The sequence below is a fragment of the Micromonospora sp. PLK6-60 genome (assembly GCF_019890675.1).
GTDB lineage: Bacteria > Actinomycetota > Actinomycetes > Mycobacteriales > Micromonosporaceae > Micromonospora.
This window is the reverse complement of sequence record NZ_JAIOAA010000003.1, coordinates 622,484-675,503: the sequence shown is the minus strand read 5'-3', so window position 1 is coordinate 675,503 and position 53,020 is coordinate 622,484. Positions and strand designations below refer to the sequence as shown.

Below are 53,020 nucleotides of genomic sequence, written 5' to 3'. Positions count from 1 at the left end.
CCCCCACCACGGGCGGGCCCCCACCACGGGCGGGCCCCCACCACGGGCGGGCCCCCACCACGGCCGGGCCCCCACCACGGCCGGGCCCCCACCACGGGCGGGCCCCCACCACGGGCGGGCCCCCACCACGGGCGGGCCCCCACCACGGGCGGGCCCCCACCACGGCCGGGCCCCCACCACGGCCGGGCCCCCACCACGGCCGGGCCCCCACCACGGCCGGGCCCCCACCACGGGCGGCTCCCCGGCACGGGCGGCCTGCCCCAGCGCGGGCGGCCGTCCCAGACGGTCGGGGCCGCCTCGCGACCGACAGCTACGGCAGCCCAGCCACGACAGGCAACGGGCCACGACAGGCCACGACGGCTGGGCTCCGGACGGTCGGCCGACGTGCCCCCGTGGAGCGCATTGACATCGCCTGAATGATTGGTCGCATGAGCGTGGCTGATTCGGACCCGGTGGGGCTCGCCCTGCGCCTCGTCGCCGTGTTCCTCGGCCTCGGCCTGGTCGTACTCGGCGGGTGGGTCGCGACGACGCGACGGTTCCCGGCGGCCTGGGTGCGGGTTGCCCGCCTGACGGCGAGTCAGCGAGCCGAGCCCGTCCGCCGCGGCGGCGTGGTCGCCCTGCTCGGTGCGGGCGTGCTCCTCCCGCAGGTCCCGTTCCTCGCGCCGGTGTCCGCCGCCGTCGCCCGAGCCCTGTTCGTGCTGGCACTGCTTCTCATTGTGGCCTCGGTGGGCTGGTACACGGCGCTCAGGCGCTAGCCAGGACGCCGCCGATCGAGGGAGGGCGACGGAGGCTGCAACAACAAGATCCCCGCCTATGAGAAGCGGGAGGGAGTCAGGCCCACCACTTCGGGTACCACCTCAGAACCTTCTCCGGGGACTTCGGCGGCTTGAACTCCCTTTCCCGCCAAGCGGCAATGACAGTCGGACCATGAGCCACCAGTCCTCCGGCGACGAGAAGTAGCGACGTGACCTTCTCAGGCCAGCCCAGCCACAACCCGACACCCGAGGCGAGCAGGAGCAGGAGCCCTACGAGCTGCGTCATCCGGAGACGCGGGCGCTTCATGCCTGCAAGTCTAGGTTTGATCGACAACGAGGCGGAGTTCCCGAAGCCGGCAGCGGGCGGCGGGATGGCGGTAGAAGCAGGGCGGCGTGCGATCTGCGCGCGATAAGGGGAGTGATCACGAGCCAAGAGCGATCAACCGATGCAGCCGGGATACCAAACAGCAAGATCCCCACCCGCGTTTCCGCTGGTGGGGATCTCTGTAGCCCGGCGAAAGGCTATGTGGCCAGGGGCGGGGTCGAACCGCCGACCTTCCGATTTTCAGTCGGACGCTCGTACCAACTGAGCTACCTGGCCGGGCACTCGGAACATGCTACCCGGAGGGCGGCCTGCTCCGATACGCAGAACGCCGCGCAACCCTCGCGCGGCGTCAGCGCTTGCGGTCCTGACGGGACTTGAACCCGCGACCTCCGCCTTGACAGGGCGGCGAGCACTCCAACTGCTCCACAGGACCTTGCTCTGTTGCCTCCGACCGAAGCCGGATCGTGCCCCCAACGGGATTCGAACCCGTGCTACCGCCTTGAAAGGGCGACGTCCTGGGCCGCTAGACGATGAGGGCGGCCCCGCCATCATTGCACATTCGCAACTTCAAGCGGACTTGCTCCCATCCGGCCCCGCCGGAGGCTTGGATAGCTTACGTGATGATCGGCCGGTCGACCAAACCGGTATGGCATGGCCCACGCGGCGGCGTAAAACCGCAGGTCAGAGAGGGTTAGCGGAGTCGGGTGACGCCGTAGCGGCGCTTCAGGTCGGGGATCAGGAAGCGGCAGGCGGTCAGCGTGGCGGCCCGGTTGCCGCCCCCGTCGTGCATCAGCACCACCGCTCCGGGCCGGGTGGCCGCCTGCACCCGCCGGGTGATCAGCGGCGGGGCCGGCTTCGTCCAGTCCTGCGGGTCCACCGTCCAGTGCAGCGACTGCATGCCGAGTTGGCGGGCCACCGCCACCTCCTCCGCGGTCCACCGGCCGCCCGGCTGGCGGAAGAACGACACCTTGGCGCCCGGCGCCGCCGCCTGGATGGCCCGGTTGGTGCGGACCATGTCGGCCCGGATCTCGGCGATCGGCCGGCGGCCCAGGTCCATGTCGTGCCGCCAGCTGTGGTTGCAGAGCTGGTGGCCCTCCCGGACGATCCGGGCCACCAGCTGCGGGTGCTGCTTGACCTCGATGCCGACCAGGCAGAAGGTCGCCTTGACGCCGGCCGCGCGCAGCTGGTCGAGGACCTTCGGCGTCCAGGCCGGGCTCGGCCCGTCGTCGAAGGTCAGCGCCACCGCGCGGGTGCCGGTGGTCCGGCGCAGGCCGGCCGGGAGGGTCTTCGGCAGCGGTCGCAGCCGGGGCCGCGGTGGGGTGGTGCGGGCGGGGCGGCTGGGACGGGAGGACGCGCTCGGCTTCGGCTCCGCCGTCGGCGGTGCCGACGATCCGTCGGGGGTCGGGACGTCGGAGGCCACCGGCGCCGGGCTGCCGGCGCCGCCGCCGACGCCCGCGACGCGGCGCGCGGGGTCACCGCAGCCGGCCAGCGCGAGCGCCAGGCCGAGGCCGATCGCCAGTACGGCGCGTGAGTTCATCGTCGCTCCGAGGGGTGGCGGTACGCGGACCACCAGACGTTAGAGGACGGAGCGTGACGATCGGAAGACCCTCAACCGGTCGCGGACTGGTCGAGGGACTCCCGGACGGCCAGGCAGAGCGACACGGCCTCGGCCAGATCGACCGGCCGGACCACCCCCGCCGGCAACGTGTCGGCGCGCCAGCCGGGCCCCGCGGCGAGCACCAGCAGCGGCCGGCGAGGCGCGGCGAGCAGGGCGGCGAGCTGTGCCGGGTCGGCTGTGGCCCGGGTGTGCGACCAGATCACCACGGCCGCCGGACCGGTCCGGTTGACCGCCTCGACGAGGGCCGAGACCGGCACCCGGGCACCGAGCATGCGATAGGCCACATTCCGCTCGGCGAGGGCGGCGGCGAGCGCCTCCAGCGGCAGGCTGTGCTGCTCCTCGTCGGCGCAGGAGAGCAGGAGCCGGGCCGGGCCGGTGGCCGCACGGGGAACGGCCGCCAGGGCCTCGGAGACGCACCGGGACATCAGGTGCTCCACCTCGACCAGGCCGTTGGTGGCGGCGTGCCGCTCGCCGATCCCGGCGAGCACCGGGCGGAGCAGCCCGTCCCAGGTGGCGACCACGCCGTCGGCGGCCAGCGCGTGCGTGACGGCCTCCCCGATGGCCGACGAGTCCAGCCGCATGGCGGCCCGGGCCAGGCCCCGGGCCGCGGGCCCCGCCCGGCCCACCGGAATGGTGAGTCCGCCGCCGGCCCGGCCGGTCCGCGCCCGGCCCGCCCCGGCCAGCCCGGTGCTCCCGGACGGGGGCGCCTGCCGGGCCCAGCGGGCGGCCTCCGCCGGGGTGACGCCCTCCGCGGTGAGCCGGCGCATGATCTCCAGCCGGGCCAGGTCCGCCGGGGTGTAGCGCCGGTGGTGACCGGGGACGTGCTGGCTGGGGCCGAGGCCGTAGCGCTGGTGCCAGGTGCGCAACGTGGTGACCGCCACGCCCAGCCGGCGTGCCACGGCCCCCGCGCTCAGCGCCTCATCGGCCACCCGACCGCTCCGGGGCGTCGTCGTCCGCTCGGGCGCCGGCCGGCTCGCCGGCGCGCAGCAGGCGGCTCACCACGCCGCCCAGCCATGGGGCGTACGCGCGGGGATCCGCGTCGATCTCGGTCATCAGCCGGGCGGGGTCGACCCAGCGCAGCTCGGCCACCTCGTCGGGGTCGGGCCGGACCGCCACGTCGGCGGGCGCGTCGGCGCGCAGCACGTGGTCGTACTCGAACTCGACCCGGCCGGTCGACGGGTCCTCGGCGTAGTAGACGTACACCCCGACCTCGGTCAGCGCGACCGGCGCGACGCCCAGCTCCTCGCCGAGGCGCCGGTTGGCGGCGTCGGCCAGCGACTCGCCGGGCGCCGGATGACCGCAGCACGAGTTGGCCCAGCGCAGTGGGAACCGGGTCTTCACCGCGGCCCGGCGTTGCAGCAGCACCCGCCCGTCCGGCGCGACCAGCAGCACCGAGAACGCCCGGTGCAGCCGGCCGGGTGGCTGGTGGGCGGCGGAGACGGTGGCCTGGCCGAGCGGCCGCCCGGCGTCGTCGACCAGCTCCACCAGGTGGGACTCCCGCCCGGTCATCGGCCCTGCCCTCCGTTCGCGGCTGCGGGGCTCCGCCGCGCCGCACTGATCGCGCTCACCGGCCGGCCCCGGTGATGCGGTTGGCGGCGAGCTTGCCGGAGATCAGCACCATCGGCACCCCGACGCCGGGCTGCGTGCCGGAGCCGGTGAAGACCACGTTCGACAGCCGGCGGTGCAGGTTCGACGGCCGGAACGGGCCGGTCTGGAGGAAGGTGTGCGCGGCGGCGAACGGCGTACCGGCTGCCATGCCCTGCTCCTCCCACTCGGCCGGGGTGATCGTACGCAGTACCTCGACGCCGTCGCCGAAGCCGAGGTAGCCGCGCTCCTCCAGGGTGCCGATCAGCCGGTCGGCGTAGCGGCGGGTGAGGTCGCCCCGCCAGTCGAAGGGCGCCCGGTGCAGGTTGGGCACCGGGGCCAGCACGTAGTAGGTGTGCCGGCCGGGTGGGGCGACGGACGGGTCGGTGCGGCTCGGGTTGGTGACCAGCAGCGACGGGTCGCTCATCAGCTCGCCCCGCCGGATCACCTCGTCGAAGGTGCCCTGCCACTGCCGGCCGAAGTGGATGTTGTGGTGGGCGATCTTCGAGTAGCCCTGGGTCGACCCGACGTGCAGCACCACGCAGGAGGGCGAGTAGGTCAGCTTCCGGGCCCGGCCCTCGGGCAGCAGGTCGCGGTAGGCGACCGGCAGGTCCGGGTTGAGCACCACCACGTCGGCCGGGATCAGCTCGCCGTCGGCGGTCAGCACGCCGGTGGCCCGCCCGTTGGCGGTCTCCACCCGGGTCACCGTGGTGCCGTACCGGATCTGCACGCCGTGCTTCTCGGCGGCGCCGGCCATCCCCCGGGAGACCGCGTGGATGCCGCCGCGCGGGAAGTAGACCCCGGCCACCGAGTCGAGGTATGCGATGACGCTGTAGATGGCCAGCGCGTCGTGCGGCGCGAGGCCCGCGTACATCGCCTGGAAGGAGAAGATCCGCTGGGTACGGGGGTCGCGGAAGAACTGGTTGATCTTGGTCTGGAGGCGCCGGAACGCGCCGTTGGCCAGCAGCTTCACCAGGTTGGCGGTGAGCAGGTCGGTCGGGGCGTCCAGGTTGCGGTCGATGAAGTCGGCCCGCTCCCACTGCCACAGGTTGCGGGTGTAGTCGACGAAGCGCAGGTAGCCGTCCGCCTCCCGGGGCCCGCAGACCCGGGCGATCTCGGCGGCCATCCGGGTGGTGTCGGTGATGACGTCCAGCGTCGAGCCGTCCGGGTAGTACGCCCGGTAGGCGGGGTCGAGCGGGGTCAGGTCGAGCCAGTCGTCCAGCTCCTCGCCGACCGCGCCGAGCGCCTCGGCGATCAGGTCCGGCATGGTGAGCACGGTCGGCCCGGTGTCGAACTCGTATCCGTCGACGGCGAGCCGGCCGGCGCGCCCGCCGGGCACCGGTTCCCGCTCCAGGACGGTCACCTGCCGGCCGCTGCCGGCCAGGTGCAGCGCGCACGCCAGCCCACCGAGGCCCGCGCCCACGACCACCACCCGGTCCGTACGCCCGTTCACGGTCCGCACGTGACCACCTCCTTCGCGAAGTCGCTCATCATGCCCGCCGCCGGGTGGCGGCGGCGGCGAGACCGGTGAGCGCGGTGCGCGCGGTCTCGTCGATCGACGCGGACTCCAGCGCGGCGAGCGCCTCGGCGACCCGGTCGTCGATCATCCGGTCGATCCGGTCGACCGCGCCGGTGTCGGCGACCAGCTCGGCCAGCCCGGCCACCTCGGGCTCGGTGAGGTCGGCGCCGGCCCGCGTCAGGGCCCGCCGCTGGGCCGGGGTGGCCAGTTGCCGGGCCAGCATCAGCAGCGCGGTGGGCTTGCCGGTGCGCAGGTCGTCGCCGGCCGGCTTGCCGGTGGTGGCCGGGTCGCCGTAGACGCCGAGCAGGTCGTCGCAGAGCTGGAACGCCTCGCCGACGGCCAGGCCGTAGCGGGTGTACGCGGCGACGGTGGGCGCGTCCGGGTCGACGCCGGCCAGGCAGGCGCCGAAGAGCAGCGGTCGCTGCACCGTGTAGCTGGCGGTCTTGTAGCGGACCACCCGCAGGGCCCGGTCGACCGACCAGTTCGCCGCGTCGTGCTCGCCGAGCACGTCGAGGAACTGCCCGGCCACCGTCTCGACGCGCATCTGGTCGTAGCAGCGCCGCAGCTCCAGCATCCGGGCGGGCGGCAGGGCGGCCTGGCCGAGCAGGCGGTCGGCCCAGACCATGCAGAGGTCGCCGATCAGCACGGCGACCGCCTCGCCGTACCGCTCGGGGTCGCCGGTGTGCCCGGCGGCGCGGTGCCGGGCGGCGGCGGCCCGGTGCGCGGTGGGCAGGCCCCGGCGGGTGTCGGAGGCGTCCATCACGTCGTCGTGCACCAGGGCGAAGGTGTGCAGCAGTTCCAGCGCGGCCAGCGCCGGCAGCACCGGGGGCAGCGGCTCGTCGCCACCCACCACGCCCCGCCAGCCCCAGTACGCGAAGGTGGGGCGGACCCGCTTCCCGCCGGCGAGCACGCAGTCCCGGGCGGTGGCGGCGAACCCGCCCATCGCCGCGTCGATCTCGTGCAGCGCGGCGATCTCGGTGGCCAGGAAGTCGGCGAGGGTGCCGTCGACGGCGGTGACCAGGTCGTGGGTGAAGGCGGCCAGCACGCCGCCGACGGGATCGTCCCCGTCCCCGGCGCCGGCCGGGGCCACCCGGAGCGCGTCGCCCGCAACTGCGTCGTTGGCCATGTCGACGAGCGTACCCTAGGGTACGGAAGTTGCGTCGATTGGTGCGTCGATTCAAGAGGAGGGCCGGTGGACATCGACCTCGCCGCTGCCTATGGCCGCTGCCGTGAGCTGCACAAACAACACGGCCGCACCTACTATCTCGCCACCCGGCTGCTGCCCGCTTGGAAAAGGCGGCATGTGCACGCTTTATATGGGTTCACCCGGTATGCCGACGAGATCGTGGACCGGACCGAGGACCTGCCGCCGGCCGCCCGCGCGGCCCGCCTCGACCAGTGGGCGTCCCGCTTCCTCGCCGGCCTGCACGGGGAGCCCGTCGACGACCCGCTGCTGCCGGCCGTGCTGCACACCATCGCCGTGTTCGACCTGGACCGGGCGGACTTCGCGTCGTTCCTGCGCAGCATGGCGATGGACCTCACCGTCACGTCCTACCGGACCTACGACGACCTGCTCGACTACATGGAGGGCTCGGCCGCGGTCATCGGCACGATGATGCTGCCGATCCTGGGCAGCTCCGACCCGGCCGCCGCCCGGGAGCCGGCCCGCCAGCTCGGCTTCGCCTTCCAGCTCACCAACTTCATCCGCGACGTGGCCGAGGACCTCGACCGGGGCCGCACGTACCTGCCCGACGAGGACCTGGCCAAGTTCGGCGTCACCCGCGAGGACCTGCTCGCCGCGCGGGACGCCGGCCGCACCACGCCGGCCATCCGCGAACTGATCGAGTACGAGGTGACCCGCGCCCAGGCCCACTACCTGGCCGCCGCGCCGGGCATCCCGCTGCTCAGCCCCGCCTCGCAGGCCTGCATGCGCACCGCCTACGCCCTCTACGGCGGGATCCTCGACGAGGTGGCCGGGCAGGACTACGACGTGTTCGCGCGGCGGGCCCTCGTACCCCGGCGGAAGCGGCTGGCGGTGGCCGCGCGCGCCCTGCTCACCCCGGCCGGCACGCCTGTCGCGCTGCCCGGACCCGCCCGTCCGGTCCGGTGAGCGAGCGTACGGCGGTCGTGCTGCTCACCCGCGACCTGCGGGTGCACGACCAGCCGGCGTTGGCCTCGGCCTGCGCCGCCTTCGACCGGGTGGTGCCGCTGTATGTGCTCGACCCGGCCCTGGCGGGGCTGTCGGCGAACCGCACCCGGTTCCTGCACCAGAGCCTGGCCGACCTGCGCGAGGCGCTGCGCGAACGCGGCGGCGACCTGGTGGTCCGGCGCGGCGACCCGGTGGCCGAGACGATCAAGCTGGCCCGCCGCGTCGGCGCCGCGGGGATCGGCCTCTCCGCCGACGTCAGCCGGTACGCCGCGCGGCGCGAACGCCGGCTGCGCGCGGAGTGCGAGCGGCACCGGATGTCGCTGCGGCTCTTTCCCGGCGTCACCGTCGTCGAACCGGGCGCGCTGCGCCCCGCCGGCGGGGACCACTACCGGGTGTTCACCCCCTACCACCGGGCCTGGCTGGGGACGAAGGTGCGCGACGAGTTGGCCGCGCCGCGACAGGTCCGGCTGCCCGACGGGGTAGACCCCGGCCGGCTGCCCGAGCCGCCGGAGGGGGAGTCGCCGGACGCCGTGCCCGGCGGGGAGAGCGTCGCCCGGCGCCGGCTCACCCGGTGGCTGCCCACCGAGGCCGGGTACGACGACATCCACGACGACCTGGCCGCCGATGAGACCTCCCGGCTCAGCCCGTACCTGCGCTTCGGTTGCCTCTCGCCGCTGGCGGTGGTGAACCGGGCCGGCGACCGGGCCGGGCCGTTCGTCCGGCAGCTCTGCTGGCGCGACTTCTACCACCAGGTCACCGCCGGCTTCCCGGACATCGCCACGGTGGCCTACCGGCGCGGCGCGACGGAGGAGTGGCGCGCCGACGAGGAGGCCCTGGCCGCCTGGGCGGAGGGCCGGACCGGGATGCCGATCGTGGACGCCGGGATGCGGCAGTTGCGCGCCGAGGGCTGGATGCACAACCGGGCGCGGCTGATCACCGCCGGGTACCTGACCAAGGTGCTCCGGCTGGACTGGCGGCCCGGCCTGAAGGTCTTCTCCCGCTGGCTGCTCGACGGCGACGTGCCCGACAACTCCGGCAACTGGCAGTGGGTGGCCGGCACCGGCAACGACAGCCGGCCGTACCGGGGGTTCAACCCGGTCCGCCAGGCCGAACGGTACGACCCGACCGGCGGGTACGTCCGGCGTTGGGTCCCCGAGCTGGCCGCCGTCGAGGGCAAGGCGATACACCAACCGTGGCGCCTGCCGCCCGAGCAGCGCAGACAACTGGACTACCCGTGAAAGGAGGGGCCCCCTATTAACGCATTCGGTAGAGCAGGGGCCCCCGGTTAACACCTCACAGGCAGGAGTGCAGCGCCTCCGCCAGCTCGTCGGCCCGGTCGTGACCGGCCAGCCGGGACGTCACGTAGGCGAAGGCGTAGCCGCGCCCCGGGTCGGCCCAGGCGCTGCTGCCGCCGATCCCGCCCATGCCCCAGCTGCCGTCCGGTTCCCACTGCATGCCCAGCGTCCAGTGCGTCGTCCGGTCCAGCACCAGGTCGGGGCCGGCGTACTGCACCCGGGTCGCCTCGGCGACCAGCTCCGCGCCGAACAGGCGTACCCCGTCGAGGGTGCCGCCGGCCAGCAGGCCCGCGTAGAGCCGGGCCAGCGCGGCGGCGGTGGCGTGCAGGTTCACCGCCGGGATCTCGGCGGCGCGCCACGACGGCCCGTTCACCACCGCCACGTCGCGCCCGCCGGGTGGGTTGTCCAGCGCCCGGGCGCGCAGCGACCCCGGCTCACCCCGGGTCGCGTCCGGCCAGCCCGGATCGGCGTACGACAGGTCGGCGCACCGCCGCCGGTCGGCCGGGCCCAACCCGAAGGCCAGGTCGAGCCGCCACGGCCCGGCGATCTCCTCGGCCAGGAACCGCCCCACCGTCCGCCCGTCCACCCGCCGGACCAGCTCGCCCACCAGGTGCCCGTACGTCCAGGCGTGCTCGCCCGCGACGGACCCCGGCTCCCACTCGGGTTCGGCGGCGGCCAGGTCGGCGCAGAGCAGCCCCCAGTCGGTGACCGCCTCGGCGGGCCGGGGCACCGGGAACGCGGGCAGGCCGGCGGTGTGGCTGAGCACCTGCCGGACGGTGGCCGGGGCGCGGAACCCCGGCCAGTACGCCGACACCGGCGCGTCCAGGTCGACCCGGCCCCGGTCCACCAGCATCAGCAGGCAGAGCGCGGCCACCGGCTTGCCCACCGAGTAGACGTTGACCAGGGTGTCCGGCCGCCACGGGTGGTCCGCCCCGACGGCCGGCACGGTCGCGCCCGGCGGGACCGCCGCGCGGGTGCCGCCGACCAGGTCCAGCACCGGCGCGCCGTCGTACCAGACGGTCAGCGCCGCACCGGTCTCCCGGCCGGCGGCGAACAGGTCGTGGAAGGTGTCCCGTACCGGGGCGAAGCGTGCCTGCACGCGCACACCCTACGGCCGCCGGCGGCGGGAATCACCGCGCGGACCGGTCGCGCCGGGCAGCCGGGTACGGAATGCTGGTCGGCATGGCGGAGCCGGAACTGGTGGACGTGGTCGTGGTCGGGCTCGGGGTCGGCGGCGAGGAGGTGGCCGGGCGGCTCGCCGAGGCCGGCCTCACCGTCGTCGGGATCGACCGGGGCCTGGTCGGCGGGGAGTGCCCGTACTGGGGCTGCGTCCCCAGCAAGATGATGATCCGGGCGGCGAACGCGCTGGCCGAGGCGCGCCGGGTCGACGAGTTCGCCGGCACCGCGCAGGTGCGGCCGGACTGGGCGCCGGTGGCGAAGCGGATCCGCGAGGAGGCCACCGACACCTGGAACGACCGGGCCGCGGTGGACCGGTTCACCGGCAAGGGCGGCCGGTTCGTCCGGGGCGCCGGCCGGCTCGACGGCCCCGGCCGGGTACGCGTCGACGACCAGGTGTTCCAGGCCCGGTACGGGATCGTGGTGGGCACCGGCACCAGCCCGTCCGTCCCGCCGATCGACGGGCTCGCCGACACTCCATACTGGACGAACCACCAGGCGATCGAGGTCGAGGAACTGCCCGGCTCGCTGCTGGTGCTGGGCGGCGGCGCGATCGGGTTGGAGCTGTCCCAGGTCTTCGCCCGGTTCGGGGTGCGGGTGACGGTGATCGAGGCGTCCGACCGGGTGCTCGCCGTCGAGGAACCGGAGGCGTCCGAGGTCGCCGCGAAGGCGCTGCGCGCCGACGGCGTCACCATCGAGACCGGGGTGAAGGCGCAACGGGTCAGCCACGACGGTGCCGCGTTCACCGTGCACGCCGACGGCCGGGAGTTCACCGGCGACCAACTGCTGGTGGTCACCGGCCGCCGGGCGCACCTGGACGAGCTCGGCCTGGACACCGTGGGCATCGACTGCACGCAGCGCTACCTGCCGGTGGACGGCCGGCTGCACGCCGCCGACGGGATCTGGGCGGTCGGCGACCTCACCGGTGAGGGCGCGTTCACCCACATCGCCATGTACCAGGCGGCCATCGTGGTCGCCGACGTGCTGGACCACGTGCGGCGTACCCGGGGCGGCCCGGACGCCAGCGGCACGGCCAGCGTGGTCGGCGGCGCGGCCGGGGTGGTCAGCGCGGTCGGCGGGTCGATGAGCGCCGGCGGGTCGAGCGTCGCGCCGGGCAGCGTCCCGGTCGCCGACTACCGGGCGCTGCCCCGGGTCACCTTCACCGACCCGGAGGTGGGCGCGGTCGGCCTCACCGAGCAGCAGGCCCGCGAGCGCGGCATCAACGTGCAGGTGGGCTTCACCGAGCTGTCCTCGTCGACCCGGGGCTGGATCCACCGGGCCGACGGGTTCATCAAGCTGGTCGCCGACGCCGACCAGGGCGTGCTGGTCGGCGCCACCTCGGTCGGCCCGGCCGGCGGCGAGGTGCTCTCCGGGCTGGTGGTGGCGGTGCACGCGGCGGTGCCGATCAGCCAGCTCCGGCACATGATCTACGCGTACCCGACGTTCCACCGGGCCATCGAGACCGCGCTGCGCGAACTCAGCTGACCGAAGTGCCGTGCCGGCCGGCGCCCGCCGCGAACCGGGCCGCGCCGGCCGCCGCGTCCGTGGCCAGCGACTCCAGGCCGTACGCCAGCTCGACCGCGAGCGCGTCGGGCTCGGCCAGCCCGGCGGCGGCGAGCACCGCGGCGCGGTCGTTGCGCAGGCAGGTCTGCGGGTGCCGAGCGATCTCGGCGGCGAGCCGCTCGGCCGCCGCCCGCGCCTCACCCGGCGCGACCAGCCGGTTCACCAACCCCATCGCGTACGCCTCGTCGGCTCCGACGGGCCGGCCGGTGAGGATCAGGTCCATCGCCCGGCTCTGGCCGATCAGCCTCGGCAGGCGGATTGTCCCGCCGTCGATCAGCGGCACCCCCCACCGCCGGCAGAACACCCCGAGCGTCGCGTCGGACTCGGCCACCCGCAGGTCGCACCAGAGCGCCAGCTCCAGGCCGCCGGCCACCGCGTACCCGGAGATCGCGGCGATGACCGGTTTGGACAGTGCCATCCGGGTGGGGCCCATCGGGCCGTCGCCTTCCGGCTCGACCCGGTTGCCGCTGGGCGTGCCGATCGCCTTGAGGTCGGCGCCCGCGCAGAAGGTGCCGCCGGCACCCCAGAGCACCGCGACCGCCGCGTCCGGGTCGGCGTCGAAGGCGCGGAACGCGTCGGCCAGCGCCCGGGCGGTCGGGCCGTCGACGGCGTTGCGGGCCGCCGGCCGGTCCAGGATCACCGTGGTCACCGGCCCTCTGTGTTCCACCCGTACGCTCACCCGCCCAGCATGGCGGTCACCGACGTCGGCGGCTAGTGAGGAAGGCGTGCCAGGCGGCCGGGGTGAGTACCGGGCCGGGGCGCCGTGCGGCCCGACCTCCGTGCGCCTACCGCCCGAGCCCTCTCGTGCCCGCGCGACCAGGCAATCTTGGCTGCCGGTCCGGGGGTCGGGTAGTGCTGCTCGGTGCCTACCAACTTGATGTCGTAAACGAATCACGGCGGACTTCGATGTCTCGGACCCGGAGTCGTGCGGCGGCGTGACCAGCGCTGCTCCCGCCCACGATTGGCGGTGCTCGTCCGGATCTCACCGCGGTGATTCGTTTACGACATCAAGTTGGTAGGGCACGAACAAGGGTCCTGCCCGCCGGCGACGGCGGGTGAACGGCCAGGACGACCGCTGCGACGGCGCGACCTACGGCAGCCTGACGGCCAGCAGGGTGGCGCCGAGCGCGGCGCCCACCACGCAGCCGATGCCGAGCAGTTGGGCCAAGCCCAGGTGCTCGCCGAGCAGCGCGGCGCCGACCATCGCGGCGACCGCCGGTTCCAGGCTGAGCAGGACGGCGAAGACCCGGGCCGGCATCCGGCGCAGCGCGGCCAGCTCCGCCGAGTACGGCAGCACCGACGACAGCAGCGCCACCCCCAGGCCGAGCAGCAGGATCCGGGGTTCCAGCAGGGTGGCGCCGCCGGAGGCCACCCCGAACGGCAGTACGCAGAGCGCGGAGACCGCCATGCCCAGGGCCAGCCCACGGGTGCCCGGCACGTGTGCGCTCAACGCCTTGCCGGCCAGCACGTAACCGGCCCAGCCGACCGCGATCCCGGCGCAGAGCAGCAACCCGAACGGGTCGGCGGCGGTCCCGCCGAGCCCGGCCAGCAGCAGCACGCCGCCGCCGGCCAGCACCGCCCAGAGCGCGTCGGTGAGGCGGCGGCTGCCGGCCAGCGACACCAGCAGCGGGCCGGCGAAGCCGACGGTGACCGCCACGCCGAGCGGCACCCGTTGCAGGGCGGCGTAGAAGGCGAGGTTCATCGCCGCCATGGCCAGCCCGAACACGCCGACCACGGCGGCGGCCCGCCAGCCGATCCGCAGCGCGGGGCGGGCCACCGCGAGCAGCACCACCGCGCCGAGCGCGAGCCGCAGGGTGGTCGTACCCCCGGGGCTGGTGGCGGTGAAGAGCTGCTTGGCGACCGCGGCCCCGACCTGGGTGGAGACCATGCCGAGCAGCATCAGCAGCGGCGGCGGCACCGCGTCCCGACGGGCCAGGGCCGCGAGCGGCCGGACGGGCCCGGCGGCGGCCGGCGACCGGAAGGCGTACGCGAGCATGTCGCCACCCTGCCGCCCGACCGCCCCCGGCCGCGACCGGTATTCCCGCCCCTCAGAACGCCTCGTCCAGCGCCACCGTCCCCTCGACCGCCACCTGGTACGCCGACACCCGGCGCTCGAAGAAGTTGGTCAGCTCCTGCACGTCCTGCAGCTCCATGAACGGGAACGGGTTGGCCGACCCGTACGCCGGGGGCAGGCCGAGCCGGGCGAGCCGGGCGTCCGCGACGTACTCCAGGTAGCGGCGCATGTCGGCGGTGTTCATCCCCGGCAGCCCATCCCCGCAGAGGTCGCGGGCGAAGGCCAGCTCCGCCGCGACGGCCTCGTCCAGCATGGTCCGCACCTGGGCCGCCAGCTCCGCGTCGAACAGCGACGGCTCCTCGGCGCGGACCGTGTCCACCACCGAGAAGGCGAACTCCATGTGCATCGACTCGTCGCGGAACACCCAGTTGGTGCCGGTGGCCAGCCCGGGGAGCAGGCCGCGGGAGCGCAGCCAGTAGACGTATGCGAAGGCGCCGTAGAAGAACAGCCCCTCCACGCAGGCGGCGAAGCAGATCAGGTTGAGCAGGAACGCCCGCCGGTCGGCCCGGGTCTCCAGCCGGTCCAGCGACCCGATCGAGTCGATCCAGCGGAAGCAGAACTCCGCCTTGTCCCGGATCGACGGGATGTGCTCGACCGCGGCGAACGCCTTCGCCCGCTCCTCGTGGTCGGGCAGGTAGGTGTCCAGCAGGGTCAGGTAGAACTGGACGTGCACCGCCTCCTCGAAGAGCTGGCGGGACAGGTACAGCCGGGCCTCGGGCGCGTTGACGTGCTGGTAGAGGTTGAGCACCAGGTTGTTCGCCACGATCGAGTCGCCGGTGGCGAAGAACGCCACCAGGCGGTGCACCAGGTGCCGCTCGCCGGGCGAGAGCTTCGCCAGATCGGGTACGTCGGAGGCCAGATCCACCTCCTCCACCGTCCAGGTGTTGCGGATGGCGGCCCGGAACCGCTCGTAGAACTCCGGGTAGCGCATCGGTCGCAGGGTCAGGTCCATGCCGGGGTCGAGGAGCGTCGTCACTGGCAGGCCTCGCAGATCTCCGGGTTCTCCAGCGAGCAGGCGACCGCGTCGGCGGCGTCGCTCGCGCCAAGCGCGATGAGGTTGTTAATAGGGGGCCCTTCCTCTACCGGAGGCGTTAACAGGGGGCCCCTCCTTACCGTGGTTTGGGTGATGCGGGTGGCGGGGCGGGAGCGCAGGTAGTAGGTCGTCTTCAGGCCGGCCCGCCAGGCGTACGCGTACATCGAGGAGAGCCGGCCGATGGTGGGGTTGGCCTGGAACAGGTTCAGCGACTGCGACTGGTCCACGTAGGGTGCGCGGGCGGCGGCCAGGTCGATGAGCGCCCGCTGCGGCAGCTCCCAGGCGGTGCGGTGCAGCGCGGTCAGCTCCGCCGGCAGGTCGAGGTCCCGCACCGAGCCGTCGGCCCGCTTGATCGCCTCCCGGGTCGCCGCGTCCCACCGGCCCAGCCGCTTCAGGTCCGCCACCAGGTGGCGGTTGACCTGGAGGAACTCGCCGGACAGCGTCTCCCGCTTGAACAGGTTGGAGACCAGCGGCTCCACGCATTCGGCGCAGCCCGCGATCGAGGCGATGGTGGCGGTCGGGGCGATCGCCACCAGCAGCGAGTTGCGCAGCCCGTGCCGCGCGATCTTCTCCCGGACCGCGGCCCACGCGTCGGGGCGGGCCGGTCGGGCGTCCGGCCAGTGGTCCGGGTGCAGCACCCCGCCGGCCGCCCGGGTCAGCGGGTACGCCGGGTGCGCCCCCTTCGCGGCGGCCAGGTCGGCCGACGCGTCGTACCCGGCCAGCGCGATCTCCTCGGCGATCCGGGTGGACAGGGCCAGCGCCTCGGGCGAGTCGAACGGCAGCCGCAGCGCGGCGAACACGTCGGCCAGCCCCATCACGCCCAGCCCCAGCGGTCGCCAGCGCCGGTGCGCCGTCGCCGCCTCCTCGGTGGGGAACCAGTTCCGGTCGATCGCCCGGTCCAGCGCGCCCACGGCCAGCCGCACCGTCGAGCCCAGCGTGGCGAAGTCGACCCCGTCCGGCACCCCGTCGACGTTCCGGGTCAGGTGCGCGGCCAGGTTGATCGACCCGAGGGTGCAGACGGCCGTCTCGTCGTCGCTGGTCACCTCCAGGATCTCGGTGCACAGGTTGGAGTGGTGCACCACCCCGCCACCGTTGCCGACCTGGTTGCAGGTGCGGTTCGCGGCATCCTTGAAGGTCATCCAGCCGTTGCCGGTCTGCGCCAGGGTGCGCATCATCCGCCCGTACAGGGTGCGGGCCGGCACGGTGCGGACGGCCTTGCCGGCGGCCTCCGCCGCCCGGTACGCGGCGTCGAACTCGTCACCCCAGAGGTCGACCAGCTCGGGCACCTCCTTCGGGTCGAACAGCGACCACTGCGCGTCCGCCTCGACCCGGCGCATGAACTCGTCCGGCACCCAGTTGGCCAGGTTGAGGTTGTGCGTTCGCCGGGCCTCGTCGCCGGTGTTGTCCTTGAGCTCCAGGAACTCCTCGATGTCGGCGTGCCAGGTGTCCAGGTAGACGCAGGCGGCGCCCTTGCGCCGGCCGCCCTGGTTGACCGCCGCGACGCTGGCGTCCAGCGTGCGCAGCCACGGCACGATGCCGTTGGAACGGCCGTTGGTGCCCCGGATCAGCGACCCCCGCGAGCGCACCCGGGACCACGAGACGCCGATCCCGCCGGCGAACTTCGACAGCCGGGCGATCTGGGTGTACCGCTCGTAGATGGAGTCCAGCTCGTCCCGGGGCGAGTCGACCAGGAAGCAGGAGGAGAGCTGCTGGTGCCGGGCGCCGGCGTTGAACAGCGTCGGCGAGCTGGGCAGGTAGGCCAGCCGGGACATCAACCGGTAGAGCGCGCCGGCCTCGGCGACCGTGTCGGACAGGCCGGTGGCGACCCGCAGCCAGAAGTGCTGCGGCCGTTCCAGCACCGCCCGGGTGGTGGGCTGCCGCAGCAGGTAACGGTCGGCGACCGTACGCAGGCCGAAGTACTCGAACGCGTCGTCGGCCGCGTGGTCGACCAGGCCGTCGAGGGCGTCGGCGTGCGTCGCGACGAAGCCGGCGAAGTCCGGGTCGAGCAACCCCTCGGCGTACGCGGCCGCGACGCTGTCGCTGAACCGCAGGATGCCCTGGCCGGCCGTCTCGTCGGCCAGCCGCGCGGCGAGCAACCGCGCGGCGAGTTTCGCGTACGCCGGTTCCTCGGCGATCAGTCCGGCCGCCGCCGAGATCGCCAGCTCGGTCAGTTCGGCCGCGTCGGCCCGGGCGGTACGCCCCGACTCGACCAGGGCCAGGACCCGGCCCGGGTCGGTGTCGGGCAGGTCGCGGTGGTGCCGGTGCAGCAGGTCCCGCAGTTCGTCCGCCGCGGGCGGGGCGAGGGTGGATGACGCCGTCACGTGCTCTCCTGGGTGGTCGGTGTGGACCGCGGGGAGGGCACGACGGCACGCCGGATCTCCGCCGGTCGGTGTGCCGGCGACGATCCAGTGCGGCTCGACGGCCCTCCCACGAGGCCCCGAGGTGGTACGCGCACCCGGCGGGCGCACCCTGCTGGCAGGTCTTCGGACTCGCGGGCGTACGCGTTGGCAACGCGCTGGCCTACCGGCCGTCGCTTTCCGGGCCCCGTCGGGCCCAGTGCTTCGTGACGGCTTTCGTTCCCGCTCACCGCTGCGGGGCAGTCCCGGATTCGCACCGGGTTCCCTGTTCGGCGCGGGGCCTGGCGGGCACCGCGCCTGGCGGACCCGTCGGACGGGTCGCACCAGCAGTGAACTGATCCTAGATGTAGTGGTCTTCAAAAAGCCAACACACCAGATGCTGTGGGCGTGTCGTGGGTGGAGGTTGTTTCGCCGCCCCGGTGCCGGTCGCCCGGTTTGCGACCGCTCATACCGGGAAGTCGGAGAGGGTGCGAGCGCTGATGACGAAACTGGAACAGGACGGCCGGCTGGACCGGATCGGCGACCGGTTGCAGCGGCGGGTCCAGTCGACCCTGCGCGGCCAGCGGATCCGCGACCTGCTGCACGGGGTGCCGCTGGGCCACCCGCTGCACCCGGCGATGGTGCAGGTGCCGGTGGGCGCCTGGATCAGTGCCGCGGTGCTCGACCTGCTGCCCGGCCAGCGCCGCGCGGCCACCACGCTGGTCGCCCTCGGCACCGCCAGCGCAGTGCCGGCGGCCGTCGCCGGCCTGAACGACTGGGCCGCCCTGTCCCGGGACCAGCGCCGGGTGGGCCTGGTCCACGCCGCCGCCAACGCGATCGGGCTGACGCTCTACGCCGGCTCGCTGGCCGCCCGGCTCAACGGCCGGCACGGGGCGGGGCGCGCGCTGGCCTACCTGGGGCTGAGCGCGGCGAGCGCCGGGGCGTACATCGGCGGGCACCTGGCGTACAAGCAGGGGGCACAGGTCAGCCAGAGCGTCTCCGAGCTGCACCGGATGGGTGACCAGTGGCAGCCGGTGGCCGACCTGTCGTCGCTGCCGCAGCGCGAGCTGGTCACCCGCGAGGTGGACGACGTCTCGGTGATCCTCTACCGGCACGGCGACGAGGTGACCGTGATGCTGGAGCGCTGCCCGCACCAGAGCGGGCCGCTCGGCGAGGGCGAGGTGCGGGAGATCGACGGCCACGCCTGCGTGGTCTGCCCGTGGCACGGCAGCGCCTTCCGGCTCAACGGTGGCGAGGTGGTGCACGGCCCGTCCGGCACCGACCAGCAGATTCTGCCGACCCGGGTGGTCGACGGCGTGCTCCAGACCCGCCTGCCCTGACGGCGAGGTCGCCCGGGACGGTCATGACGGGATGCGGCCGAGCGGGCCGGTGCCCGCGGTGCCCGGCCGCGACCGGAATCCGCGCGCCGCAGCCTGGCACCATCCCTGGCCTGCCCTCTGACTGCCACGATGGGAACCTCGGATGCCGGGTCGCCCGGGGCCGGTGGTGCCTTTCGGCGCCTACCAACTTGATGTCGTAAACGAATCACGGCGAGCTTCGATGTCTCTGGTCCTGAGCGGACGCGGCGGCCTGACCAGCACCGATAACACCGCAGCCCGGCGGTGCTCCGGCCGGATCTCGGTGCGCTGATTCGTTTACGACATCAAGTTGGTAGGGCGCGAACCAGGGTGCCCCGACCGGCGGCGACCCGACCGCCCTGGGGGGCGACGGTCGTGCGAGGGAACCGTCCTGCGGGGCGGCTGTCGTGCGAGGGAACCGTCCTGCGGGGCGGCTGTCGTGCGCGGGAACCGGGCGGCCGTCGTGCGTGGGGGTGTCCTGCGACGCGACCGCCGTGCGGGGCGACCGTCGTACGAGGGGACCGGCCTGCGACGAGACCGTCGTGCGACCCCGACCGTCCTGCGAGGGAACCGGCCTGGGGGCCGGCTTGCGGGGCGGTAGGCCGGCGGCGATCGGCTTACGGGGCGGCGGCCGGCGGCGGCCAGCCATGCCGGTCACCACCGCGGGGGCCGGACGGCTATTCGCGGCGGTGCCGGCCGTTGATCAGGGCGCGGCCGGGGCGGCGGCGCAACCCGAGTACCGCGCCGATCTGCGCGCCCACGATGCTCGCCACGGCCAGTACCGCGCTGACGGCGAGCGGCCGGTTCATCCCGTCGTCCTGGCCGGCCCGGGACGCCCCGGCCGCCATCGCCGGTGGGGCGCCAGCCGGCTGCCCGACCTGGTCCGCGGGGGCCGGCTGTCCGCCGGAGCCGCCCACGCTTGTCGCTCCGCGATCGTCGGCCGGCCCACCCGCCTTGGTCGGCCCACCCACGCTCGTCGCGCCGCCCGCGTCGGTTGGGGCACCCGGGGCCGACTCGCCCGGAGTCGTCTCGCCCGGCACCGTCCGCTCGTCCGGGGTCGGCGAGGTGTGCGGGCCGGTCGACCCGGCGGCCGGCGGGTGCGGCGACGGCTTGCGGGGCGGCGACGACTCCGTGGCGGGTGCCGGCTTTCGCGGCGTCGAGCCGGCCGATACCAGGTGCCCGGTGGCGTGCCGGCGCTCACCGCCGTCGTCGGCGCGGGCGGGCAGCCTGATCAACTGGCCGGGCTGGATCCGGTCCGCGTCGGGGAGCCGGTTCAACGCCGCCACCTCGTGGTAGCGCTCGAAGTCGTCCAGGTACCGCTCGGCCACCTCGCCGAGGTAGTCGCCGCGCGCCACCCGGTACACCGGGTTCGCCGCCGGCTTCTCGGGGACACCAGCCCTCGGCGGCACGCCCGTGGCGGCCGGCCCGGCAACCGCCCGCCCCGCCGGACCGCCCGCCGCCACGGCCGGTCCACCAGCCACCAGAGTCGACTGGGCCGAGGCCGCCGCCGGACCGCTCGCCACCACGGCCGGGTGGGCCACGGCCGGACCGGCTGCCACCACGGCCGGGTAGGGCGCGCTGGCCACCGTGGCGGCACTCGCCGCCGCCGGGGCCGCGGCCAGGATCAGCGCGACCGAACCGACCAGGGCCGCCGCCGCCCGCTGCTGGCGGCGCATCCCGGGCAGCTTCGGCGCCGGGCGGCGCAGCACCTGCGCCACCAGCTCCACGAGTACGGAGAAGGCGAACGTCGCCCAGCCGAACCAGCCCAGCACCGCCAGCGCCCGCAGGAAGAGCTGGCCGTCGTCCCGGCTGGTCAGCGTGGTGCCGATCTCCGCCAGGGTGGGCACATGGTCGGGCAGCGGGTTGCCGGCGAGGGTCAGCAGCGCCACCGGCGCCCCGACCAGCACTCCGCAGAGCACGACGAGCGCGCCGAACCCGGTGAGGACCTGCCCGACCCGCCGTACGGCGGAACCACGGGATGCGGCCATGGCTGCCTTCCTTCCTACGGTTCCTCAGTGATCGTCCGGGCGGTAGCCTGGCCCGAGACGGTGACGGTGTTGCCGAAGCCGAAAAGGCCGAGCAGGTAGCGGTCGTAGGTCACGGTGACCTGGACCCGGACCCGTTTCTCACCGTCCACGATCGGGAACGTGACGGTGTGGGCGTCGACGTCCGCGGCGGTGAGGTAGCCGGCCACCGCCGCCCGCGCCGCGTCCTCGTCGATCTCCTTCGGGCCGCCCGCGATCGCCCGGGTCCGGTCGATGGCCTGGCCACCGGAGCGGGCCGCCTCGGCGGCGAGGTTGTCCGCGCGCTGCATGGACCGGAGTTGGCCGGCGCCGTCGAATGCCAGCCCGATCACCACCAGGACACCGGTCATCGCCGCGGCCAGGAAGAGACTGATCCGGCCGGCGTCACCCGCGCCCGGCTGGCCACCGACGCCTGGCCGGCCACCCACGCCCGGCCCGCCACCGACGCCCGGCCCGCTGCCCACGCCCGGCCCGCCACCCGCGCCCGGCTCGCCGGCGCCCCCGGCCGTCCGTCTCATCCCCGGCTCCGGTAGCGGTCCAGCGGGGAGGTGAAGCTCGCCGACACGGTGGTGCCGTCGGGCATCCCCGGCAGTGTGGACAGGTGGATGTCGGCGTACGAGACGACGCAGGTGACCCGTACGGTGACCGTCGCGATGGTGCCCGTGCCGCCGGTGAACGCCTCGTCGAAGCTGGTCGGGGTGCCGGCCACCGAACCACTGAACGCCAACTGCGGCGCGCCCGTGCAGCTCATCTGCTGCCAGTCCAGCGACGCCTCCACCGCCTCGATCGCGGCGTCCCGCGCCGTGTCGGCGGTCCGCGAGATCGACGCCGCCCGGGCCGCGTCGTGCGCCGCCGAGCCGATCGCCTCCTGGGCGATCGCGGTACGCCCCGCCACCCCGGCCAGCACCAGCAGCGCGATGAACGCCGGGGCGAGCACCGCCACCTCGATCGAGACCGAGCCGCGCTCGGCGCGCCCCGTCACGGGACGGTCCACCGTTCGACCGTGCCGTGCGCGGTCTGCCGCACGGCGAAGCTGACCCCGGGTACGACCGACAGGGACGCCCCAGTGACCGTGCAGGTCACCTGGTTGTCCTCGGTGACGCAGACCGGCCCGGGGCTCTGCCAGCCGACCAGCCAGTCCCCGGCGGCGTTCAGGAACGCCACGGCCCGCTCCTCACCCGCGTCCGGCGGCGCCTGGTAGACCCGCTGGGCGGTGACCGCGCTCTGCGCCGCGTTCAACGCGGTGGCCCGGGCGACGAACCAGGCGGCCACCTGGATCGAACCGAAGAGCAGCACGAAGACGACCGGCATCACCACCGCCAACTCCACCGGGTTGGCCCCCCGGTCACCGCCGGACACGCCGCCGTCCCGGTCACCGCCGGTGACGCTGCCGCCCCGGTCACCGCCGGGCACGCCGCCGTCCCGGTCACCGCCGGTGGCGCTGCCGCCCGGGTCACCGCCGGGCACGCCGACGAGCCGGTCACCGCCGGACACGTTGCCGCCCCGGGCACCGCCGGACATGCCGGCGAGCCGGGCGGCGACGGCCGCCCGGCGGGACTCGGCGGTGGCTGCGCGGCGCATCCGTGCGCCGCTCAGGAACCGGCGGGTGCTTCCGGCACCGAGTCCATCCAGTCGGTGGCCCGGGTCATGACCAGGCCGGTGACCACGATGGCCGCGGCGACCAGGCCGAAGATGATGACGGCGGTCGGCACCGGGCTGTCGCCGCGCTCACCCGTGTGGCGCAGTTCGGCCAGCCGCGCGCTCAGCGCCGCGTGCAGGTAGGCGAAGAGGTGCATGGCGTACTCCTTGTCGTCGGGCGTGCTCACAGTCGGGCGATGAACGGATAGACGGCGAAGCCGAGCAGGACGAAGACCAGCAGCGCGCCCGGGATGTCCAGCCGGCTGGTGACGCCCTCGGCGCGGGCGAGGTTGTCGGTGCGGATCTGGTCGCGCAGCGAGTCGGCGCGGCTGCGCAGCGTCTCGTGGACCTGGGCGCCCTCGCTGCCCGACGAGCGCATGATCGCGCCCACGTCGCCCAGCTCGGGGATGCCGATCCGGTCGGCGAGGTCGCGCAGCTCGTCCCACGGCGAGTGCATCTGCATCTGGGCGATCCGCAGCGACTCCCGGATCCGGTCGAAGACCCAGCCGTCGCAGACCGTGGCGGCCCGCTCCAGGGCCTGCACCGGACCGTGCGCGGCGGAGAGTTGCAACGCCACCAGGTCCAGATAGGTGCAGACGGCCTGGCGGAACTCCTCCCGGGCGGCGTCGGCCCGGGTCAGCACCGCGCGGTGGGCCAGCACCGCCGAGAGCGCCGCCATGCCCAGGCTGCCCAGCACCGGCACGGCCACCGGCAGCCGGACGCCCATCAGGAACAGGCCCGCCCCGGCCACCGCCGGGGTGGCCAGGCCGATCAACGCGGAGAGCAGCAGCGAGAAGGTGTACTGCTCGGGCGTCCGGTCGATCAGGGCGAGCTGGCGGTGCGGTGGGCGCAGCCAGCGGGACAACCCGCCCAGCCACTCCAGCCGCCGCGTTGTCGGGGCGGCCGGGCCGGCACCCGGTGGCTGGTGCAGCCGGCGCAGCGCGGGACCGAGTGCCGGTGCCGCCGGCACGACCTCCCGGACCAGCAGGAACAGCCCGAGCCCGACCACCGCGCCACCGACCACGGCGAGGCTCAGCTGCCAGTTCAGCAGGATGATCATGGGAGTCGCCTCCCGTTACGAGGGCTCACGCGATCGCCTCCGCCGGGTCGGGGGCGGGCAGGAAGCGGGCCGGCCGGGGCGGTTGGCTCATCGACCGCACCCACACCAGCAGGCCGATGAACGCGGCGCCCAGGAAGGTCATCACCAACTGCCCCACCGGCGTGCCGTACGGCCGGATGTACTCGGTGTTCACCAGCCCGTACGCGATGGTGGCCAGGGTCATCCCGGTCAGGAACCGGACCGCGAACCGGGGCTGGGTGCGCTTGGCCTCGATCTCCCGCCGGGTGGCCACCTCGGCCGACGCGGCGGCGGCGATCGAGCCGAGCACGTCGCCGAGCCGCTCGCCCCGGTCGGTCAGGTGCAGGATCAGCGCGGCCACCACCTGGTCACAGACCGGGTCGCCGATCTCGTCGGCGAAGGCGAGCAGGGCGGACCGGGCCAGCCAGCCGGCCTGGAGCCGGGCGGCGAGCAGGCGTACCTCCTCCTGGATCTCCTCCGGCACCGTGTTGATGGTGCCGACGATCGACTGCTGGAGGCCCTGCCCGGTAGCGGAGACGTCCTTGAGCCGGCGGGTCCACTCGCCGACCGCCTCGATCCGTTCGATGGCCCGCTGCTCGGCCTTGCCCACGCCGAGCAACCACGGGGTGCCCGGCACCGCGACCGCCACCAGCAGCCCCACCACCGGCAGCCCGGTGAGCAGGAAGGCGAGCGCGCCGGCCAGCAGCGCACCGCCGATCAGCAGCCGACGCCGCCGCTGCTCGCGCGGGTTGCCGCCGGGCCCCGACCACAGACCGCGCAGCGGGCGCCGGGCCCCGGGCGGGGGACCCGGTGGCCGGCGGGTGCCGACCAGGGCCACCACCGCCAGCACCAGACCGGCCACGCAGGCCGCGCCGGAGACCATGGCGATCAGCTCGATGTCGCTGGTCATCGACCCTCCCCCCGGTCGGCCAGCCGGCTGCGCCGGGGACGCCGCCAGGCGCCCTGCCCGGCCTCGATGAACCGGGTCAGCCGCCGGACGTCGTAGCCGACCCGCAGCAGTTGGTCGCGGACCCGCTCGGGCAGGTGGCGGGGGACGGCCCGGCCGTCCGGCCCGGGGCCGAACACCGTGGTGGTGGTGATCCGGTTGCCCTCACCGACGCCGATCACCTCGTCCACGTGGGAGACGAAGCGGTGCTTGCGCCCGCCGATCGCGGTCTCGTCCTCGACCGTCACGTAGACGATCAGGTCCAGGGCGTTGCCGGCCATCCGGCGGGCCTGCTCCACCGTCATCTCCCGGCCGTGGGCCAGCGCCAGCTCGATGATCCGCTCGCTCACCCCGGCCGGGGTACGGGCGTGGATGGTGCACATCGAACCGCGGCTGGTGGTCATCGCCTGGAGCATCGGCACGATCTCCCGGGAGCGGACCTCGCCGACGATGATCCGCAGCACGCCCATCCGCAGCGAGACCGGAATCAGGTCGGCGATGCTCACCTCGCCGGCGGGCCGTCCGTCCGCCCCGCGCTCGCCGTGGCCCTCCCGGGCCTCGAAGCTCATCACCGCCCGGTGCCGGCGTCCGCGCCGGGTGGGCAGCAGCTCCCGGCTCTCCTCCAGCAGCACGTACGGCTCGTCGGCGGGGATCTCGTCCATCAGCGCCCGGATGACAGTGGTCTTCCCGGCCCCGGCCAGCCCGGCGACCATGATGTTCAGCCCGGCCCGCAGCGACGCGCGCAGGAAGTCGCGCAGCAGGGGGTCGATCATCTCGTCCAGGTCGGCCCGCTCGCCGGCGATGTCGTCCAGGCTCACCTCGAGCGTGTTGTGCTTGCGGATCACCGCGTACGGGCGGTGGCTGACCAGGAAGACGGCGGCCAGTCGGCTGCCGTCGGGCAGTTGCAGGTCCAGGGTGGGCTTGGAGGTGGACAGCGACCGCTCGGTGGCCCCCGCCCGGCGGGCCGCCGCCTGGAGGATCTCCACCAGCTCCTCGTCGCTGTCGGCGATCGGTTCGAGCCAGTCCACCCCGCCGCCGTGCCGGGTGACGCGCACCTGGTCGCAGCCGAGGATGTGCACCTCCTCGATGCTCTCGTCGACCAGCAGCGTCTGGAGCCGGCCCAACCCGACCAGCTCGGCGGTCACCTGGTCGAGCAGCAGCCGCTCCTCGCCGGCCGGCATCGGGGTGCCGGCCCGGCGCACCGAGTCGGCGTACGCGGACACCACGGCGACCGCCAACCGGGCCCGCTCGACCTCCTCCTCGTCCGGGTCGAACTCCCGGCCCCGCTGCCAGAGGGCGAGCCGTTCGCTCAGCTCCCGGCGCAGCTCGCGGACCACGGCGAAGTCGACCCGGGGCCGGGCCGCCTCGGGCGGGGCGGGCGGCAGCACGGCGACCGGCTGGCCGGGCATCGGCGCGGTGGCGTGCGGGTACCGGCCGTTGACCGGCGGCACGATCGACGTGGCGCCCGGCTGTTCCCCGCGCGGGTCGTGGTAGACCGGCTCAAACCGCATCCGGCACCCCCTGGGCGGCGGCCGGCCAGGCCAGCCGTGCCCGCCGCTGGTCCAGCAGCGACCGGATCGGCGTCTCCAGCGCGGCGGCCGCGCGCAGCAGCGGCCGCCCGGCGCGTACGGTGCCGCCGAGGCTGAGCACCTGCGCGGTACGCGGATCGGCCGGCAGTCGAGCGATCACCGGCACGCCCAGCGCCTTGGCGATCTCGGCGTTGCCGTGCCCGTCCCCGACCACCAGCAGCCGCAGCGTGCCGGGTGGTACCCGGTGCTCGGCGAAGTCCCGCTCGATCGCCCGGATCATCGCCCGGGTGCCGGAGAGGCCGGGCAACTGGGCGCGGGTCACCAGCAGCACCACGTCGGCGCCGCGCAGCAGCGGCCACGGCGGCCCGACCACCGACAACCGCCCACAGTCGACGAGCACGTCGTACGGTGGGTGGCCCTTGTCCAGGTCGGCGAAGAAGTCGGTGAACCGCTGCCAGAGCGGGGTGACGCTGCCCGCCTGGACCGGGTCGACCACGCCGGGCAGCAGCAGCCGTTCCCGCTTCGGCGCGTCCAGGTCGACCAGTTGCGACCAGAACGCCTGCTCCAGGTTGCCGTCGCGCAGTTCGCCGACGGCCAGTTCGCCGATGCCACGCGGCCCGTCGAGCGCGCCACCCAGGTAGCCGGCCAGGATCGACCCGCCGGCCGGGTCGCACTCGGCCAGCACCAGGCGCCGCTGCCAGCTCAGGGTGCAGGCCAGCGCCGAGGTGGTGACGCCCGGCGAGCCCTTCGCCGACACCAGCGCAATGATCGCCATGCTCAGGCCGCCTCGGTCAGCACCAGCGCCACCCGGTCCTGGGCGGCCAGCGCCACCACCGCCGGCACGTCCCGGGTGGTGAGCGCCAGGTAGACCACCACGTCACCGTTCTTCGGGGTGTACGTGTCGATCACCGTCCCCGGGAACCGGGTGGCCCCCCGGGCGGCGCCGTCGTCGTTCTTGGCCGGTGTGGCGATCAGCAGCACCTTGTCGCCGGGGTGCAGCTTGCGGGCCGGCACCTTGGACGGGGGGAGGCCCAGCGACAGCTGCTGCTGCCCGGCGCCGAGCAGCGGGGCCTCGGTGAGCTGGCGCATGGTCAGCAGGGTGCCGGGGACGAGGGAGACCGCGGCCCGCTTGCCGACCACGTCCCGGATCCGCGCGGCCGGCACCGGCGCCAGACCCTGCCCGCCGGCCACCTGCACCGGGACCAGGTCGTCGGCGCCGAGCACCCGGCCCACCTCCACCGGCCGGGCCACCGCGAGGTAGCTGCCGGTGGCCCGGACCGAGGTGACCGCGAACGCCGCGCCCAGCCCGCCCAGGGCGATCAGCAGCACGGCCAGGCCGAGCAGCCCGGGCCGGGTGCGGCGCTGCCGGATCACCTTGGGCGGGGCGACCGGCGCGTCCACCGGGCCGGTGCTGTGCTGGGTCGCCAGGGTCATCGCGTCATCTCCGTTCGCCGCCGGGCGGGCCGGGCTCCTCACCCGGTCACCACCTGGAGCTCGTCGATCTCGATCGGCACCACGTTGCTGGTGCGGGTGAGCGGGAAGCTGTCACCCTCACCGCCGCCGGACCAGCTCACCGTCCAGTGGGTGGTGGCGCTGACCCGGTACGTGCCGGCGGCTCCGTAGCCGTCGTCGTAGCCGCAGTCCGGCGAGGTCAGCCCGGCCCGTGGACCGTCCACCTTGTACGGCGTGCCCGGTCCGTCGCAGGTGACCGTGTCGCCGTTGCCCATGTCCCAGACGATCCGGTCCACCTGGGCGGTGATCGTGACGGTCAGCCCCCGGTCCGTCTTGCTGGCGGTCAGCGGCCCGAAGTAGTTCGGCCCGGAGTCCGCCCACATCCACACCGGCAGGCCGACCAGGCCGGGGCCGGTGGCCCGGCGCGGGGCCACCTTCAGCCGGGGCGGCAGCAGCCGGATCGAGGCCAGCGCCTGCCGGGCCAGCTCGGCCGGGTCGGGCGGCGCCTCGAAGCCGGCCGGGGCGGCGTCCAGCAGCACCTCGTCCTGGGCGCCGAGGTCACCGCCGTTGCAGGTCTGGACGTACCACTTCTTGCCCTCGACCACGCTTGGCTGCGGCTCGGACAGCTTGTAGTAGCAGCCGTCGGCGTTGTTGAACCAGCCGAGGAACTCGTCGTAGCAGGCCAGCGGCCGGCCGTTCCACACGCATTTCGCGGCCGGGCCGCCCCCGCCGCCGGTCTCGCCACCGTCGCCGCCGTTGCCACCGCCGCCCGGGTTGCCCGGCTGACCGGGGTCGTCGTCCCAGATGTCGCAGTCGTACTGGGTGGGCGGGCAGTTGACGTCCGGCCCGGCGGCCCGGGCCAGCGCCGGACCGGCGAGGATCAGCAGCAGCGCCAGCAGCGCGCCGGCCATCGGGCGACGGGCGGCCCCGGCCCGGGCCGACCGGGCCGGGGCGCCCCTTCCTCCCCAGGTCAGCACGGCTGGTCCTGGTGCGTCTGGCCGGCGCTGATCCGCCAGCGGCCGTCCGGGTAGCGGGTCGCGGTCGCGGTGGACAGCCAGCGGCCGCCCCGGGAGCCGGGCACCGGCTTGCGGTCCCGGGCGTAGACCAGCCGCCAGCCGGTCGCGTCCAGGCAGTCCTGAATCTCCGCGGTGGGCGGCTCCGCCGCCAGGTCGACCGAGGTCACGGTGGGATCGGAAACGAGTTTTCCGGTGCGCATCGCGCCGTGCTCCTTCGCCTCACGAATGGCCAGCCGGACCCGGGTGAGCAGCGGGTCCGCCAGGAAGCGGGTCAGTTCCGGATGGCGGGGATCGCCGCGCCGGCTCGCCGTGCCGGAGGCGGTGAGATAGCCGGAGTAGGCGGCGAGCGCGGCCTTTTCCGCAGCCGCCTCGGCGGCGGCGTCGGGCGGGGGATCGGCCGCGGCGGCCGCGCCCGACACCGGGCCCGGGTCGCGTTCCGGGGCGCCGCCGCACCCGCCGCTGATTCCGACGGCGGCGATGGCGACCAGGCAGGCCGCCCGGTGGCGGAAATGCCGAATTCGCAACGCCGGTCCTCCTCGATGGCAGCCCGGCGACCTGCGGAATGGTCCGGTTCCGGGCATGCGGACGCGTGCCCGGATGAGGTCGGCCGGGCCGGATAGTCGCGTCTCCGCATTTACTGCTGTGGAAGTTTTGTGAACTGTGGAAAGTCGGGGTCTCCTGTGGTCCGCGACGCCGGTCATCGGGGTTGCGTCGTACCCAAGGGGCGAGCATAGGCTGACGTCCGCCGATGCAACAGAGGCAATTCATTCGAATGCGCACAGTGATGAAAGGTGGTGGGGGCCGGTGCGCGTCGCCGCCCTCGTCGTCCGCCGGTCCGGGCCACCCGGAGCGCCGTTTCTCGCACCATCCGCCACACCGCAGCGATCGTGAGGTTACTTTCCGTGTCTGCCTCGCTGGCCCCCGCCCCGACCGCCCGTCGGGGCGTCGCCCTGCTCGCCGCCCTGGCGGTCGCCCCCGCCTGCCGGCTCGCGATCGCCCGGTACGCCGTACCCGCGGGGTCGCCGGACCGGGTGGGCTGCGCCGGCTGCGGCGCGCCGACCCGGCTGGACCGGCCGTGGCCGGCGCTCGGCCCGGCGGCCCGCTGCCCCGGTTGCCGGCGGCGGATCGGCGCGCCCCCGTGGACCGTCGAGGCCGCCCTGCTGCTGGCGCTGGCGGTGGTGGCCGTCGTGGACGGACCGCCGGCCGTCCGGCTCGCGCTGGCCTGGTGGCTGGGCTGGGCGGTGCCGCTCTGCTTCGTGGACGTCGCCGTGCACCGGCTGCCCGACCGGCTGACCCTGCCCGCCGCCGCCGGCACCTGGGCGTTGCTCGGCGTCGCGGCGGTCACCGGCCCCGGCCCCGGGCCGTGGCTACGCGCGGTGGCCGGCGCCCTCGTGCTCGCCCTCTTCTTCGCCAGCACCACGCTGCTGCTGGGCGCCCGCGGGTTCGGCCTGGGCGACGCGAAACTCGCGCTCAGCGCGGGGGCGCTGCTCGGCTGGTACGGCTGGCCGCTGCTGGTGCTCGGGCCCGCGCTGGCCTGCGTGCTCTCCGGGGTGGTCGCGCTGGTGCTGCTGGTGGCGCGGCGGGTCCGCTGGTCCAGTCACCTGCCGTTCGGGCCGTACCTGGTGCTCGGCACGATCGCCGCCGTGCTGCTGACGGTCAGGCCGTGACCGGGCCGCCGGCCATCCGCTCCCGCACCTCCTCCAGCGCCTCGAAGGCGTACGCCCAGTTGTGGCACTTGAAGCTGCGCAGCCCCTCGATCCGGGTGCGACAGTCGACGCAGTACACCCCGGCGATGGCGTCCGGCACCTCGGTGTTTACGTACTTCCGGTCGCCCAGGATCACCGTGGCGATCATGTCCCGGTCGTGCACGGCGGACAACGCCGAGGAGACGATGTCCAGCCAGTTGACCCGGCGGCCGCACTTCGGGCAGTCCGGCGTGTCGCCGCTGACCCACAGCGGCGCGCCGATGCTGCGCGGCGGCATGTTCAGCAGCTTCTCGATCCGGCGTACGTCGTGCTCGCAGGTGGTCCAGCGATGCGCGCCGGGCAGCGCGGCGGGTGAGTCGTACACGGCCCTGAACAGGACCGGGTCCACCTCCACGGTCTCCCGCTGACGGGTCATCGGCGTCCCTCCTCGACGATCGGTGCCCTCACCGTGGGCCGGGGTCAGCGGCCCGCGCAGCCGGATCAACGACACGGCCGGCCGGCACGGAACGGGATGGCCCGGTGCCGTACGGGTCAGCGCGCGGGGCGGCGGCGGTGTTAGACAGGAACGCCAGCAGTGGCCCGCCGGAGGGAGACCGCGTGTCCAGTGAGCCGACGCCCAGCCGGACCGACGCGCAGACGCGGCCGAACGTCGCCCGGATGTACGACTACTACCTCGGCGGCTGCCACAACTTCGCCGCCGACCGGGAGGCCGCCGAGCGGGTCCTGGAGATCTTCCCGGACACCGGGGTGGCCGCGCAGACCAACCGGGCGTTCCTCCGCCGGGCCGTCCGATACGCCGCCGAGCAGGGCGTACGGCAGTTCCTCGACATCGGCGCCGGCCTGCCCACCCAGGGCAGCGTGCACGAGGTGGTGCGCGCGGTGGCGCCGGAGTCCCGGGTGGTCTACGTCGACTCGGACGAGGTCGCCGTGGCGTACGCCCGGCGGTTGTTGCCCGGCGACGACCGCACCGCGGCGGTCCGGGGTGACCTGCGCCGGCCCGACGAGATCCTGGCCGACCCGGAGGTGGGTCGCCTGATCGACCTGAGCGAGCCGGTCGCCGTGCTGCTGGTCGCGGTGCTGCACTTCGTGCCCGACGCCGACGACCCGTACGCGGCGGTGGCCCGGCTGCGCGACGCCACCGCGCCGGGCAGCATGCTGGTGCTCTCGCACCTGACCCTGGACGGCGTCCCGCCGCAGGCCGCGGCCCAGGGGCAGGCGATCTACCAGCGCAGCAGCGCGCCGCTGACGCCCCGCACCTACGCCGAGACCGCGCGTTTCCTGGCCGGGTACGAGCCGGTCCCGCCCGGGCTGGTCCAACTCGCCGAGTGGCGGCCCGACGGGGAGCCGCAGGCCGGGGTGTCGCACGGCTACGGCGGGGTGGGCCTACGCCGTTAGGGTGCGCCGCCGCGTGCTCAGTCGGCCGGGTGCTGCTCGACATCGGGGAGGGTGGGGGCGTCGGTGGGATAGAGACCGGCGACGCGGCCACGTGCTGTCCTTCGAGCAGGCTGGAGCCGCCAGACCGGACGAACATCATCTATCCGGGCACGAACCGTCGGCGGCATGCTCTCCATGCATCCCTGGCATATGGGATCGGCAGTGGCGGTCAGCCCGATGAGCTTTGAGGATCGTTGAGGACCTGGCCGGACATCGGGTTCTGACCGGGTTGCCGGACCGAGGGTTTCGGCGGCGTCGGCAGGAGACGCGGCGCTGCGGCCGGCGGTGACGCGATACCGGGAGGCGACATGGAATACACGAGACTTGGATGCACAGGCCTGCAGGTGAGTCGGCTCTGCCTGGGAACGATGACTTTCGGCCGCGAGATCGACGAGACGGAAAGCCACAACCTGCTCGATCACTTCGTGGCGGCCGGTGGCAACTTTGTGGACACCGCCGATGCGTACGGTGCCGGGCGGTCGGAGGAGATCGTCGGGAGTTGGTTGCAGAACAAGACCCGCGACGACATCGTGCTCGCCACCAAGGTGCGATTCGGTGCTGGCCTCAACCGGCGAGGCCTGGGTCGCAAGCACATTCTGCGCTCGGTGGACGAGAGCCTGCGACGGCTGGGCGCCGACTACATAGACCTCTACCAGGTGCACATGTGGGATTACGGCACGCCGATCGAAGAGACCCTGAGCACCCTTGACTCCCTTGTCGCCTCGGGGAAGGTGCGCTACCTGGGCATCAGCAACGTGGCCGGATGGCAGTTGCAGCGCACGATAGACACCTGCCGGGCAATGGGTTGGGAGCGCATTGTCTCCCTCCAGCCGCTCTACAACCTGCTCGACCGCGAAGCCGAATGGGAGCTCGTTCCGGTCTGCCACAACGAGGGTGTGGGCGTCATTCCGTGGAGTCCGCTGCGCGGGGGCTGGCTCACCGGCAAGTTCCGCAGGGGCGACCGGCCGGCCGTCGGGGAGAGCCGGATCGGTGACACCACCAGCTCGGATCCCGCCTGGACCGAGGCATGGAGCAACTACGACAACGAACGGACGTGGGCGGTGATCGATGCCCTCCTGCTGGTGGCCGAAAAGATCGATCGCACTCCCGCACAGGTGGCCCTGAACTGGTTGCTGGGCCGGCCTGGGGTAACCGCACCGATTCTGGGTGTGCGATCACAGACCCAGCTGGACGACAACCTGGGTGCCGTCGGCTGGGAACTTGACGAGAGCAGTCGCTCCAGGCTCGATGAGGCGAGCAAGAGGCAGGCTCCCTATCCGTACGCCCTGCTGGAAGACCTGCGTGACGTCTGACCGCACGGCCGGCTTCCGATCGCCGGAATATGCGCGTCACGCATGCCAATACTGCCGCACCCGCAGTTGCATGCACGCACTGTTCTGGCCAGGCTGGATGCATGGCGAGGATCGTGAAAACCAATTCCTAGCAGGTCGGAGTAGGCGCCGGTCCGAAGTCAGCGGCGACATCACCGATGAACGAAGGCTGCTCGCGCTTTGGGCGGCGCGCTGGACGATCACAGGTGAGTGCCGAGTCACCCAACCGAGACGGAACGAAGGTGAGCGACAGTGCATCCGATCGTGAACGCCGAACAGGCCGCCGCGTGGAATGGTCCTGAGGGTGAACATTGGGCCGACCAGAACAGGCAAAGCGGCGACGCCGGCGACGAGTTGACCTCCGCGCTGTTCGCTGCCGCCGCGATCGAATCCACCGAGCGGGTGCTCGACGTGGGCTGCGGTACCGGCGAGACCACGCGCCTCGCCGCCCGCTACGCCCGAAACGGTCGGGTCACCGGCGTTGACCTGTCAATCCCAATGCTCGACCGCGCTCGGGAGCTCGCCGCCGGAGAGGGCGCCACGAACATCAGCTTCGAGGTCGGCGACGCGCAGGTCCATCCGTTTGCCTCGGCCAGCTTCGATGTCGCGATCAGCCGGTTCGGCCTGATGTTCTTCAATGACCCCGTGGTGGCATTCACCAATCTTCGTCGTGCGCTGCGCCCCGGCGGGCGACTCGTCTTCGTCTGCCCGCAGGTTCCGCAGGAGAATGATTGGTACACCGTGCCGATCGCGGCCCTGCAACGCCGACTGGACGGTGCCGCGGCAGCGGGCCCGGTGGAATCCGGAATGTTCTCGCTTGCCTATCCCACCCGCCTCGTCGAGGTGCTGACGGCCGCGGGATTCACCGCGGTGCGCCCCTCCGCACTCGATGCCCTCATGCGGTTCGGTCCAGACGCCGAAGTCGCCGCCAACTTCTACCTCGGCAGCGGGCCGGTGCTCGCGCTGCTCCAACAGCACGGTGACCTCACCCGGGAGGCGGCGCGGGAAACGCTCGTCGAAGCGATCGGCCCATACCAGACCGAGACCGGAATCCAGATCCCGGGCAGGCACTGGCTGGTCACAGCCAACCGACCCTGAGGGCACCCTGCCGTCATCGCGGTCTCGTTCCTGCCCGGGCGCCTCCGGGTGGGTGCGGAGCTTGCCGAAGGCTCCACGCCACACCCGGAGGTCTTCGTGCGCGCACCATAGCCGCGGCCGTGGGGTCAGCGTTGCTGGCGAGACGTCGTTTTCGGAACAGCGGCTTGCCCTCGGGCAGCGAGAGGTCTCGGATCAGCCGGCGGAAGGCGTGTTCCTCGCCGACGCGGCTGTGCGGCGGGGTTCACTGAGCGCGGTCCTCGTGACCGGTCTGAGCGATCGGAGTGCGTCTTCCTACCAGCCTGGGCGCCAACCCCAACACCACCGCGGCCAGCAGCGTCAATACGCCAGTAGCCTGGAAGAACACGTCGTCGGAGATCCGTGCGTCGCTGGCCGCGGCGTAGAGCCGGTCCAGGTTGACGACGCCACCGGCCCGCAGCACAGCGAACAACGTGTGATTCCAGCCTCCCTCGTAAAGGCCCAGCAATCCCACCCAGAAAACGTAGACAAGCAGCCAGTACGCCCGCCTGCCCCACCGCGTGGCCAACGCGTGCCGGTAGATCAGGTAAGTGACAGCGAACGCGCCACTGAAGACGAACGCGAGAACTGTCCGCTCCGTGCTGCTGAAGGCCAGGCCGCCGTACAGGTGGTGAATGAACGTCACTGCGTAGAGCGCTGCGGTCAGCTTGACGGTCAGCCGCCCGTGGCGGTCGGCGATCGTGGTGGGCATGTCACTTCCTTCGGAATAATCAGATCTCATCGTGGACAATCAGGTCGTGCTGCCGCAGCTTCGGCAGGAATGCGTTCGCGTCGACCACCTGGTCGATGTGCCACACCCCGGGCTCCGAGGGCTGACGCACGAGTTGCTCGGCGAGCTGCGCGGCTACCACTGCCGTGGCCCGGCACTCCTGTCTTCCGCTGACCGCCGAGGCGACACCCGCGCCGGTGCGGTCGACAGCGGCGGCGTGGATCACGAAGCGGTCGCCGCCCAACCGCAGTTGTCCGGACCCCGCGACGAGCGCACCTGTCGCGCCGAGCCGATCCATGATTCGGAACAGGCCCGCGGCGCGCAGGCCGAACAGCACCGAGGTGACCGCGGCGGAGTCGAAGCACAGCCGGGTGGTCACCGGAATCCCGAGCGTCCGGGTGAGGGTGTGCTGGTCTGCAAAGGGGAACGGATAGGCGGTGCGCCTCCCGAATCCCGGGAGCGGCACGCGTTTCCGCGGCGTACCTGCCGTCCCCCGCGACGCGGCGAGATTCTCCACAGTCCATCGGACGGAGTCGGGACCGTGGTCTCCGGCCAGCCCGAGCAGGACGGTCACGTCCAACGACGTCGCCGACGGCAGGCGCTCCAGGCACTGACGGGCAAGCACGTTGGTCAGCCCGGGGGCCAGGCCCACACTGAGAACCGCGGTCGCCCCGTTGCGCTTGGCCAGCGCATCCAGTCGCTCGATACCGTCGAGCACCTCGGCGGTGGCGCTGATGTCTACGACGTGGATGCCACGCTCCAGACATGCGCGGGCCACGTCCTCGTTGTGACGCTCCACGCACATGATCACTACGGTGGCGCTGTCGAGCAGCCGCTCGACCTGATCGACCTGGCCGATATCGACCCGCTGCGGGACGATCATGCCAGGATGCAGGCGCGCCAAGTTCTGGGCACGACCGAGGTCGCGGCCCGCGACGGTGACGCGGATACCACCCTCGGCAAGCGTTACTGCCACGACACTGCCGACAGCGCCGTATCCGCCGACGATCACGACCGAGCCCTGATCCGCCGATGGCGTTCCGTCCGCGTTCTGCGGCCGCGGCATCTGTGCATCGATGGGTCGCATGACGGAACCCCCGACTACCGGCGAGGAACGGTGTCGAGATCGTCGGGGCCGGCGCTCTCGACGTCGATTCCGCATTCTTGGGTGGGGCCGAGCAGACGGACGCCCAGCGCCGGCTCTCCGCCTCGTATGCGATTCCGCCGTTCCGATCCGGCTCGTTTTCTTGCCTGATCCGTGTTCGTCAGGTGCACTCGAGAACTCCTTCCTGAGAGTTCTAGCCTCTACCGGTAGAGGAATAAATGCGACTGCAGGTTTGGTGGATTAGGCATGACGCAGGCGCATACGTTTGCCGGGGTTGCAGCAGCGCCGAACTCCGCCGCCAGAACTGCGGCGTGGAGACTCAACCCGTCCCGCCGCGTTCATCCGACTCGCTCCGCGGTGTAGCCGGCTTGCTCGACAGCAGCCAGCATCAGCGCATCGTCCACGGTGATCACCAGCCGGCCGGTCGCCGCGCTGACCTCGATCGACCCGACGTCGGGGACCCCGCCACGCCGCTCCTGACCGATCAGGAGCCAACTCTTCCGGAATCGGAAGTCATTGCCCTGTCCGAGTCGCAGCGGATGTAGTTTCGTCCTGCGCCGCATCGTCGGTCGCAGAAGCGGGCGGATCTGTCCGGCGCGGTGGCATGCGCGTCAACGTCACGCCGGCCAGCACGACGGCCGCTCCGAGGGTGGCGTGCCAGGTCACTGGCTCGGCGAGAAATGCCGCGCCCAGCATGATGGACCAGACCGGAATAACATAGGTGACCGTTGAGGCAACGGTCGGGCCCGTCGCACGGATCACCTTCAGATTCAGGATGTACGCGACGCCGGTGCCGATCGAACCCAGCACCAGCAGGGCGACCATTGCCCCCCATCCCGGCCAGGCCGGCCGGCCGCCGACAACCGGCGTCACGATCGCAAGCCCGCCGGTTGCGCACAGCAGTTGTGTGGCCGCCATCGCCGCTGCGGGTGTGTCGCGCTGCGAGACGAACTGGCGGGTGTACGCAAACCCCGCGCCGAGAAACACGCTCGAGGCGATGCAGGCCAGAGTGCCGGCGAGTGTCCCACGGCCCAGGCCGTCCCAGACGCCGACCACGGTCAGCACGCCGACGAAGCCAATCAGGATACCTAGCCCGCGGCGCGGGGACAGCCTCTCTTGCGGCACCAGAGCGACCACCCCGAGCACCGTTGCCAGGGGGACAGCGGCGTTGAGGATGCCGGCCAGCACCGAGCTCACTTGGGTTTCGCCGTAGGCGAGCAATGAGGACGGTGCCATGTTCAGCAGCGCGGCCACTACGAACGCGTGCAGCCATACGATCGGGCGGCGCGGTAGGGGCTGACGCCGAACTGCGCTGATCACCCCCAGGGCCGCCGCGCCGAACAGGCACCGGGTGAAGGCAACCCACATGGGCGGGACGCCGGCATTGACCGCCACTTTGATGAGGGCGAAGCTCGAACCCCAGACCAGCGAAAGGATGAGAAAATCCCAGGCCCAGCGGGCCTGCTCACCGTTCTGAACCTCGTTACGGTTGCGCCCCGACTCCGGCACCGGCATCCAGCCTAATCCTCATGACGTCCCAGACCAACGAAGGTGTGGCCATGGTCTGCTCGCGGCACCGACGCCGTCAATTGCGCGTCACGCAGGTTATCCATGAAAGACGTGCATCACGAGGCCGCCAACATCTCGTGGGCGGCCGACATCGGATTCACGAGCACCCGGGACCGTCGGCGCTACTCGGGCATCGCCTGACGGACGTTGTGCGACCCCACTCATGCAGCTCACGCATGGCGCTACTAACGCTTGCCCGGGTGTTGACACCCAATCCGGCACGGAGGAAACTGGCAAAGTCGGCGTGGAGAGGCGCTGCGACGGACTTGGTCCGCCACGCTCACCCGACATTCCCGAAAAGGGCGCCTCCTTGTCAGAGGAGCTTTGGATGGGTGCCGATCTCTCGGCGAATGGCGGAGTTGTTCGACAGCTGATTTCTTATCCGATAAAGGGCTGCGCCGGCGTCCCCGCAAACGTCGCCGAAATGACCTCTGCCGGTCTCCGGCACGATCGGACGTTCGTGGTCACCGATCCGGCCGGCGCCGTCCGCACTCAGCGCCGCGACCCGCGGCTGGCCGTGATCCGCCCAGGGATCAACGCCGCCGGCACCGAGCTGGCGCTGCACGCACCCGGGGAGGACCCGACGCGCCTGCCGGTGGACCTTCGCGCCGCTGAGCGCCCCGTCGTGATGTTTGGCTCCCGATATCGGGGCATCGACCAGGGCGACGAGCCGGCCGCTTGGCTGTCGCGGGTTCTGGGTAAGCCGAGCCGGCTCGTCCGGGTGTCCCCGGAGCACGATCGAGTCACCGATGGGGTGACGCCCGGGACTTCGGCCTTCGCGGACAGTTGTGCCGTTCACCTGCTTTCGGTCTCCTCCATGGAGGCACTCAATGCGCGGCTCATTGCACGTGGGGCCGGGCCGCTACCCATCGGCCGGTTCCGGGCCAACGTCATCGTGACGGGTTGGACCGAGGCGCACATCGAGGATCACGCGTGGGAGATGGCCATCGGAAACTGCCGCCTCAGCTACGCCAAGCTCGCGATCCGATGCGTGGTGACGACCGTGGACCAGGACACGGGAAGAAGGGCTGGGCCGGAGCCGATACGAACGTTGGCCGCCTACCGACGCCGGTCCGGAGGCGTGGCCTTCGGCGTCAAGTACGCCGTAGTCCAGCCTGGGAGAATTGCCGTGGGCGACTCCGTAGTGGTTAACCGATGGCACCGATCCGCGGAGTAGACCATCCGGCACGGACGGATGGCCGAGCGCGGCAGGCGGCATCGCAGGTTGCGACATCCCGGTTCCGCCACGGACTCGACGACATTGCGACGACGTGGTGATACTATGAACAAATGTTCATGGATGGTCGGTCGAACGGTCGAAGCGAATGGTCGTTTCGCGGCCGTCGGCCCCCGGTGGCTGGCTTGTGAGCCAGCGTCGCACCAGTGCGGAGATTGAGCAGACGAGGACGGCTCTTGCGGCCGCCGCGCGCCGGATCGTTCGTCGATCCGGCGCGAAATCACTTACTATGCGCGCGCTCGCCAGGGAGGCCAACTGCGCTGTCGGTCTGCCGTACAAGGTCTTCGCCAACCGCGATGAGCTCATTCTTCAACTCGTCGTCGAGGAACTCGTACGCTTGTCGAAAGAGTTCGATGAATGGGTGTCCTCGGCTGGCCGCCATACCGTCGGCGAAAACCTCGACCGCTTCGCGAGCATTCTTCTCGACGCGGACAGTCCAGCTGTTCTTGGGGCGAACGACATCGACGATGCGGTGATCTCCCAACGGTTGAGGTCGGCGGCTTCGGCCTCGGGTATGCCGGCGACGCTCGATGCCGCAGTTGCCGAGTACCTCAGGGGCGAACAACTACTCGGCCGGGTACGCACCGACGTGAACCCGGAGGCGTTCGGTTTTCTGATCACCGGCGCGGTGCACAATCTCGTTGCGGCGGAGGAGCAATACCCGCGTCCGTCGCGTGAGAAGCTGCGTGCTTACCTGCAATCGTGTGCGGACGCCCTCGCGCCCGATGCGCCGCAGTGATGGCCACGGAAGAAGTCGTCGGCGAGATGCCGCTCCATGCCGCGCTGGTGATGCCCGTTACGCGGTTTGAGGCACCCTCATCGGTTGCGAATGCTCACGAATCACATCTTTCATGATCCGGAGCATGGCGGTGACGGTCGGGGGCCGGAACGGTGGCTCTGCCGTCATGGCGAGGACCTTTCGGCGAGGCAGGACGGGGAACGTTTCGACCAGAGCGATGTCACTACGAACCGTCGTACCCGCCGAGGTGGGGACCAACATGACTCCACCGCCCGCCGCGACCAACGCTAGCTTTCCGTACCAGTCGTCGCAGTGCATCGCTACCCGAGGCTCGCAACCCATCGCCTCCGCGAGTTGAGGAATCGGGCCGAGGCAGTCGGGATGCGCCCCTTCGATCCAGGCCTCATCCGCCAACTCCTTGAGGTTCACGACGTCCGCGCCGGCGAGTCGATGGCCGACCGGGAGCGCCACCCGCAAGTCCTCCTCGGTCAGTGGCAGAACGTCGATACCATCGAAGGGATCGTAGGCACCCGAAATAACCGCCTGGCGGATGGTCATGTGGCGATCATCGCGAGTGTCCCAAGAAGTGCGCAGCACCATGTCCACGCCGCCGTTCCGCAGGGCGGAAAGTTGTGCATCCTCGTCGATCTGAACGAGATTGATCTCCACTTCCGGGTACGCCGTGCTGAACCGATGAACTGCCGCCGGGACGAGGCCGCTGTTCACGCTGGCGAAGGCGGCCAGCCGGAGACGTCCGCCGTCCAGCCCGGTGAACGCGGACAGGCGCGCCTCGAACTGGCGCAACCGGTCGCAGACATCCTGGGCCAGATCGAGCGCCGCTTCGCCCGCCGGCGTCAGCAGAACGCCTCGCGGTACGCGACGAAACAGCGCCACCCCTAGCCGGCGCTCGAGCCCGCTGATCTGTCGCGAGACGGCGGGTTGGCTCATCGACAGAACCTCGCCCGCGCGGGAGAGGGAGCCCTGTCTTCCGACCTCGATGAATACCCTCAGGGTCCACAACTCGACCATAATTTCACCCCCTCCACGGCGGTGGAGCCATTGACGTCCAGGCGATCCGGGGATGTGGTGCACCTTGATCGCAGATTGTCGCGGGTGGACTCCGGGCAGCCGCAGGCTAGCGGAGCTCGAGCCCGGCCCGGCAGCGCCATTCAGGGCATACGTCGAGTCATGGAACGACGGACTTCCCGTGGCCGCACGCCGCCAGGGCCAGGTGAGGCGTCGGAGCCGCTGGGGTGACCCCGCATTGCCGGCGACCTTCCGAGGCAGGGTGCCCGCTCGGCACCGTTGCCGTGAACACTAGTTCATGGTGGCGGCCCCCGCAAGGTGCGCGGCCGGACCACCGTTGTTGGCGGTCGTTCCCGCCTGCCCTAACCGATCGATCCCGGCAGATCCTCCGGTCACGACGCGGGCCGAGCCGCGCCGCGTCGGGCTTTCCATGCGCCGCTGGCAGCCCTGGTCTCGGCAACACGCATTGGCGGTCGAGGAGAGCAGCACGGACGATGGGCTGACCAGCTGTTGGTGGCCCGCGCCAGCGGGCGGACCCACGCCATGTGCGCGAAGCAATCCCCGATCGTCGCGTTGGCCGACATGGCTATCCGTACGACAATTCTGCCGTGGAGGCTCGGTGGCTTCACCCTACCGTCGACTAGTTGGCTCACCCGGGGCGATGAGGCTCGCTACCTCCGCACTCTTCGCCAGATTCGGAACGCCGGTGCTCAGCCTCGCCCTGGTTCTGGCCATTGTCGAGAAGCGCGACTCGTACGCGTTGGCCGGCCTGGTGCTGGCGGTCCACGCGATAGCACTCGCGATAAGCGCTCCCGTAGGTGGTCGGCTCGCCGACCGGTCGCCTTCGCGACGAGTGCTTGCGGGTTACCTTTGCGCACACGCCGCTGCCTATGCATTGATGGTATGGGCAATTACCGTCAACGTGGCGGCGCCGCTTCTCATCATTGCGGCATCGCTGCTGGGGCTCACCACACCGCCCGCCTCCCCCGTCACCAAAGCGCTATGGGCCCGCCTGGTGCCGCCCGAAACGTTGCAGGCTGCGTACGCCGTCGACAACTCCATCAATGAAGTTGCATTCATCGCCGGCCCGGTCCTCGTTTCCGCCATGATTGTGCTGATGCCGCCGCAGCTGGTGATCGCTGCGGCCGGGATGGGAATTCTCGTTGGCCTACTGATTCTGTTGTCCTTCCCGTCGGTGCAGGCGTCTCCCGCGCCCGCCAGCGGTGCGGCGCCGGCTCTGAAGCGGCTCGCCGGACCCCTCAGCCACCGGCCAACTCTTGTTCTGTTGCTGCTGACGGCGACGGGTACCTTCGGGTTCGGGTGCCTTCGCATCGCCACAGTGGCCAAGGCTGAAGCACTGGGGAGTCCACAGACCGCGGGCCTCCTGATCGGTCTGCTGTCCGTCGGGGCACTTGTCGGGACTCTCGCGTTCGGCGCCTTCAAGGCACCGTCGAGGAGACGCGCTCTGCTCGTGCTCCTCGGCGCTCTGGGCGGGGGCATGTTGCTCACGATTTCCGTCGCGCCCGGCCTCTTCACAGTCGGGGTGCTGATCGTTGTCGCGGGCCTGCTGGCAGGCCCGAGCGACACGCTTCACGTCACTCTGCTGGCCGACTCCGCCCCGGCGGACAGCCGCGCCGAGGTGTTCAGCTGGCTGAACACTTTCATGTGGCTCGGCTACGCCGCCGGAACGGCCGTGGCGGGTTGGGTGACGGCACCCGGCGCGGCCGGCACGGCCGCCTTCATCGCGGCCGGCGCAGCGGCCATCGTCGGAGCCGTAATGGTCGCCACCCTTCTTCCGGCGCTGGACAGAGATTTTCCCTCCCAACGTGCGGAGATGGCCGGGCAGTAGTTGCCGGGGCCTGGACATCGACGGTCGCGGCCACCGCCGGCCAGGTGCGGCCGATTTCGACGCCGAGGACAGCGGCGATCCCGTGGTCGACGCCGAGCTGGGCGCGCTTGACGGGACTACCTGCTCGTCGGCCATCCCCGGAAGGCCTTAGCGGTTCGTCCCGGTGAGACAAGATTCCCGGGAATGGCCAGACCATCGCCCGCACTACGTGCTCAGTCGGCCGGGTGCTGCTCGGCGTCGGGGAGGGTGGGGGCGTCGGTGGGATAGAGACCGGCGACGAAGCCGTACACCTGGTCGCCGGAGCGGGGGAGCTGGGCGAACCGGCGGGCCAGTTCCTGGACCTCGGCCCAGAAGTTGCGCACCTCCTCTACGGGGATGCGGGCATGCACGAGGGTGCACCGCAGGTCGTCGGCGGCGTGGGCCGCCGCGGACTCGGCGGCGGCCCGGGCGACGCCGTTGATGCCGGCCACGATCTGCCGGTCCTCGGGTTGGTGGAGTGCGCCGACGTAGAAGGTGCGGGCGACGCGGCCGTAGTAGCGCTCCTCGATCGCGCGTACCCGCCGGGTGCGTACCACCCGGAGCAGGCCGGCGGCCACGAGCAGGTTCACGTGGTACGCGACGCTGCTCTTCGGGCGGTCGACGGCGCGGGCCAGGTCGGTGACCGTGGCGGCCCGTTCGAGCAGCAGCTCCAGCAGGGTCTCGCGGAGCGGGTCGGCCAGGGCGCGCAGCTGCTCGGTGGCGGTGACGACGAGCATGTCGTCGAGGTCATAGTCCGGGATCTGCCTGTCGACCGACATTTTTCGACCGTTCTAGGATATTGGTTCATTCGAGTCTCGTGGTCCGATGACAGGAGTGTAGAGATGACCGAGGTCGTGCTGTTCCACCACGTGCAGGGTCTGACCGGCGGCGTCCGGGCGTTCGCCGACGACCTGCGGGCCGGTGGGCATACCGTGCACACGCCGGACCTGTTCGACGGCGAGGTGGCGGCGAGCCTCGAGGACGGCTTCGCGATCACCAAGCGGCTTGGGAGCGACGTGCTGCAGGAGCGGGCCGACCGGGCCGTGGCCGACCTGCCCGACGCGCTGGTGTACGCCGGCTTGTCCTGGGGCGTGGCCATCGCCCAACGGTTCGCCCAGACCCGGCCCGGCGCCCGGGGCGCGCTGCTCTACGAGGCGTGCCTGCCGGTCACCGGTGAGTGGGCCGTCGGCCCGTGGCCCGCCGGGGTCCCCGCGCAGGTCCACGGCATGGACAAGGACCCGTTCTTCGCGCTGGAGGGCGATCTCGACGCGGCCCGGGAGCTGGTCGAGGTCGCCGGGCCCGAGCTGGCGGAGGTGTTCACCTACCCGGGCGATCGGCACCTGTTCACCGACCGCACGCTGCCGTCGTACGACGCGGAGGCGGCGGGGCTGGTGCTGCGGCGGTCGCGGGAGTTCCTCGACCGGTTGGGCTGACCGGTCACGTTCGACGGTGATGGTCCGTCCTTCGGGCAACCGAAGGAGGCACCATGTTCGCCGCTTACGTCGCGGTCACCATCCTGGCGGCGGTCTTCACCGGCGCCGCCGCCGTCACCTACCTGATCGGCCACGACTACCCGAAGGCCCAGGCGGACCTGAAGCGGGTGCCGCGGTCCTGGGTGCCGGTGCTGGGCGTGCTGCTGGCGGCCGGTTCGCTGGGACTGCTGGCCGGGTTCGCCGTCCCGCTGCTGGGCAGGCTCGCCGCCGCCGGGCTGGTGCTGTATTTCGTCGGCGCGCTGGTGGCGCACCTGCGGGTGGGGTCCCGAGATCTCATGGGGTGGGCGGTCTTCTTCGTGACCGTGGTGGCCGCGCTCGTGGTGAACCTGGCCCGGTGATCCGGTCCGGACCGTGGCCGTCCGGACGTCGTCCTATTGCTATCACTATCGATAGTGATACTATTGGCTCGTGGAGATGTCGACCGAGCGCTGGGCCGAGCTGGCGCTGCACCCCGTGCGGATCCGGATCCTGCGCGTGGTCGCCGGTTCCCGGCTGACCACACACGACCTGGTCGAGCTGCTGCCCGACGTCCCGCACGCGACCCTTTACCGCCACCTGGCGGTGCTGGTCAAGACCGGGCTGCTCGACGTGGTCGAGGAGCGCAAGGTGCGCGGTGCGGTCGAGCGGGTGTACGCGCTGCCCGCGCACGGCGCGACGCTGGACGCCGAGGCCCTGGCCACGGCCACTCCGGCCGACCACGCGCGCTACTTCACGGCGTTCGTGTCGAGTCTGCTGTCGGAGTTCTCCCGCTACCTGGCCCGGGAGCGGATCGACTTCGTCGCCGACGGGGTCGGCTACCAGCAGCTCGTGCTGCACCTGACGGACGCCGAGCTGGGCGAGTTCGCCGCCGGCTTCAACGCGCTGGTCGGCCCGTTGCTGGGCAACCAGCCCGGCGACGGGCGGATACCGCGGCTGTTGGCGACCGTGTTGATGCCGGCCGACCGGCCGGCCGCCATCGGCGACGACAAGCGGGAACCGGGGTCGGCGAGCGACTCCGGGACGACGAAGGAGGACGACTGATGGCAGCCGTGACGGTTACCGACGGCATGATCGACATCCGGTTCACCGGGTGGGAGCGGATCTGGGTCGGGCGGGAGCGGTTCGTCCTGCCCCTCTCCGCGGTGCGGCACGCCGCCGGAGTGGACAACCCGCTCCGGCTGGCCTGGGGCGCCCGGCGGGGATACGTCGTGTCCGGCTTCGCCAAGGTCGGCGTCTGGGGTATCTACGGCGGTCCCCGGCAGCTCGTGGCGGCCCGCCGGGGCGAGCCCGGACTGCACTTGGTGCTGGACCGGGCGGCGGCCGGCGGAGAGTTCGACGAGGTCGTGCTCTCCACGCCCGCCGCGCCGGGCCTCGCCGAGGCGATCGGGCGGTCGATGGCGGCCGGAACGTGAGCGGCGACCACCTAGCGATCGAGGCGTCGCGCCTGACGAAGCGCTACGGCGACGTCACCGCCGTAGACGAGCTGAGCTTCACCGTGGAACCCGGTGCGGTCACCGGGTTCCTCGGTCCGAACGGCGCCGGAAAGACCACCACGATGCGGATGGTGACCGGGCTGGTGTCGCCCACCAGCGGCACCGCCACGATCGGCGGGCAGCCGTACGGCCGGCTGGCCCGGCCGTCACGCACCGTTGGCGCGGTGTTCGACGCCAACGCGTTCCATCCCGGCCACACCGCCCGCGACCACCTGCGGGTCTACGCCGCAATGGGCGGCCATTCGGACACTCGGGTCGCCGAACTGCTGGACCTGCTCGGCCTCGCCGAGGCCGCCGACCGCCGGACCCGCGGGTTCTCCACCGGCATGCGGCAACGGCTGAACCTCGCCACGGCGCTGCTCGGGGATCCGCGCGTCCTGCTGCTGGACGAGCCCGGTAACGGCCTGGACCCAGAAGGCATGTCGTGGCTGCGCGGGCTGCTGCGCCGGCTCGCCGACCAGGGCCGCACCGTCCTGATCTCCAGCCACGTGCTCAGCGAGGTCCAGCAGCTCGTGGATGACGTGGTGGTGATCCGGCGCGGGGAACTCGTCGCCGCCGGGCCGCTGTCCCAGCTCGCGGGCCCGCCAACGGTGCTGATCACCTCACCCGACGCCGGCGCCCTCGCCGTCATCCTGACCGCCGGCCCCGCCGACGGCGGCGCCGTCCCGCTCGTCGAGGCCGTCGGACCCGGCCGGCTTCGCGTGCACGGGGTGGACGCGCCGGGCATCGCCGACCTCGCTGCCGCCCACCGTCTACGAATCCACGAGTTGGTCACCGAGCACACCAGCCTCGAACGGCTCTTCCTCCAGCTGACCACGGACAAGGTGGCCACCCGATGAATCACTTGATCAAAGCGGAGTTCCGCAGGCTGTTGGCCACCCGGATGTGGCGCGGGCTGCTGCTCGCCGCCGCGCTGCTGGGCGGCGGCCTGATCGGCGTCATGGCGCTGGTGGGCCCGGAGAACTTCGACCCGCCGATGCCCGGACTGGACACCGAGGCCGGCCTCCGCTCGATCCTCGGCATCCTCGGCTACACCGCGCTCGTGCCTGCCGCCGCCGGCACCGTCGCGGTCACGTCCGAGTACCGGCACCGTACCGCCGCTGTCACCTTCATGTTCGCGCCCCGCCGCGGCCGGGTGCTCGCCGCCAAGCTCGCCACCTACGCGGTCATCGGCCTTGCCTACGGGATCGTCCTCGCCGGCACCGCCGCGATGGCCCTGTTCGCCGTCGCCGCCGCTCGCGGCGTCTCGCTCGGGCTGCCCGCCGCCACCGTGCTGGCACTGCTCGGCCGCATCGCCGTCGCGATGGTGGTGTACCTGCTCCTCGGCGTCGGCATGGGTGCCCTGATCCGTAGCCAGGTCGCCGCCCTGGGTGTGGTGCTCGGTTATCTGTACCTGGGCGAACCGGTGCTCATGATGATTCCCGGCGTCAACACGCTCTACCCCGTCCTGCCCGGTGGAGCCACCGCCGCGCTTACCGACTTCACGTACCTCACCGACGCCATGTCGGCACAACTCGACACTGCCGCCGTCCAGCTCCTCCCACCGGCAGCCGGCGGTCTCCTGCTCATCGCGTACGCACTGACCGCCTCGGCGATCGCGGTCATCGTCCCTATGCGCCGCGACATCACCTGACCGGCTGGCGCCGCCACATGGTCGGCTTGCGGACATCTGCCGGGCCGGATCGCGACAGCGGTCGCGGCAGCCGCGGCGCACGCTGGCCGGGATGGCGGACGTCGGCCCGGAGGAGGCGCGGCCCATGGGCACACCCCGGTCCGGCCCGGTGGCGCGCACGGCGCTCGCCGGCTGCCTCGCCCTGGTGCTGACCACCTCGGCGGCCGGCTGCCGCCGGTCCGGCAACGCCCCCGCTCCCAGCAACGCCGGTGGGTCGATCGGTCTCACCGTCGGCGCGTCCCAGCCGGCGTACCGGGTGGGTGAGCGGGTCAGCCTCCGGATCAGGCTGGTCAACAACCGGGACGCCGAGTGCCGGCTGAGCCGGGTGCCGGAGGGAACGGTGACGGTGCTGTCGCTGACCCGCGACGGCACGCCGGTGGCCCCCACCATCGGCGGCGCCACCTACTACCGGGACTTCACCGCGTACCTGATCGAGAACCTGGTCCCGGTGCCACCGCGCGGGTCGGTGGAGCTGGCCCTCGGCAGTGACCCGCAGAGCCCGGTCGGCGCGGCGCTGACCACGTCCGCGCCGGACGGCCGCGGCGGGGCCACGGTCACCTGGTGGCCGGTCGACCAGCCGGGGGCGTACCGGGTGGCGCTGGCCTACCTGCGGCCACCGCTGCGCGACGTGCCCGCGGACGGGTGCGCCGCGACCACCGGGCCGGGCACGGTCGCGTTCGAGGTGCGGGCCCAATGACCAGGATGCGTCGCCGGCTGCGGCTGACTCTCGTGCTGGCGGGGGCGTTGGTGCTGCTCGCGCCGCAGGCCGCGGCCGCCGTGGTCAGCGTCAACCCCGACCTGCAAACGGAGTACGCGGGCTGCGTCGGGCAGATGCGCGGCTCCGGCAACAGCGCCGTGCTCGACGCGCTCGAAGCCTCCGGCAAGAAGATCAAAGTGCGCAGACCCATCTCCGGTAAGGAGAGCAGCACCACCACGTACGTCCCGGGCAGCGACGTGCAGATCAACTGGGTGCCGGAGAACGACGGCCGGAAGCTGCCGGAGGAGGGCCCCGGCTTCACCGAGGACCAGTGCGCCACCCTCATCCACGAGATGAGTCACGCCCTCGACGAGGTGAACGACACCGACCGGGGCCAGTTCTGCACCCAGGGCGGCAAGTTGGCCAGCTCGGTGGACCCGGCCGAGGTGCACGCGGTGCTGGTGGAGAACGCGTACCGGCGGGCCGTCGGGGTGCCGACCCGCACCACGTACAGCGGTGTGAAGCTGCCGGCGAACGGCAAGGACTGCGACCAGCCCAAGCCCCGACCGCCCGGCGGCGGTGGTTGCTCGATCTCGGTGATCGGCAAGGGTTACCGCTGCGCGAACAGCAACGGCGACCCGCACCTGCTCACCTACGACGGCCTCCGGTACGACTTCCAGGCCGCCGGGGAGTTCGTGCTCAGCCGCTCCACCCGGGACGACTTCGAGGTCCAGGTGCGGCAGACGATGTTCCCGGCCAGCTCGGTGGTGGCGGTCAACTCCGCCGTCGCGGCGCGGGTGGCCGGCGACCGGGTCGGCGTGTACGTGACCCCTGACGGCCCGGTGACCCGGGTGAACGGCGGCCCGCCGGTCTCGGCGCCCGACGGGCTGAAACTGCCGCGCGGCGGCACCGTGACCACCTGGTACGACGGCACCGTGACGGTGGACTGGCCGGACGGCATCCGGCTGACCGCGCACCCGGTCGGCGTGTGGGGGCTGAGCGTGAGCGTCGGCGCCCCGAGCGGGCGGGCCGGGACCCTGACGGGCCTGCTCGGCGACCACGACGGTGACCCCGGCGACGACCTGGCCGTGCGCGGCGGCGGCCGGCTGGCCCAGCCGCCCACGTTCGAGGCGCTGTATCCGAGCTTCGCCGACAGCTGGCGCGTCGAGGCGCAGCGGTCGCTGTTCGACTACGAAGCTGGCCAGTCCACCGCCACGTTCACCGACCGGCGTTTCCCGGACCGGCAGCTCACCGTCGGCGACCTGCCCAACCGGGCCACCGCCGAACTCGTCTGCCGCCGGGCCGGGGTGACCGACCCGCGGACCCTCGCCGACTGCGTACTCGACGTCGGCCTCACCGGCCAGGTGGCGTTCGCCGCCGACGCGGCGCGGGCGCAGCGTGCCGCCCCCGGCGACGGCGACGGCGACGTCAGCCTGGAGGTGACCCGGCCCGGTGCCACCGCCACGCTGAAGGTGCCCGGCCGGGCCGGTCAGAAGATCTTCATCGACGTGCCGGCGGCCACCCTGCCGGACCGCTGCGGCGTCCTGCTCCTGCTCGACCCGCAGGGGCGTCAACTGGCGACCGGCTGCGTGATCGCCGGGGTCGGCTTCATCGACACCACCACGCTTACCGTCACCGGCGACCATCAGCTGGTGCTCGACCCGTGGGAGGCCGACCTCGGCCGGGCCACGGTACGGGTGGTCACCGTGACCGACGAGGAGCGGAGCCTCACCCTGGACGGGCCGCCGGTCCGGGCGACGCTCGCCCAGCCGGGGGCGGTGAGCCGGCTCGCGTTCGACGGGCGGGCCGGGCAGAAGGTCTTCCTCCAGGTCACCGACGCCACCCTGCCCGACCGGTGCGGCCTGCTGAAACTGCGCGACCCGGCGGGCGAGCAGGTGGCCACCGGCTGCGTGATCGGCGGCCAGGGATACGTCGACGGTGTCGCCCTGCCGGCCACCGGCCGGTACGTGCTGGAGATCGACGGGTACGCCACCGACACCGGCTCGGCCGACGTACGGCTGCGCGACGCCCACGACGAGCAGGCCGACACCGTCGCGGACGGGCGGGCCGCCACGTTGACCGTCAGCCGCCCCGGCGCGGTCAGCCGGCTGCGGTTCACCGCCGACGCCGGCCGGCGCGTCACCGTCGAGGTGACCGCCGCCAGCCTGCCCGACCGGTGCGGGATCCTGCTGCTGACCGGCCCGGACGGCGACACCGTGGGTAACGGCTGCGTCATCGGCGGGCACGGGCGGTTCGAGACGGACCCACTGCCGAGGGGCGGCCGGTTTACCCTCGTGCTCGACCCGGGGGCGGACGAGACCGGCTCAGCGACCGTCACCGTCCGGCAGGCCGGCTGACGGGACGGTCAGTGTGGCAGTTCGCGCCAGGACGAGCTGCCGCCTCGCCAGGCGCCGGCGAGGATGCTCGCCGAGCTGCGGCTGGAGCATTCCAGCACCTTTGAACGGCCCTGTGCGCCACCGATCTGTGCCTGGACTTCCCAGCGGTGACCATCCGATCGGATGTAGACGTCTCGGCGCCCTCGTGCCGTCGCGTCCCCATTCCACCAGTGTTCTTCGAGGATCACTCGCTGACGGTAGCAGCAGACACCCGGCCGAACGCAAGCGTGACCGCCGGACCAGGTGGGCCGCCGCACCCGCTCGCCGGCCTTGATCACGCCGGGTTGGCGGAGTTCGGGCGGGCTGCTCGCGCCGGCAGCCACCGGCCCGGTCAGGCCACGGCGCGTGCGTCGCCCTTCGGGTCGGCGCCGTACCGGTTGCTGCCCCGAGTGCCGTCGATCGCGAAGAACACGAGCAGGACGATGCCTCCCACGAGGGGCACGAATCCGATCAGCAACCACCAGCCCGAGCGGTCGGTGTCGTGAAGTCGCCGTACGGCGACGGCCAGGGTGGGCAGCAGCAGAGCCAGGCCGACGATGAGCCCGATGACGCCGGTGGACCCCGGTTCTGAGCCGAAGTCGGTCCCCAACGCGCTGTCCAGGATTCCGGCGACAATGCCGAGGATCAGGGTGAAGAGGAAGAACCACCAGTACTCGGACCGGCGCGCTCGACCGCGGAAGCCGGCGTACTGGGAGAGGACGGATTTGACGGCGTCAACAGGGGGCATGCCTTCTCCAACGTAGTGAGGTATCGGGATCTGTAAGGCCACTGTGACGCAGCCAGGCAAACGGCCAGCTCCCCGGGCGGCATCGCGGCGGCTCACTCCTCTCGTCCGGGTCGGCGACTGATCGGCCCAGGGGCATCGGCAGGAGATTGATCTCTTTCGCCCTCAATTCCGCCGCGATAAACCCGCTTGGGCGATCGGTTACCCGGGACACCGCCAACTGAGCTCGACCGAGAGACTTATGCGTCCGAATATTTGCGTCTCTCGTGCCCTTGAAAGGGAGATCAATGCGACGATCACCCGTGGCGGTCGGATTGGCCGCCGTCCTGGTAATAAGCCTCCAGTCACTGGCGCATGCCGCGCCCGGCGATCAGTCCGTGCTCCCGAGTGGGCTGGTCATTCTGGGTGCCGAGCCGAAACCCGCCGACGAGCTGCCGGAGGCGGCCGCGCAGCGGTTGCACGAGGCGACGGAACTGGCCGAAGCCAACCCCGATGACCTGGCATATCCGTGGTATGACCCGAAGGACGGGGCGGTGGTGCTCGACACGGTGGGCGCGACCGGTGCCAGCCTGGCATCGACGTTCATTTCGACGGGCGTCAGCCAGGGCAAGTCGCTTTCCCGCAGTCGGAATGCCACCTTCAGCATGAGCAGGCTGGAGGGGATCAAGAACGACACCATCGAAATCTCCGCCGCCACGGTGCCGGACGGCGACGCGATCTTCATGACCGGGCCGGACGCGGTGAACAACCGGATCATCATCTATGTGAGCCGTACCTCCGACGCGCTGTTCGAGGTGCTCGCCGCCAAGTACGGCACGGCCGCGATCGCCATCCAGCACATTCCCGGTTCGGCCGCGGACGGGGATGGGCGCGACAACGACACCTCCCCCTTCTATGGCGGCGCGAAGACCGTCAGCCCGAAGGGCTGCACCAGTGGCTTCTCGTGGCGTAACGGCACGGCCCACATGATGCTGACCGCGGGGCACTGCGCACCGAGCGGTGGCGACCTGTCCACCCCGTCCGCGCGGATCGGCTACATCACCCCGAGCTCGCGGGAGAACTGGAACGTGGGCAAGGGGACCGTCTACCTGACCGGCTCATCGACGTATCGCGGCGATCTCGCCCTGTCCAACGTCGACTCCGGCAAGGCCACCAGCGCGGTGATCTACCGGGGTGGCCCGGGGTCGTACTCCAGCGCGTATGTCGCGGAGATGTGGAGCAGGTCCCCGGTCGCGGGGGACAAGTACTGCGTCGGTGGCCGCGTCACGGGCGAGAAGTGCGGCTGGACGGTCTACGCGAAGGGATACAACTTCAAGTGGAGCACCGGTGAGATCGCCCGAAACATGGTGCGCAGCTATTACCGCAATGACGGAGTCTGCACGATCGGCGGTGACTCCGGCGGCCCTGTCTACACGGTGCGCTCCGACGGCAGGGTGGCCGCCAAGGGCATCCACCACGGCAAGGCCACGAACAGCGTCACCGGCTGCATGAACGTCTTCACCGACATCTGGCAGGCGTACTACGGCCTCCCGGGCACGCTGGCGACCGGATGAGTAAGTCGACCAGGAGGTTCGCGGCCGTTGTCGCGATGGCCGCGGTCCTCCTGGTCGGCGGCTTCGCGGCGGTAACCGCCCCGCGGTCCGGCATCTGACGCCGTGGTGGGCGGGCGGAGTCGCGGTGGCGCCGGTCGAGCTGAAGCAGCCGCTCGCCGCCGTGGGACGATGCGGACATGGACTCGCTGACCGAGAGCCTGCGCGACGCGGAGCGCCGGCTACAGGCTGCCCAGCTCGCCGCCGACGCGGAAGCTCTCGATGAGCTGATCGACGATCGGTTGATCTTCACGGGCCCCGGTGGGCTGCTCTACCGCAAGGCCGATGACCTGGCGCTCCAGCGCTCCGGCGAGCAGCGGCTCACCCAGGTCACCGAGGAGGAGCTGATCGTGCTCGCCGCCGGGACGACGGGCGTCACCTGGTTCCTCGGCACGCTGTCGGGAGTGTTCAAGGGAGAGGCGTTCACGGCGCGGCTGCGCTACACCCGTACCTGGATCCACGAGCCGTCACGTGGCTGGCGACTCGTCGCGGCCCACGTCAGCGAGGCGCCATAGCCCCCACCACCGGGCCCCTGCTGGAGCGCCGCCATGGTGCGGCACGCCGGCTCAGGATGTGTGGCGCAGGAGCGCGTCCACCACCACTGGCCAGGCCGTCCGTGGCAGGCCCTGGCCGATGCCGCGCAACGTGAGCA

The 53,020-nt window shown here is 72.4% G+C and carries 53 protein-coding genes, 3 tRNA genes and 1 riboswitch (1 of these 57 only partly in view); of the genes, 22 read left to right on the top strand and 34 right to left on the bottom strand.

Annotation, left to right across the window (positions count from 1 at the left end):
• The first annotated feature begins 428 nt into the window (after positions 1 to 428).
• Entirely contained in the window at positions 429 to 755 is a 327-nt protein-coding gene (locus K7640_RS09485) for a hypothetical protein (RefSeq protein ID WP_222954315.1), read from the top strand.
• Positions 756 to 831: 76 nt separating this feature from the next.
• On the opposite strand, the gene K7640_RS09480 is transcribed toward K7640_RS09485, so the two are convergent.
• From K7640_RS09480 to K7640_RS09440, 9 genes are all read right to left on the bottom strand, one after another.
• A complete protein-coding gene (locus tag K7640_RS09480; protein ID WP_222954314.1) occupies positions 832 to 1,062 on the bottom strand; it encodes a hypothetical protein in 231 nt (76 codons plus the stop codon).
• Between the two features lie 220 nt (positions 1,063 to 1,282).
• A tRNA-Phe gene (locus K7640_RS09475) sits at positions 1,283 to 1,356 on the bottom strand.
• 83 nt (positions 1,357 to 1,439) lie between these two features.
• A tRNA-Asp gene (locus tag K7640_RS09470) sits at positions 1,440 to 1,513 on the bottom strand.
• A gap of 32 nt (positions 1,514 to 1,545) precedes the next feature.
• Positions 1,546 to 1,618, bottom strand: a tRNA-Glu gene (locus K7640_RS09465).
• A 153-nt stretch (positions 1,619 to 1,771) separates the two neighbouring features.
• Entirely contained in the window at positions 1,772 to 2,617 is an 846-nt protein-coding gene (locus tag K7640_RS09460) for a polysaccharide deacetylase family protein (protein WP_222954313.1), read from the bottom strand.
• Positions 2,618 to 2,688: 71 nt separating this feature from the next.
• Positions 2,689 to 3,627 carry a MerR family transcriptional regulator gene (locus tag K7640_RS09455; RefSeq protein ID WP_222954312.1) on the bottom strand — a complete coding sequence of 313 codons (939 nt, stop codon included), beginning with the start codon at positions 3,625 to 3,627 and terminating at the stop codon, positions 2,689 to 2,691.
• Complete coding sequence (gene idi, locus K7640_RS09450; protein WP_222954311.1) at positions 3,617 to 4,207, bottom strand: isopentenyl-diphosphate Delta-isomerase; 591 nt, start codon at positions 4,205 to 4,207, stop codon at positions 3,617 to 3,619. Before idi ends, K7640_RS09455 begins: the two co-directional genes overlap by 11 nt.
• A 55-nt stretch (positions 4,208 to 4,262) precedes the next feature.
• Entirely contained in the window at positions 4,263 to 5,744 is a 1,482-nt protein-coding gene (gene crtI, locus K7640_RS09445; protein WP_222954310.1) for a phytoene desaturase family protein, read from the bottom strand.
• A 28-nt stretch (positions 5,745 to 5,772) separates the two neighbouring features.
• A complete protein-coding gene (locus tag K7640_RS09440; protein ID WP_222954309.1) occupies positions 5,773 to 6,927 on the bottom strand; it encodes a polyprenyl synthetase family protein in 1,155 nt (384 codons plus the stop codon).
• A gap of 66 nt (positions 6,928 to 6,993) precedes the next feature.
• Between K7640_RS09440 and K7640_RS09435 the strand changes: the two genes are divergently transcribed.
• A complete protein-coding gene (locus tag K7640_RS09435) occupies positions 6,994 to 7,911 on the top strand; it encodes a phytoene/squalene synthase family protein (protein WP_222954308.1) in 918 nt (305 codons plus the stop codon).
• Positions 7,908 to 9,188, top strand: coding sequence for a deoxyribodipyrimidine photo-lyase (locus K7640_RS09430; protein WP_222954307.1), 1,281 nt, complete (start codon positions 7,908 to 7,910; stop codon positions 9,186 to 9,188). The genes K7640_RS09435 and K7640_RS09430 overlap by 4 nt, the downstream gene beginning before the upstream one ends.
• 55 nt (positions 9,189 to 9,243) lie before the next feature.
• Here the strand turns inward: K7640_RS09430 and K7640_RS09425 are convergent, their stop codons facing one another.
• On the bottom strand, positions 9,244 to 10,344 hold the full coding sequence (locus K7640_RS09425) for a serine hydrolase (protein WP_222954306.1): 1,101 nt from the start codon (positions 10,342 to 10,344) through the stop codon (positions 9,244 to 9,246).
• 83 nt (positions 10,345 to 10,427) lie between these two features.
• Between K7640_RS09425 and K7640_RS09420 the strand changes: the two genes are divergently transcribed.
• A complete protein-coding gene (locus K7640_RS09420; RefSeq protein ID WP_222954305.1) occupies positions 10,428 to 11,906 on the top strand; it encodes an NAD(P)/FAD-dependent oxidoreductase in 1,479 nt (492 codons plus the stop codon).
• Here K7640_RS09420 and K7640_RS09415 read toward each other — a convergent pair.
• The 4 genes from K7640_RS09415 to K7640_RS09400 all read right to left on the bottom strand — a co-directional run bounded on the left by K7640_RS09415 (position 11,899) and on the right by K7640_RS09400 (position 17,412).
• Entirely contained in the window at positions 11,899 to 12,663 is a 765-nt protein-coding gene (locus K7640_RS09415; protein ID WP_222954304.1) for a crotonase/enoyl-CoA hydratase family protein, read from the bottom strand. The two genes, K7640_RS09420 and K7640_RS09415, sit on opposite strands and share 8 nt — an antisense overlap.
• Positions 12,664 to 13,074: 411 nt before the next feature.
• Positions 13,075 to 13,980: a DMT family transporter gene (locus K7640_RS09410; RefSeq protein WP_255608407.1), complete on the bottom strand. Its 906-nt coding sequence runs from the start codon at positions 13,978 to 13,980 to the stop codon at positions 13,075 to 13,077.
• Positions 13,981 to 14,032: 52 nt separating this feature from the next.
• On the bottom strand, positions 14,033 to 15,010 hold the full coding sequence (locus tag K7640_RS09405; RefSeq protein WP_222954378.1) for a ribonucleotide-diphosphate reductase subunit beta: 978 nt from the start codon (positions 15,008 to 15,010) through the stop codon (positions 14,033 to 14,035).
• A gap of 20 nt (positions 15,011 to 15,030) precedes the next feature.
• Positions 15,031 to 17,412 carry a ribonucleoside-diphosphate reductase subunit alpha gene (locus K7640_RS09400; protein ID WP_222954303.1) on the bottom strand — a complete coding sequence of 794 codons (2,382 nt, stop codon included), beginning with the start codon at positions 17,410 to 17,412 and terminating at the stop codon, positions 15,031 to 15,033.
• Between the two features lie 156 nt (positions 17,413 to 17,568).
• Positions 17,569 to 17,718, bottom strand: a riboswitch (cobalamin riboswitch).
• Positions 17,719 to 17,927: 209 nt separating this feature from the next.
• Here K7640_RS09400 and K7640_RS09395 point away from each other — a divergent pair.
• Positions 17,928 to 18,767, top strand: coding sequence for a Rieske 2Fe-2S domain-containing protein (locus K7640_RS09395; RefSeq protein WP_255608406.1), 840 nt, complete (start codon positions 17,928 to 17,930; stop codon positions 18,765 to 18,767).
• Positions 18,768 to 19,462: 695 nt separating this feature from the next.
• Here the strand turns inward: K7640_RS09395 and K7640_RS09390 are convergent.
• The 12 genes from K7640_RS09390 to K7640_RS09335 all read right to left on the bottom strand — a co-directional run bounded on the left by K7640_RS09390 (position 19,463) and on the right by K7640_RS09335 (position 28,992).
• A complete protein-coding gene (locus K7640_RS09390) occupies positions 19,463 to 20,773 on the bottom strand; it encodes a LysM peptidoglycan-binding domain-containing protein (RefSeq protein WP_222954301.1) in 1,311 nt (436 codons plus the stop codon).
• 14 nt (positions 20,774 to 20,787) lie between these two features.
• Positions 20,788 to 21,159 (bottom strand): hypothetical protein, encoded by a 372-nt coding sequence (locus K7640_RS09385; RefSeq protein WP_255608559.1) that lies wholly within the window; start codon positions 21,157 to 21,159, stop codon positions 20,788 to 20,790.
• Between the two features lie 164 nt (positions 21,160 to 21,323).
• Entirely contained in the window at positions 21,324 to 21,803 is a 480-nt protein-coding gene (locus K7640_RS09380; RefSeq protein WP_308042493.1) for a TadE/TadG family type IV pilus assembly protein, read from the bottom strand.
• Positions 21,788 to 22,222, bottom strand: a complete 435-nt coding sequence (locus K7640_RS30080; protein ID WP_374198078.1) for a TadE/TadG family type IV pilus assembly protein — start codon at positions 22,220 to 22,222, stop codon at positions 21,788 to 21,790. The genes K7640_RS09380 and K7640_RS30080 overlap by 16 nt, the downstream gene beginning before the upstream one ends.
• A gap of 179 nt (positions 22,223 to 22,401) precedes the next feature.
• A complete protein-coding gene (locus K7640_RS09370) occupies positions 22,402 to 22,605 on the bottom strand; it encodes a hypothetical protein (protein ID WP_222954374.1) in 204 nt (67 codons plus the stop codon).
• 26 nt (positions 22,606 to 22,631) lie between these two features.
• Positions 22,632 to 23,498 (bottom strand): type II secretion system F family protein, encoded by an 867-nt coding sequence (locus K7640_RS09365; protein ID WP_222954373.1) that lies wholly within the window; start codon positions 23,496 to 23,498, stop codon positions 22,632 to 22,634.
• A 34-nt stretch (positions 23,499 to 23,532) separates the two neighbouring features.
• Complete coding sequence (locus K7640_RS09360; RefSeq protein ID WP_374198077.1) at positions 23,533 to 24,483, bottom strand: type II secretion system F family protein; 951 nt, start codon at positions 24,481 to 24,483, stop codon at positions 23,533 to 23,535.
• Positions 24,432 to 25,982 carry a CpaF family protein gene (locus K7640_RS09355; protein ID WP_222954299.1) on the bottom strand — a complete coding sequence of 517 codons (1,551 nt, stop codon included), beginning with the start codon at positions 25,980 to 25,982 and terminating at the stop codon, positions 24,432 to 24,434. The genes K7640_RS09360 and K7640_RS09355 overlap by 52 nt, the downstream gene beginning before the upstream one ends.
• The gene (locus tag K7640_RS09350) at positions 25,972 to 26,775 is read right to left on the bottom strand and encodes a ParA family protein (RefSeq protein WP_222954298.1); all 804 of its coding nucleotides are present in this window, start codon (positions 26,773 to 26,775) and stop codon (positions 25,972 to 25,974) included. The genes K7640_RS09355 and K7640_RS09350 overlap by 11 nt, the downstream gene beginning before the upstream one ends.
• Before the next feature lie 2 nt (positions 26,776 to 26,777).
• A complete protein-coding gene (locus K7640_RS09345; RefSeq protein WP_222954297.1) occupies positions 26,778 to 27,434 on the bottom strand; it encodes an SAF domain-containing protein in 657 nt (218 codons plus the stop codon).
• A gap of 38 nt (positions 27,435 to 27,472) precedes the next feature.
• Positions 27,473 to 28,363, bottom strand: coding sequence for a hypothetical protein (locus K7640_RS09340; RefSeq protein WP_222954371.1), 891 nt, complete (start codon positions 28,361 to 28,363; stop codon positions 27,473 to 27,475).
• 59 nt (positions 28,364 to 28,422) lie between these two features.
• On the bottom strand, positions 28,423 to 28,992 hold the full coding sequence (locus K7640_RS09335; RefSeq protein WP_255608404.1) for a hypothetical protein: 570 nt from the start codon (positions 28,990 to 28,992) through the stop codon (positions 28,423 to 28,425).
• Positions 28,993 to 29,370: 378 nt separating this feature from the next.
• Here K7640_RS09335 and K7640_RS09330 point away from each other — a divergent pair, with 378 nt between their 5' ends.
• Positions 29,371 to 30,135 carry an A24 family peptidase gene (locus tag K7640_RS09330; protein WP_308042492.1) on the top strand — a complete coding sequence of 255 codons (765 nt, stop codon included), beginning with the start codon at positions 29,371 to 29,373 and terminating at the stop codon, positions 30,133 to 30,135.
• Here the strand turns inward: K7640_RS09330 and K7640_RS09325 are convergent.
• Complete coding sequence (locus K7640_RS09325) at positions 30,125 to 30,589, bottom strand: hypothetical protein (RefSeq protein ID WP_222954296.1); 465 nt, start codon at positions 30,587 to 30,589, stop codon at positions 30,125 to 30,127. The genes K7640_RS09330 and K7640_RS09325 overlap by 11 nt on opposite strands.
• 182 nt (positions 30,590 to 30,771) lie before the next feature.
• Here K7640_RS09325 and K7640_RS09320 point away from each other — a divergent pair, with 182 nt between their 5' ends.
• The 3 genes from K7640_RS09320 (at position 30,772) to K7640_RS09310 (ending at position 34,037) form a co-directional block, all read left to right on the top strand.
• Positions 30,772 to 31,569, top strand: coding sequence for an SAM-dependent methyltransferase (locus K7640_RS09320; protein WP_308042491.1), 798 nt, complete (start codon positions 30,772 to 30,774; stop codon positions 31,567 to 31,569).
• Positions 31,570 to 31,916: 347 nt separating this feature from the next.
• The gene (locus tag K7640_RS09315) at positions 31,917 to 32,921 is read left to right on the top strand and encodes an aldo/keto reductase (protein WP_222954295.1); all 1,005 of its coding nucleotides are present in this window, start codon (positions 31,917 to 31,919) and stop codon (positions 32,919 to 32,921) included.
• A 270-nt stretch (positions 32,922 to 33,191) separates the two neighbouring features.
• The gene (locus K7640_RS09310; RefSeq protein WP_222954294.1) at positions 33,192 to 34,037 is read left to right on the top strand and encodes a class I SAM-dependent methyltransferase; all 846 of its coding nucleotides are present in this window, start codon (positions 33,192 to 33,194) and stop codon (positions 34,035 to 34,037) included.
• Between the two features lie 241 nt (positions 34,038 to 34,278).
• Here the strand turns inward: K7640_RS09310 and K7640_RS09305 are convergent, their stop codons facing one another.
• The 3 genes from K7640_RS09305 to K7640_RS09295 form a co-directional block, all read right to left on the bottom strand.
• The gene (locus tag K7640_RS09305; protein WP_222954293.1) at positions 34,279 to 34,764 is read right to left on the bottom strand and encodes a hypothetical protein; all 486 of its coding nucleotides are present in this window, start codon (positions 34,762 to 34,764) and stop codon (positions 34,279 to 34,281) included.
• A gap of 19 nt (positions 34,765 to 34,783) precedes the next feature.
• On the bottom strand, positions 34,784 to 35,869 hold the full coding sequence (locus K7640_RS09300; protein WP_222954292.1) for a saccharopine dehydrogenase NADP-binding domain-containing protein: 1,086 nt from the start codon (positions 35,867 to 35,869) through the stop codon (positions 34,784 to 34,786).
• A 531-nt stretch (positions 35,870 to 36,400) separates the two neighbouring features.
• Positions 36,401 to 37,402, bottom strand: coding sequence for a DMT family transporter (locus K7640_RS09295; RefSeq protein WP_222954291.1), 1,002 nt, complete (start codon positions 37,400 to 37,402; stop codon positions 36,401 to 36,403).
• Between the two features lie 382 nt (positions 37,403 to 37,784).
• On the opposite strand from K7640_RS09295, the gene K7640_RS09290 reads away from it, so the two are divergent.
• Both K7640_RS09290 and K7640_RS09285 read left to right on the top strand, forming a co-directional pair.
• Positions 37,785 to 38,633 (top strand): MOSC domain-containing protein, encoded by an 849-nt coding sequence (locus K7640_RS09290; protein WP_222954290.1) that lies wholly within the window; start codon positions 37,785 to 37,787, stop codon positions 38,631 to 38,633.
• Between the two features lie 187 nt (positions 38,634 to 38,820).
• The gene (locus tag K7640_RS09285; RefSeq protein WP_222954289.1) at positions 38,821 to 39,432 is read left to right on the top strand and encodes a TetR/AcrR family transcriptional regulator; all 612 of its coding nucleotides are present in this window, start codon (positions 38,821 to 38,823) and stop codon (positions 39,430 to 39,432) included.
• A gap of 57 nt (positions 39,433 to 39,489) precedes the next feature.
• Here K7640_RS09285 and K7640_RS09280 read toward each other — a convergent pair whose 3' ends face one another.
• A complete protein-coding gene (locus K7640_RS09280; RefSeq protein WP_222954288.1) occupies positions 39,490 to 40,461 on the bottom strand; it encodes a LysR family transcriptional regulator in 972 nt (323 codons plus the stop codon).
• A 295-nt stretch (positions 40,462 to 40,756) separates the two neighbouring features.
• On the opposite strand from K7640_RS09280, the gene K7640_RS09275 reads away from it, so the two are divergent.
• Positions 40,757 to 42,307 carry an MFS transporter gene (locus tag K7640_RS09275; RefSeq protein ID WP_308042490.1) on the top strand — a complete coding sequence of 517 codons (1,551 nt, stop codon included), beginning with the start codon at positions 40,757 to 40,759 and terminating at the stop codon, positions 42,305 to 42,307.
• A 212-nt stretch (positions 42,308 to 42,519) separates the two neighbouring features.
• Here the strand turns inward: K7640_RS09275 and K7640_RS09270 are convergent, their stop codons facing one another.
• Entirely contained in the window at positions 42,520 to 43,104 is a 585-nt protein-coding gene (locus K7640_RS09270; RefSeq protein WP_222954286.1) for a helix-turn-helix domain-containing protein, read from the bottom strand.
• 63 nt (positions 43,105 to 43,167) lie between these two features.
• Between K7640_RS09270 and K7640_RS09265 the strand changes: the two genes are divergently transcribed.
• The 8 genes from K7640_RS09265 to K7640_RS09230 all read left to right on the top strand — a co-directional run bounded on the left by K7640_RS09265 (position 43,168) and on the right by K7640_RS09230 (position 50,016).
• Positions 43,168 to 43,758, top strand: a complete 591-nt coding sequence (locus tag K7640_RS09265; protein WP_222954285.1) for a dienelactone hydrolase family protein — start codon at positions 43,168 to 43,170, stop codon at positions 43,756 to 43,758.
• A 53-nt stretch (positions 43,759 to 43,811) separates the two neighbouring features.
• Positions 43,812 to 44,156 carry a DoxX family protein gene (locus tag K7640_RS09260; RefSeq protein WP_222954284.1) on the top strand — a complete coding sequence of 115 codons (345 nt, stop codon included), beginning with the start codon at positions 43,812 to 43,814 and terminating at the stop codon, positions 44,154 to 44,156.
• A 76-nt stretch (positions 44,157 to 44,232) separates the two neighbouring features.
• Positions 44,233 to 44,838: a helix-turn-helix domain-containing protein gene (locus tag K7640_RS09255; RefSeq protein ID WP_222954368.1), complete on the top strand. Its 606-nt coding sequence runs from the start codon at positions 44,233 to 44,235 to the stop codon at positions 44,836 to 44,838.
• Complete coding sequence (locus K7640_RS09250) at positions 44,838 to 45,209, top strand: hypothetical protein (RefSeq protein WP_222954283.1); 372 nt, start codon at positions 44,838 to 44,840, stop codon at positions 45,207 to 45,209. The genes K7640_RS09255 and K7640_RS09250 overlap by 1 nt, the downstream gene beginning before the upstream one ends.
• Positions 45,206 to 46,129, top strand: coding sequence for an ABC transporter ATP-binding protein (locus tag K7640_RS09245; RefSeq protein WP_222954282.1), 924 nt, complete (start codon positions 45,206 to 45,208; stop codon positions 46,127 to 46,129). Before K7640_RS09250 ends, K7640_RS09245 begins: the two co-directional genes overlap by 4 nt.
• Entirely contained in the window at positions 46,126 to 46,923 is a 798-nt protein-coding gene (locus K7640_RS09240; RefSeq protein WP_222954281.1) for an ABC transporter permease, read from the top strand. The genes K7640_RS09245 and K7640_RS09240 overlap by 4 nt, the downstream gene beginning before the upstream one ends.
• A 124-nt stretch (positions 46,924 to 47,047) precedes the next feature.
• Positions 47,048 to 47,659 carry a hypothetical protein gene (locus K7640_RS09235; RefSeq protein WP_222954280.1) on the top strand — a complete coding sequence of 204 codons (612 nt, stop codon included), beginning with the start codon at positions 47,048 to 47,050 and terminating at the stop codon, positions 47,657 to 47,659.
• On the top strand, positions 47,656 to 50,016 hold the full coding sequence (locus K7640_RS09230) for a VWD domain-containing protein (protein ID WP_222954279.1): 2,361 nt from the start codon (positions 47,656 to 47,658) through the stop codon (positions 50,014 to 50,016). Before K7640_RS09235 ends, K7640_RS09230 begins: the two co-directional genes overlap by 4 nt.
• Positions 50,017 to 50,386: 370 nt before the next feature.
• Here the strand turns inward: K7640_RS09230 and K7640_RS09225 are convergent, their stop codons facing one another.
• Complete coding sequence (locus tag K7640_RS09225; RefSeq protein ID WP_222954278.1) at positions 50,387 to 50,782, bottom strand: DUF805 domain-containing protein; 396 nt, start codon at positions 50,780 to 50,782, stop codon at positions 50,387 to 50,389.
• Positions 50,783 to 51,081: 299 nt separating this feature from the next.
• On the opposite strand from K7640_RS09225, the gene K7640_RS09220 reads away from it, so the two are divergent.
• Positions 51,082 to 52,332, top strand: a complete 1,251-nt coding sequence (locus K7640_RS09220; protein WP_222954277.1) for a S1 family peptidase — start codon at positions 51,082 to 51,084, stop codon at positions 52,330 to 52,332.
• Positions 52,333 to 52,508: 176 nt separating this feature from the next.
• A complete protein-coding gene (locus tag K7640_RS09215) occupies positions 52,509 to 52,883 on the top strand; it encodes a nuclear transport factor 2 family protein (protein ID WP_222954276.1) in 375 nt (124 codons plus the stop codon).
• Between the two features lie 51 nt (positions 52,884 to 52,934).
• Here the strand turns inward: K7640_RS09215 and K7640_RS09210 are convergent, their stop codons facing one another.
• Positions 52,935 to 53,020, bottom strand: partial view of an alpha/beta fold hydrolase gene (locus K7640_RS09210; protein WP_222954275.1) — the end only. Its footprint extends 778 nt past the window's final position; the window shows 86 of its 864 coding nt (coding positions 779-864); the start codon falls outside the window, past its right edge; it ends in the stop codon at positions 52,935 to 52,937.

Bases quoted from the DNA above. Each gene is read 5' to 3' on its own strand.
- K7640_RS09280 (WP_222954288.1), bottom strand. From the start codon at position 40,461: ATGGTCGAGTTGTGGACCCTGAGGGTATTCATCGAGGTCGGAAGACAG.
- K7640_RS09480 (WP_222954314.1), bottom strand. From the start codon at position 1,062: ATGAAGCGCCCGCGTCTCCGGATGACGCAGCTCGTAGGGCTCCTGCTC.
- K7640_RS09395 (WP_255608406.1), top strand. From the start codon at position 17,928: ATGACGAAACTGGAACAGGACGGCCGGCTGGACCGGATCGGCGACCGG.
- idi (WP_222954311.1), bottom strand. From the start codon at position 4,207: ATGACCGGGCGGGAGTCCCACCTGGTGGAGCTGGTCGACGACGCCGGG.
- K7640_RS09405 (WP_222954378.1), bottom strand. From the start codon at position 15,010: ATGGACCTGACCCTGCGACCGATGCGCTACCCGGAGTTCTACGAGCGG.
- K7640_RS09420 (WP_222954305.1), top strand. From the start codon at position 10,428: ATGGCGGAGCCGGAACTGGTGGACGTGGTCGTGGTCGGGCTCGGGGTC.
- K7640_RS09215 (WP_222954276.1), top strand. From the start codon at position 52,509: ATGGACTCGCTGACCGAGAGCCTGCGCGACGCGGAGCGCCGGCTACAG.
- K7640_RS09240 (WP_222954281.1), top strand. From the start codon at position 46,126: ATGAATCACTTGATCAAAGCGGAGTTCCGCAGGCTGTTGGCCACCCGG.
- K7640_RS09460 (WP_222954313.1), bottom strand. From the start codon at position 2,617: ATGAACTCACGCGCCGTACTGGCGATCGGCCTCGGCCTGGCGCTCGCG.
- K7640_RS09265 (WP_222954285.1), top strand. From the start codon at position 43,168: ATGACCGAGGTCGTGCTGTTCCACCACGTGCAGGGTCTGACCGGCGGC.
- K7640_RS09370 (WP_222954374.1), bottom strand. From the start codon at position 22,605: ATGCACCTCTTCGCCTACCTGCACGCGGCGCTGAGCGCGCGGCTGGCC.
- K7640_RS09260 (WP_222954284.1), top strand. From the start codon at position 43,812: ATGTTCGCCGCTTACGTCGCGGTCACCATCCTGGCGGCGGTCTTCACC.
- K7640_RS09485 (WP_222954315.1), top strand. From the start codon at position 429: ATGAGCGTGGCTGATTCGGACCCGGTGGGGCTCGCCCTGCGCCTCGTC.
- K7640_RS09300 (WP_222954292.1), bottom strand. From the start codon at position 35,869: ATGCGACCCATCGATGCACAGATGCCGCGGCCGCAGAACGCGGACGGA.
- K7640_RS09325 (WP_222954296.1), bottom strand. From the start codon at position 30,589: ATGACCCGTCAGCGGGAGACCGTGGAGGTGGACCCGGTCCTGTTCAGG.
- K7640_RS09390 (WP_222954301.1), bottom strand. From the start codon at position 20,773: ATGGCCGCATCCCGTGGTTCCGCCGTACGGCGGGTCGGGCAGGTCCTC.
- K7640_RS09385 (WP_255608559.1), bottom strand. From the start codon at position 21,159: ATGACCGGTGTCCTGGTGGTGATCGGGCTGGCATTCGACGGCGCCGGC.
- K7640_RS09225 (WP_222954278.1), bottom strand. From the start codon at position 50,782: ATGCCCCCTGTTGACGCCGTCAAATCCGTCCTCTCCCAGTACGCCGGC.
- K7640_RS09230 (WP_222954279.1), top strand. From the start codon at position 47,656: ATGACCAGGATGCGTCGCCGGCTGCGGCTGACTCTCGTGCTGGCGGGG.
- K7640_RS09290 (WP_222954290.1), top strand. From the start codon at position 37,785: ATGGGTGCCGATCTCTCGGCGAATGGCGGAGTTGTTCGACAGCTGATT.
- K7640_RS09440 (WP_222954309.1), bottom strand. From the start codon at position 6,927: ATGGCCAACGACGCAGTTGCGGGCGACGCGCTCCGGGTGGCCCCGGCC.
- K7640_RS09305 (WP_222954293.1), bottom strand. From the start codon at position 34,764: ATGCCCACCACGATCGCCGACCGCCACGGGCGGCTGACCGTCAAGCTG.
- K7640_RS09355 (WP_222954299.1), bottom strand. From the start codon at position 25,982: ATGCGGTTTGAGCCGGTCTACCACGACCCGCGCGGGGAACAGCCGGGC.
- K7640_RS09340 (WP_222954371.1), bottom strand. From the start codon at position 28,363: ATGGCCGGCGCGCTGCTGGCGCTGCTGCTGATCCTCGCCGGTCCGGCG.
- K7640_RS09350 (WP_222954298.1), bottom strand. From the start codon at position 26,775: ATGGCGATCATTGCGCTGGTGTCGGCGAAGGGCTCGCCGGGCGTCACC.
- K7640_RS09315 (WP_222954295.1), top strand. From the start codon at position 31,917: ATGGAATACACGAGACTTGGATGCACAGGCCTGCAGGTGAGTCGGCTC.
- K7640_RS09235 (WP_222954280.1), top strand. From the start codon at position 47,048: ATGGGCACACCCCGGTCCGGCCCGGTGGCGCGCACGGCGCTCGCCGGC.
- K7640_RS09410 (WP_255608407.1), bottom strand. From the start codon at position 13,980: ATGCTCGCGTACGCCTTCCGGTCGCCGGCCGCCGCCGGGCCCGTCCGG.
- K7640_RS09250 (WP_222954283.1), top strand. From the start codon at position 44,838: ATGGCAGCCGTGACGGTTACCGACGGCATGATCGACATCCGGTTCACC.
- K7640_RS09275 (WP_308042490.1), top strand. From the start codon at position 40,757: ATGGTGGCGGCCCCCGCAAGGTGCGCGGCCGGACCACCGTTGTTGGCG.
- K7640_RS09295 (WP_222954291.1), bottom strand. From the start codon at position 37,402: ATGCCGGTGCCGGAGTCGGGGCGCAACCGTAACGAGGTTCAGAACGGT.
- K7640_RS09270 (WP_222954286.1), bottom strand. From the start codon at position 43,104: ATGTCGGTCGACAGGCAGATCCCGGACTATGACCTCGACGACATGCTC.
- K7640_RS09255 (WP_222954368.1), top strand. From the start codon at position 44,233: ATGTCGACCGAGCGCTGGGCCGAGCTGGCGCTGCACCCCGTGCGGATC.
- K7640_RS09345 (WP_222954297.1), bottom strand. From the start codon at position 27,434: ATGACCCTGGCGACCCAGCACAGCACCGGCCCGGTGGACGCGCCGGTC.